Annotated in this window: 52 protein-coding genes (2 of these 52 running past the window's edge); 36 read left to right on the plus strand and 16 right to left on the minus strand. The window is 31.6% G+C overall.

The genetic code is table 11. From position 1 onward, the window contains the following. The 4 genes in view from Q4517_RS00790 to Q4517_RS00805 are tightly spaced (at most 50 nt apart) and all read right to left on the minus strand, a layout consistent with a single transcriptional unit that may run on beyond the window. Positions 1-761 carry the 5' portion of an enoyl-CoA hydratase/isomerase family protein gene (locus Q4517_RS00790; protein WP_303505129.1) on the minus strand. It extends 22 nt beyond the left edge of the window, so only the first 761 of its 783 coding nucleotides appear in the window; its start codon is at positions 759-761; its stop codon lies off the left edge, out of view. 7 nt (positions 762-768) lie between these two features. Then, positions 769-2,181 (minus strand): PAS domain-containing sensor histidine kinase, encoded by a 1,413-nt coding sequence (locus Q4517_RS00795; protein ID WP_303505131.1) that lies wholly within the window; start codon positions 2,179-2,181, stop codon positions 769-771. A 50-nt stretch (positions 2,182-2,231) separates the two neighbouring features. Next, on the minus strand, positions 2,232-2,702 hold the full coding sequence (locus Q4517_RS00800; protein ID WP_303505133.1) for a hypothetical protein: 471 nt from the start codon (positions 2,700-2,702) through the stop codon (positions 2,232-2,234). A 2-nt stretch (positions 2,703-2,704) separates the two neighbouring features. After that, positions 2,705-3,856: a DNA polymerase III subunit delta' gene (locus tag Q4517_RS00805; protein ID WP_303505135.1), complete on the minus strand. Its 1,152-nt coding sequence runs from the start codon at positions 3,854-3,856 to the stop codon at positions 2,705-2,707. Between the two features lie 115 nt (positions 3,857-3,971). On the opposite strand from Q4517_RS00805, the gene Q4517_RS00810 reads away from it, so the two are divergent. The 3 genes from Q4517_RS00810 to Q4517_RS00825 all read left to right on the plus strand — a co-directional run bounded on the left by Q4517_RS00810 (position 3,972) and on the right by Q4517_RS00825 (position 7,032). Continuing rightward, entirely contained in the window at positions 3,972-4,202 is a 231-nt protein-coding gene (locus Q4517_RS00810) for a FeoA family protein (protein WP_303505137.1), read from the plus strand. A gap of 3 nt (positions 4,203-4,205) precedes the next feature. Beyond that, entirely contained in the window at positions 4,206-6,311 is a 2,106-nt protein-coding gene (gene feoB / locus Q4517_RS00815) for a ferrous iron transport protein B (RefSeq protein WP_303505139.1), read from the plus strand. Between the two features lie 217 nt (positions 6,312-6,528). After that, positions 6,529-7,032, plus strand: a complete 504-nt coding sequence (locus Q4517_RS00825; protein WP_303505144.1) for a DUF3575 domain-containing protein — start codon at positions 6,529-6,531, stop codon at positions 7,030-7,032. 102 nt (positions 7,033-7,134) lie between these two features. On the opposite strand, the gene brnQ is transcribed toward Q4517_RS00825, so the two are convergent. Beyond that, on the minus strand, positions 7,135-8,421 hold the full coding sequence (brnQ, locus tag Q4517_RS00830; protein ID WP_303505148.1) for a branched-chain amino acid transport system II carrier protein: 1,287 nt from the start codon (positions 8,419-8,421) through the stop codon (positions 7,135-7,137). 39 nt (positions 8,422-8,460) lie between these two features. Between brnQ and Q4517_RS00835 the strand changes: the two genes are divergently transcribed. Together Q4517_RS00835 and upp are read left to right on the plus strand one after the other, a co-directional pair. Further along, positions 8,461-9,234 carry an alpha/beta fold hydrolase gene (locus tag Q4517_RS00835; protein WP_303505150.1) on the plus strand — a complete coding sequence of 258 codons (774 nt, stop codon included), beginning with the start codon at positions 8,461-8,463 and terminating at the stop codon, positions 9,232-9,234. Between the two features lie 43 nt (positions 9,235-9,277). Then, entirely contained in the window at positions 9,278-9,931 is a 654-nt protein-coding gene (upp, locus tag Q4517_RS00840) for a uracil phosphoribosyltransferase (protein WP_303505152.1), read from the plus strand. A 1-nt stretch (position 9,932) separates the two neighbouring features. Here the strand turns inward: upp and Q4517_RS00845 are convergent, their stop codons facing one another. After that, positions 9,933-10,838, minus strand: a complete 906-nt coding sequence (locus Q4517_RS00845; RefSeq protein ID WP_303505154.1) for a DUF6427 family protein — start codon at positions 10,836-10,838, stop codon at positions 9,933-9,935. A gap of 42 nt (positions 10,839-10,880) precedes the next feature. Here Q4517_RS00845 and Q4517_RS00850 point away from each other — a divergent pair, with 42 nt between their 5' ends. The 20 genes from Q4517_RS00850 to Q4517_RS00945 all read left to right on the plus strand — a co-directional run bounded on the left by Q4517_RS00850 (position 10,881) and on the right by Q4517_RS00945 (position 30,413). Next, positions 10,881-11,102 carry a DUF6341 family protein gene (locus Q4517_RS00850; protein ID WP_115899732.1) on the plus strand — a complete coding sequence of 74 codons (222 nt, stop codon included), beginning with the start codon at positions 10,881-10,883 and terminating at the stop codon, positions 11,100-11,102. A gap of 12 nt (positions 11,103-11,114) precedes the next feature. Continuing rightward, positions 11,115-11,786, plus strand: coding sequence for a tRNA (guanosine(46)-N7)-methyltransferase TrmB (gene trmB, locus Q4517_RS00855; RefSeq protein ID WP_303505159.1), 672 nt, complete (start codon positions 11,115-11,117; stop codon positions 11,784-11,786). Between the two features lie 153 nt (positions 11,787-11,939). Next, entirely contained in the window at positions 11,940-12,263 is a 324-nt protein-coding gene (locus Q4517_RS00860; RefSeq protein ID WP_303505161.1) for an MGMT family protein, read from the plus strand. Beyond that, positions 12,260-12,805: a DUF4269 domain-containing protein gene (locus Q4517_RS00865; RefSeq protein WP_303505163.1), complete on the plus strand. Its 546-nt coding sequence runs from the start codon at positions 12,260-12,262 to the stop codon at positions 12,803-12,805. Before Q4517_RS00860 ends, Q4517_RS00865 begins: the two co-directional genes overlap by 4 nt. Positions 12,806-13,032: 227 nt before the next feature. Beyond that, positions 13,033-14,163, plus strand: coding sequence for an Mrp/NBP35 family ATP-binding protein (locus Q4517_RS00870; RefSeq protein ID WP_115899737.1), 1,131 nt, complete (start codon positions 13,033-13,035; stop codon positions 14,161-14,163). Positions 14,164-14,169: 6 nt separating this feature from the next. Further along, on the plus strand, positions 14,170-14,406 hold the full coding sequence (locus tag Q4517_RS00875; RefSeq protein ID WP_303505170.1) for a NifU family protein: 237 nt from the start codon (positions 14,170-14,172) through the stop codon (positions 14,404-14,406). 191 nt (positions 14,407-14,597) lie between these two features. After that, positions 14,598-15,653 (plus strand): NAD(P)/FAD-dependent oxidoreductase, encoded by a 1,056-nt coding sequence (locus Q4517_RS00880; protein ID WP_303505172.1) that lies wholly within the window; start codon positions 14,598-14,600, stop codon positions 15,651-15,653. Positions 15,654-15,655: 2 nt separating this feature from the next. Then, positions 15,656-16,558 (plus strand): sterol desaturase family protein, encoded by a 903-nt coding sequence (locus Q4517_RS00885; protein WP_303505174.1) that lies wholly within the window; start codon positions 15,656-15,658, stop codon positions 16,556-16,558. A gap of 1 nt (position 16,559) precedes the next feature. After that, complete coding sequence (locus tag Q4517_RS00890; protein WP_115899741.1) at positions 16,560-16,892, plus strand: 2Fe-2S iron-sulfur cluster-binding protein; 333 nt, start codon at positions 16,560-16,562, stop codon at positions 16,890-16,892. 174 nt (positions 16,893-17,066) lie between these two features. Continuing rightward, positions 17,067-18,575, plus strand: coding sequence for an aspartate aminotransferase family protein (locus Q4517_RS00895; RefSeq protein WP_303505177.1), 1,509 nt, complete (start codon positions 17,067-17,069; stop codon positions 18,573-18,575). A gap of 5 nt (positions 18,576-18,580) precedes the next feature. Next, positions 18,581-19,903: a lysine N(6)-hydroxylase/L-ornithine N(5)-oxygenase family protein gene (locus Q4517_RS00900; protein WP_303505179.1), complete on the plus strand. Its 1,323-nt coding sequence runs from the start codon at positions 18,581-18,583 to the stop codon at positions 19,901-19,903. Further along, positions 19,890-21,083 (plus strand): MFS transporter, encoded by a 1,194-nt coding sequence (locus Q4517_RS00905; RefSeq protein ID WP_303505181.1) that lies wholly within the window; start codon positions 19,890-19,892, stop codon positions 21,081-21,083. Before Q4517_RS00900 ends, Q4517_RS00905 begins: the two co-directional genes overlap by 14 nt. A gap of 3 nt (positions 21,084-21,086) precedes the next feature. After that, complete coding sequence (locus Q4517_RS00910; RefSeq protein ID WP_303505183.1) at positions 21,087-23,504, plus strand: GNAT family N-acetyltransferase; 2,418 nt, start codon at positions 21,087-21,089, stop codon at positions 23,502-23,504. Between the two features lie 2 nt (positions 23,505-23,506). Next, a complete protein-coding gene (locus Q4517_RS00915; protein WP_303505185.1) occupies positions 23,507-24,097 on the plus strand; it encodes a GNAT family N-acetyltransferase in 591 nt (196 codons plus the stop codon). Continuing rightward, a complete protein-coding gene (locus Q4517_RS00920; RefSeq protein WP_303505187.1) occupies positions 24,087-25,907 on the plus strand; it encodes an IucA/IucC family siderophore biosynthesis protein in 1,821 nt (606 codons plus the stop codon). Before Q4517_RS00915 ends, Q4517_RS00920 begins: the two co-directional genes overlap by 11 nt. Position 25,908: 1 nt before the next feature. Next, positions 25,909-26,493, plus strand: coding sequence for a nitroreductase (locus tag Q4517_RS00925; RefSeq protein WP_303505189.1), 585 nt, complete (start codon positions 25,909-25,911; stop codon positions 26,491-26,493). 3 nt (positions 26,494-26,496) lie between these two features. Next, on the plus strand, positions 26,497-27,606 hold the full coding sequence (locus tag Q4517_RS00930; protein ID WP_303505190.1) for a heparan-alpha-glucosaminide N-acetyltransferase domain-containing protein: 1,110 nt from the start codon (positions 26,497-26,499) through the stop codon (positions 27,604-27,606). Positions 27,607-27,608: 2 nt separating this feature from the next. After that, on the plus strand, positions 27,609-28,634 hold the full coding sequence (locus Q4517_RS00935) for an alpha/beta hydrolase (RefSeq protein ID WP_303505192.1): 1,026 nt from the start codon (positions 27,609-27,611) through the stop codon (positions 28,632-28,634). Positions 28,635-28,641: 7 nt separating this feature from the next. Next, positions 28,642-29,571 carry a sterol desaturase family protein gene (locus tag Q4517_RS00940; RefSeq protein ID WP_303505194.1) on the plus strand — a complete coding sequence of 310 codons (930 nt, stop codon included), beginning with the start codon at positions 28,642-28,644 and terminating at the stop codon, positions 29,569-29,571. Between the two features lie 11 nt (positions 29,572-29,582). Continuing rightward, positions 29,583-30,413 carry a crotonase/enoyl-CoA hydratase family protein gene (locus tag Q4517_RS00945; RefSeq protein WP_303505196.1) on the plus strand — a complete coding sequence of 277 codons (831 nt, stop codon included), beginning with the start codon at positions 29,583-29,585 and terminating at the stop codon, positions 30,411-30,413. Between the two features lies 1 nt (position 30,414). Here the strand turns inward: Q4517_RS00945 and Q4517_RS00950 are convergent, their stop codons facing one another. From Q4517_RS00950 to Q4517_RS00980, 7 genes are all read right to left on the minus strand, one after another. Continuing rightward, positions 30,415-31,308: an AraC family transcriptional regulator gene (locus Q4517_RS00950; protein ID WP_303505198.1), complete on the minus strand. Its 894-nt coding sequence runs from the start codon at positions 31,306-31,308 to the stop codon at positions 30,415-30,417. Positions 31,309-31,426: 118 nt separating this feature from the next. Beyond that, positions 31,427-33,502, minus strand: a complete 2,076-nt coding sequence (locus tag Q4517_RS00955) for a PepSY domain-containing protein (RefSeq protein WP_303505200.1) — start codon at positions 33,500-33,502, stop codon at positions 31,427-31,429. Further along, on the minus strand, positions 33,502-33,804 hold the full coding sequence (locus tag Q4517_RS00960; RefSeq protein ID WP_303505203.1) for a hypothetical protein: 303 nt from the start codon (positions 33,802-33,804) through the stop codon (positions 33,502-33,504). The genes Q4517_RS00955 and Q4517_RS00960 overlap by 1 nt, the downstream gene beginning before the upstream one ends. A gap of 1 nt (position 33,805) precedes the next feature. After that, on the minus strand, positions 33,806-34,135 hold the full coding sequence (locus Q4517_RS00965; RefSeq protein ID WP_303505204.1) for a hypothetical protein: 330 nt from the start codon (positions 34,133-34,135) through the stop codon (positions 33,806-33,808). Positions 34,136-34,223: 88 nt separating this feature from the next. Beyond that, a complete protein-coding gene (locus tag Q4517_RS00970) occupies positions 34,224-36,623 on the minus strand; it encodes a TonB-dependent receptor (RefSeq protein ID WP_303505206.1) in 2,400 nt (799 codons plus the stop codon). A 100-nt stretch (positions 36,624-36,723) separates the two neighbouring features. Further along, positions 36,724-37,452: a DUF4198 domain-containing protein gene (locus Q4517_RS00975; RefSeq protein ID WP_303505208.1), complete on the minus strand. Its 729-nt coding sequence runs from the start codon at positions 37,450-37,452 to the stop codon at positions 36,724-36,726. Between the two features lie 50 nt (positions 37,453-37,502). Further along, on the minus strand, positions 37,503-39,851 hold the full coding sequence (locus Q4517_RS00980; protein ID WP_303505210.1) for a TonB-dependent receptor domain-containing protein: 2,349 nt from the start codon (positions 39,849-39,851) through the stop codon (positions 37,503-37,505). Positions 39,852-40,217: 366 nt separating this feature from the next. Here Q4517_RS00980 and Q4517_RS00985 point away from each other — a divergent pair, with 366 nt between their 5' ends. The 10 genes from Q4517_RS00985 (at position 40,218) to Q4517_RS01030 (ending at position 52,687) form a co-directional block, all read left to right on the plus strand. Further along, positions 40,218-41,375, plus strand: a complete 1,158-nt coding sequence (locus tag Q4517_RS00985; RefSeq protein WP_303505212.1) for a homogentisate 1,2-dioxygenase — start codon at positions 40,218-40,220, stop codon at positions 41,373-41,375. 84 nt (positions 41,376-41,459) lie between these two features. Beyond that, positions 41,460-42,620 carry a 4-hydroxyphenylpyruvate dioxygenase gene (gene hppD / locus Q4517_RS00990; RefSeq protein WP_303505214.1) on the plus strand — a complete coding sequence of 387 codons (1,161 nt, stop codon included), beginning with the start codon at positions 41,460-41,462 and terminating at the stop codon, positions 42,618-42,620. 96 nt (positions 42,621-42,716) lie between these two features. Then, entirely contained in the window at positions 42,717-43,634 is a 918-nt protein-coding gene (locus Q4517_RS00995) for a tryptophan 2,3-dioxygenase family protein (protein ID WP_303505216.1), read from the plus strand. Positions 43,635-43,736: 102 nt separating this feature from the next. Further along, complete coding sequence (locus Q4517_RS01000; protein ID WP_303505219.1) at positions 43,737-44,513, plus strand: DUF3108 domain-containing protein; 777 nt, start codon at positions 43,737-43,739, stop codon at positions 44,511-44,513. Between the two features lie 97 nt (positions 44,514-44,610). After that, positions 44,611-45,891, plus strand: coding sequence for a peptidoglycan DD-metalloendopeptidase family protein (locus tag Q4517_RS01005; protein WP_303505223.1), 1,281 nt, complete (start codon positions 44,611-44,613; stop codon positions 45,889-45,891). Between the two features lie 2 nt (positions 45,892-45,893). Next, positions 45,894-47,465 (plus strand): glucose-6-phosphate isomerase, encoded by a 1,572-nt coding sequence (gene pgi, locus Q4517_RS01010; RefSeq protein WP_303505225.1) that lies wholly within the window; start codon positions 45,894-45,896, stop codon positions 47,463-47,465. Between the two features lie 217 nt (positions 47,466-47,682). Next, entirely contained in the window at positions 47,683-50,280 is a 2,598-nt protein-coding gene (locus tag Q4517_RS01015; RefSeq protein WP_303505227.1) for a carboxypeptidase-like regulatory domain-containing protein, read from the plus strand. 101 nt (positions 50,281-50,381) lie between these two features. Continuing rightward, positions 50,382-50,804: a hypothetical protein gene (locus tag Q4517_RS01020; RefSeq protein ID WP_303505513.1), complete on the plus strand. Its 423-nt coding sequence runs from the start codon at positions 50,382-50,384 to the stop codon at positions 50,802-50,804. 141 nt (positions 50,805-50,945) lie between these two features. After that, positions 50,946-51,674: a 1-acyl-sn-glycerol-3-phosphate acyltransferase gene (locus tag Q4517_RS01025; protein ID WP_303505229.1), complete on the plus strand. Its 729-nt coding sequence runs from the start codon at positions 50,946-50,948 to the stop codon at positions 51,672-51,674. Between the two features lie 32 nt (positions 51,675-51,706). Next, the gene (locus Q4517_RS01030; RefSeq protein ID WP_303505230.1) at positions 51,707-52,687 is read left to right on the plus strand and encodes an acyl-ACP desaturase; all 981 of its coding nucleotides are present in this window, start codon (positions 51,707-51,709) and stop codon (positions 52,685-52,687) included. Between the two features lie 30 nt (positions 52,688-52,717). Here Q4517_RS01030 and Q4517_RS01035 read toward each other — a convergent pair whose 3' ends face one another. Then, a complete protein-coding gene (locus Q4517_RS01035; protein ID WP_303505232.1) occupies positions 52,718-53,503 on the minus strand; it encodes an amidohydrolase in 786 nt (261 codons plus the stop codon). A gap of 68 nt (positions 53,504-53,571) precedes the next feature. Here Q4517_RS01035 and Q4517_RS01040 point away from each other — a divergent pair, with 68 nt between their 5' ends. Continuing rightward, a complete protein-coding gene (locus Q4517_RS01040; RefSeq protein WP_303505235.1) occupies positions 53,572-56,328 on the plus strand; it encodes a PD-(D/E)XK nuclease family protein in 2,757 nt (918 codons plus the stop codon). Here Q4517_RS01040 and Q4517_RS01045 read toward each other — a convergent pair. Further along, a complete protein-coding gene (locus Q4517_RS01045; RefSeq protein ID WP_303505237.1) occupies positions 56,325-57,131 on the minus strand; it encodes a hypothetical protein in 807 nt (268 codons plus the stop codon). The two genes, Q4517_RS01040 and Q4517_RS01045, sit on opposite strands and share 4 nt — an antisense overlap. 14 nt (positions 57,132-57,145) lie before the next feature. Beyond that, positions 57,146-57,671, minus strand: partial view of a GNAT family N-acetyltransferase gene (locus Q4517_RS01050; protein ID WP_303505238.1) — the 3' portion only. It continues 23 nt past the right edge of the window; 526 of the gene's 549 nt are visible here — the last part of the coding sequence; its start codon lies off the right edge, out of view; its stop codon occupies positions 57,146-57,148.

Raw genomic sequence — 57,671 nt, forward strand, 5'->3', positions numbered from 1 at the left:
TTGCGTTTTTCTAAAAAAGCAGTAGTTCCTTCTTTAAAATCTTCTGTTCCAAAACAATTTCCAAACTCTGTGATTTCGCTTTCAAAACCATTTATACCATCTTTAAAATTATCGTTTACAGATTTGATTGCAGCGCTAATAGCTATGGAAGAATTACGCATAATTTTTGAAGCTATCTTTTGAGCTAAAGGTAGTAGTTCTTCTTGTGAGGTAACATGGTTTACTAATCCAGCTTCTTTGGCTTCTTCAGCAGAAATCATACCCGCTGTCATAATTAACTCCATAGCTTTACCTTTGCCAACTAATTGAGGTAAACGTTGCGTACCGCCATATCCAGGAATGACTCCTAAAGAAACCTCAGGTAAGCCCATTTTAGCATTGTCTGAGGCTAATCTAAAGTGACAAGCCATCGCCAACTCTAATCCGCCACCTAAAGCAAAACCATTTACAGCAGCAATCACTGGAGTAGATAGGTTTTCAACGAAATCAAATAAGATTTCCTGTCCTTTTCTTGCTAACATTCCTCCTTCTTCAACAGAGAAATGTGCAAATTCAGAGATGTCTGCCCCAGCAACAAATGCTTTTTCTCCACTACCTGTTATGATAATTACTTTGACAGCAGTGTCTTTTTCTAAAATTTTAAAAGCATCGTGTAGCTCTTCGATAGTAGCTTTGTTTAAAGCGTTTAATTTTTTTGGTCGGTTAATTGTAATAGTTGCCAATGCGTTAGCTTGTTCAACTAAAATATTTTCAAAATTCATACTATGTTTATGTTTTAGGTAATATTACAGTAAAAACAGTTCCAACTCCTTTGGTTGAAGTAAAGGATATTGTACCATCATATGCTTCAATTATATTTTTTATAATGGATAAACCTAAGCCCATTCCACTTGTTTTAGTAGTAAACTTGGGTTCGAAAATTAACTCTTTATTTTCATCACTAATACCTTTTCCGTTGTCGGAAACTGTAATTTTAACGCTGTTCCCTTCTGAAGCTACTTTAACTTCTATTTTAGGGTTTTTATCGGTGTCTTTTATTGCTTGAATTGAGTTTTTAACTAAGTTGGTAACAATTCGTATCAATTGAGTTTTATCTAAACTAGCATATAATTTTTGTTCTTGAGGAAAGTAATGTATGTAGTCTTCAGTAAAAATATCTAAAGAGTGTTTAACTATATCAACAACATTCAGTTTTTCACGGCGTTGTGTTGGCATTTTAGCAAAATCAGAAAAAGCTGATGCAATAGAGCTCATTACATCAATTTGTTGAATAAGGGTTTCGCTGTATTCAGACATTTTTTCTTTGATGTTAGGGTCTTCTGGGTTGAATTTTCTATCAAAACTTTGTACGGATAAACGCATAGGTGTTAACGGATTTTTAATCTCGTGGGCTACTTGCTTAGCCATTTCTCTCCAGGCTTGCTCACGCTCACTTTGAGCTAATTTTACAGCACTTTCCTCTAGTTGATCAATCATATTGTTGTATGCAGCAACAAGAGAGTTGATTTCTGAACTTGCAGAGTTTAATATAATTTTTTCGTTACGCTTATTTAAACGGGTCTCGTTTATTTTTTGCGAGATAGTTTGAATGGATCTAGTAATATAAGTTGATAAAAAGTAAGCTAAAACAATGGCAATAATGAGCATTAGCAAATAAACTAATGATAGACGAGAAATGAACTCTCGTAGTTCATGTTTTTGCTCTTCATTATCTTGTGCAATTTGTAATTCTAAAATTCCAATCCTTTTAAAACGAGGGTCGTTTAAGTAAGTGTATGAAGATTGGTAAGTGATACCTTTTTCAGTTCTACTTTTTAAAATTTTATGATTTGAGTTGTTGGCTAAATCTTTAACAGTTTCATTAGGAAGATCTTGTCCTTCTTTTTTATCAAAATTATAAGGAATGGAAGATTTTAGCAACTTTCCATCCATATCATACATAGAAATTGTAAGTTTATGAACGTATGCTATATCGTAAATTCTATCTTGAAAAATTTTAGCTAAATTCTCAGTAGTTACTGGATATGTGGTTCTGCGTTTGAGTTCTATTTCAATGTCTTGTTTTGTAGAAAACTCTTTACGTTCAAAACGTGCAGTATTATAATCTTTTGTTTGCTCATCGTATTGGTATATGGTAACCATTACAATTAAAATTGATGCCAATAGCACTAAAAGTATCATTGACAAGAAGATTCTAATTCGAAGTGATATGTTATTGAAAATACGCAATTTTATAACTCAATTTTTTTAGTTTTCATAAGCAAAGTATCATCCGCCTCTCCATCATCATCCCAGTCGTAAGTAGAGGTAGCACTAAAGCCATTATTGGTTTGTGTAATTTTATGCCAAGCCTGTACTTGCTTCCCTAAATACTGATAATCAACAAACAAGCTATCTCCGCTAGTTTTCCACTTCCCGCCAGTTTCACCAATTTTTTTTCCATCAGCTTGCACAAACCATGCAGTGAAAGTACCATCATTTTTGTAGGTGGATTGAGCTTTTCCAGAACTAGGCTTGCTAAAATCATCCTCAAAAACAGATGTATTGTCGGTTTCGTTGGCAGTTAAATATTCAATTTTTAAATATGTTGTTTCCCAACTACCAACCAAATACTCTTGTAATAATGGTTCTTTTTTTTCTTGTTTACAAGCAACAAAAAGTATTCCGAAAATCAGTGCGGTAACTGTATGTTTTGTTTTCATAATTAGGATTGAATTTTTTCTTCTTTGGTGTGTAGAAGGCGTGTTAGTTTGATAGATAAATCTAACAAAATAATTTTAGCATTTCCATTTCTTTCAATATGATATTGCGCGTCATTTACTTCCTTTTCAATGATTAAGATGTTGGCGCTATGAATAAACGGAGCAAATTTAGCAAGGTCAAAGTTTGCAGATTGAGTTTCTAAAAACACCAAGTCTGGAGTTCCGTAGTTAAATAGTAAAGCTTGTCTAAAAAACTGTAAACAATATTGTAAAAACTGTTTTTGAGTTTCTCTACCAGATTTAGCAATCTCTTCTGACCAACCAATTAAATCTTGAATAATAGCAGCATTTCCTTTAGCTCTAAACGCAGCTCGAATCCATGTAATAAACCATTGTTCAAAAACTAAATCGTTAGAGTTGTTGTTTAAAACATGTAGTGCCTTGTTGTAGTTTCCTTCCGATTGATGGGCGATTTTTACTGCTTCATTTTCTGATACACCTTTTTGTTGAACTAGATTATTAGCTATGTCACTTTCGCTTAACGCAGGAAAATGTAATGCTTGACATCGAGATTTTATGGTGTTAATAATCTGTTCTTCATCTTCAGTAACAAGAATAAAAACAGTCTTACTTGGTGGTTCTTCAATTAGTTTTAATAATTTGTTGGAGGCAGCAATATTCATTTTTTCAGCCATCCAAATAATCATTACTTTAAAACCACCTTCGTACGATTTTAATTGTAGTTTTTTTACAATGTCTTCTGCCTCATCAACACCAATTTGACCTTGTTTGTTTTCAACACCAATATGTTGTAACCAATTAAACAAACTTCCATAAGGTTGTTCTTTAATAAAAGAGCGCCAATCCTCTAAGAATAAATTACTAACAGGGTGTTTTTTTACTGAATCATTCGTAGTTACTGGAAAAGCAAAATGTAAATCAGGATGTTGTAGTTTGCTACATTTAATGTTGCAGGCTTCTACATTATCGGAGAAGTTACATAATAAGAATTGAGCATAGGCTATTGCCATGGGTAAAGTTCCGCTTCCTTCTTTGCCAACAAATAGTTGTGCATGCGGAATTCTATTGTTTTCAGCTGATTGCTGTAAGTGTTTTTTTATGTGTTCTTGCCCAATAATATCGTCGAAAGTCATACCACAAATATAAGACATCAAACAAAGAGAACAACCTATTGTAAATAAATCATATATTGTGTTGATATACTGTTTAGAATGATTCTATTTTAGTATATTTGCAAGCTAAAAATATATGTTTTTGAGTACTATCGCATCGTTACATTTAGGGGAAAAAGGAATTATATCTGAGGAGTGCTTAGATAAAATTCCGTTAAAATTATTAGAAATGGGGTGTTTACCTGGAAGTGAAGTTGAATTACTTCAAATAGCTCCTTTAAAAGACCCGATGTATATATGTGTAAATGGAAGTCATTTAGCGATTCGAAAAGAAACGGCTTGTCAAATTTCAATCATTAAACTATAGCTGATGAGTAATCGTATTAATGTTGCGTTAATTGGAAATCCGAACACAGGGAAAACATCATTGTTTAATCAGTTAACAGGTTTAAATCAAAAAGTAGGAAATTATCCAGGAGTTACTGTTGATAAAAAGCAAGGTGTTTGCAAGTTGCCTAATGGTAAAAGTGCAACGATTACCGATTTACCGGGTACATACAGCATAAATCCAACTTCTTTAGATGAAAGTATTGTTTTAAAAGCATTAATGACAACTCATCAAGAGGAAAAGCCTGATGTTATTGTTGTAGTTGCGGATATTGAAAACTTAAAACGAAACTTATTACTGTTTTCACAAATTCAAGATTTAGAAGTTCCGACGATTTTAGCACTAAATATGGCGGATCAATTAAAGCGAAAAGGAATTTCTATTGATATTCCTGCCTTAGAGAGAGAGCTACACACCAAAGTAGTGTTAATGTCGGCAAGAACTAATGAAGGAGTTAATGACTTAAAAGAAGAAGTAGTTAATTATAAATCGTTAAAAGTACATTCAAACTTTAACGAGCTATCTAAAAAAATAGATGCCACTTATTTTGAAAAGTTAGCTACTATAAGTAAAGAATTTACTTCGTATGAGCTGTGGATGATGCTAACGAAAAACCATACTCCGTTACTTTCTTCCTTAGAAAAAGAAAGAATAAAAGAGTTTGAAGGAGAAATTACAAAGCAAAAAAAGTATCAACATAAAGAAACTATATATAGATACCAGCAAATAAATGCTATTTTAACTAAAACATATAAGGTAGATGCCTCTAAAGCAACTGATGTACGTAGTAAACTAGATAGAGTTTTTACCCATAAAATATTTGGATATGTTATTTTCTTTGGATTGTTATTGTTGATATTTCAGTCTATTTTCGATTGGGCATCTACTCCAATGGATCTTATTGATGGTTTATTTGCAAATATTGCAGAATTTACAAAAGCACAACTACCAGCAGGAATGTTTACCGATTTACTTACCGAAGGAATTATTCCTGGAGTAGGTGGAGTGGTAATTTTTATACCTCAAATAGCTATTTTATTTTTGTTTATATCCATTCTTGAAGAAACAGGTTATATGAGTAGAGTAGTATTTTTAATGGATAAAATTATGCGTCGCTTTGGAATGAGTGGTAAAAGTGTAATTCCGTTAATTTCAGGTACAGCATGTGCTATTCCAGCAATTATGGCAACTAGAACTATTGCTAGTTGGAAAGAACGTTTAATTACTATTTTAGTAACACCTTTTACAACCTGTTCAGCACGATTACCTGTATATGCAATTTTAATAGCATTAATTATTCCTGATACTAAGCTGTTTGGTTTTTTAAGTTTACAAGGGTTTACTTTGTTAGCATTATACATTTTAGGTTTTGCAGCAGCAATTATCGCAGCATATATTTTGCATAAAACATTGAAAATTAAAAACAATTCACTTTTTGTAGTTGAAATGCCTAATTATAAAATACCATCAGTAAAGAATGTGTTTTTTGATGTCTTAGATAAAACAAAAGCATTTGTTTTTGGAGCAGGGAAAATCATTTTAGCAATTTCAATAGTACTGTGGTTTTTAGCATCTCATGGACCATCATCTTACGAAAATGCAGAAAAAAATGTAATAGAAAACATAGCGAATCAACAATTATCAGAAGAAGATTTGGCTAAAAAAGTAACTTCTGCTAAGCTAGCAAACTCATATATAGGTATCGCAGGAAAAACAATAGAACCAGTTGTTAAACCATTGGGTTATGACTGGAAAATAGGTATTGGGTTAATTAGTTCTTTTGCTGCAAGAGAGGTGTTTATTGGTACATTAGCAACTATTTACAGTGTTGAAGATGATGGAGAAGATACTACTACGATAAAACAAAAAATGGCATCGGAGGTGAATCTTGTTACAGGAGAGAAGAGATTCAATCTTGCTACAGGAATTTCTTTATTATTGTTTTATGCATTTGCAATGCAGTGTATGGCAACATTGGCAATTGTAAAAAGAGAAACAAGAAGTTGGAAGTGGCCAATAGTTCAACTAGTAAGTATGGGAGCTTTGGCGTATTTGTCAGCATTTATAGCCTATCAAATCTTAAGATAATGCAAGAAATTATAACATATACAGTTGTTTGTGGAGCTGTTATTTTTTTAGTGAAAAAATTCTTTTTCAAACCTAAAAAAAGTAGTGGTTGTGATACTAACTGCAATTGCTCGTAAAAGAGAAAATAAATAGCACTACTACTTTTTATAAAAAAATGTATGTTTGCAGTGTTATACTTGTAGTTAACAGGTGACTTGTAATTTAGTTAAAAAATAAAATGAAAAAAATAGTATTAGCAGTTGTGGTTTTTGTTAGTTCTTTTACGTATGCACAGCAAGAGGTAAAAGTAGATTTACTAGACGCATTAGCTTTTAAAACGCTAGAGGTGTCTTACGAATATTATACAACTGATCGTTCTTCAGTTGGTATTTCAGCGTTATTTAACTTTGAAAAAAAATCAGCAGATTTTAGATATAACGAAGAACGAATGTTCACTCCGTTTTTCCGTCATTATTTTACCAATAATAGTAATTGGAATTATTTTGGAGAAGTTTTTATGGGAATTAATACAGGAGAAAGAGAAGTTGAAGTTCAAGGAAGTACAACAAAACAATATAAGGAGTATACAGACGGAGCTTTAGGGTTAGCTTTTGGTTCAAAATATGTGTCTTCAGGTGGTTTTGTTCTTGATGTATATGGAGGTTTAGGGAGAAATCTATTTACTTCAGAGGCTCGTTCAATAGTACCTAGAGTTGGAATAAATTTAGGATATCGTTTTTAAGGATATTCACTTAAATAAAATAAAAAGTTCGCAATAGCGAGCTTTTTTAGTTTATGGGGATAATGTTATTTCAATTGATAAAAAAACTTAATAACTAAGGGACTATTCATTTGAAATTGACCTTTTGTATTTAATCAAGTTAGCAAAGACAAAACTCAAGATAGCAGGCAACACCCAGCCCAAATTATGATTGGCAAAAGGAATAATGTTTTTTATTTCAATTAAATAGTTAGGGTTGATAATAAACCCTAAAAAATCAGGGATGCTAAATAGAAAGGTTACTCCCACAACAATTTTAAAAACTAAAGGTGAGGTGTATTTTTCAGGAAGTACATTTAGTACAATTAAAATAATAGTTATTGGATAAATAAACATTAAAGCAGGTAGTGCAATATTGATGATGTATTTTACATCAAACTGACCTACAACAATTCCTAGTAAACAGGAAATAATAGCAGTAATTGTAAAAACCTTTTGAGAGTTATTACTAATCCCTTTAAAATAATCGGCAGTACCTGTAATAATTCCAACAGCAGTTGTAAAACAGGCCAAAGCAACTAAAACACTAAGAAAAACACTTCCTATATTTCCTAAAGTCTGATTACTCAAAGAGTTTAAGATCTCTGTTCTATTAGCGCTTTCAGAAAAGGTAGAACTAAATAAAACACCGTTGTAAATAAGGCCTGCATAAATAATTAACAATCCTATACCAGCAATAAAGCCAGCTTTGGTAATTAGCTCTTTTTTCTCTTCAAAAGTTGTGTTTGTATTAAAATTCATTGAAATAACTAAAACACCACCAATAACTATAGAAGCAATAGCATCAAAGGTTTGGTACCCTTCTAGTAAGCCATCAACAAAAGGAGCTTTAAAAGTAGTTGGAGTTATTGTATCAGGAGCTGTAAAAACTCCAACAAAAATAATAGCCAATAAAATACATATAATAAGAGGGGTTAAAAACTTACCTAATAGGCTTAGTACTTTTGATCGGTTCAAGGTAAAAAGGAAAACAAGTCCAAAATAAATTGTACTAGTAATTAAAGAACTACTGTTACTAAAATAAGGAGCAATAGCCATTTCATGAGTAACTGATGCTGTTCTAGGTGCAGGTAAAGCAATACAGATAGTGTATACAACAAAACAATAAATAAGGCTAAAAGAAGGAGACATTTTTTTACCAAAATCATACATAGTACCTTGTAGCTTAGCATGTGCTAAAATACCTAGCATAGGAATAAAAATGGCAGTAATAAAAAAACCAATAGTTACCCAAAACCACAAATCACCAGCATTTTTTCCTAAAAAAGGAGGTAAAATTAAATTACCAGCTCCAAAAAACATTGAAAATAAAGCAAATCCGTTTATAAATATCTCCTTAGTTTTGTGCATTGCCTAACAAATTAGTAAGCGACGAATATACATTAAAAAATGATTGCAAAATTTAAAGAAACAACCGTTTTTTACACTGATACTGGTAAAGGAAACTGTGTTGTTTTATTACATGGGTTTCTAGAAAACAGTACGATGTGGAATGCCGTAGTTGAAGAATTGTCTAAAAAAAACCGTTTGGTTTGCATAGACCTATTGGGGCATGGGAAAACAGGATGTGTTGGGTATATTCATACTATGGAAGAGATGGCTGAAGCAGTTAAATCTGTGTTAAGAGAATTAAAAATCCGTCGAGCTATTTTTGTAGGACATTCAATGGGAGGTTATGCTGCTTTAGCTTTTGCAGAAAAATATTCGAAAAATGTAAAAGGAATATGTTTGATGAACTCTACCGCTCAAGAAGATAGTAAAGAGCGAAAAAAACTAAGAATTAGAGCAAATGAAATGGCAAAAGAAAACTACGAGACATTAGTGAAAATGTCGATAAGTAACTTATTTGCAGAAAATATGCGCTTGCAATTATCTAAAGAAATAGAGAAAATAAGAGGGGAAGCTCTAAAAACTCCAGTTAGAGGATATATTGCAGGAACAGAAGGAATGCGTTTGCGAAAAAACAAGGAAGTTGTTTTACAAACAATAGAAAAGAGATTGATTATAGCAGGAAAAAATGATCCAATCTTAAATTATATGATTCTTGAAGAAGAAGCTAAGAATACCAATACTCCATTAATTGCATTGCCAAATGGGCATATGAGTCATGTAGAAGCTAAAAAAGAATTACTAAAAGCATTAATCAACTTTATAAGAGCTTGATAAAATTCTGTTACTTTTGTAGGATACAAAAAGAATATACTTCATGAAAATTCATCACTTAGCCAAACAAAACTCTATTCTTAATAAATTCTTAGCAGAACTTAGAGACGTCTCTATTCAAAAAGATTCAATGCGTTTTCGTAGAAATATTGAACGAATAGGTGAAGTTTTAGGGTACGAATTAAGTAAAGAGTTAGACTATAATGTCAAAGAAATAACAACACCTTTAGGAACGAAAAAGGTAGAGTTACCAGCAAATGATATAGTATTGTGTTCTATTCTCAGAGCAGGACTGCCACTACATAATGGAATGTTAAATTATTTTGATGATGCAGAAAATGCGTTTATTTCAGCATATCGTCATCACCCTAATAATGACGAGAAGTTTGAAATCGTGGTAGGCTATTTTGCTTCGCCCTCAATAGATGGAAAAACATTATTACTTGTCGATCCGATGTTGGCAACAGGTCGATCAATGGTTGAGGTTTATGAAGGGATAAAAAAGTATGGAACACCAAAAGAAATAATAATAGCTTCAGTTATTGGTTCAGTTGAAGGTGTAGAATACGTTGCTAAACATTTACCTGAAAGTACTACTTTATGGATTGGCGACATTGATGAAAAATTAAATGATAAAGGCTATATAGTACCAGGTTTAGGAGATGCTGGAGATTTAGCTTACGGAGTTAAATTATAGTTTACACGATAGTGCTTACAGTAAACGAAGCTGTTAAGAATAGAATAATAATAACATCAGCGTACCATTTTTTTTGAAAAAACTCTATTCCATTAGCTAGAATAACAGAAACAGGAAAGAACACATATAAAAACTCGCTTCCAGAACCATCTTCAACTAAAAGCAAAATAGCAGTAGTAATTACGAGATGAGTAAGAATCAATATCCAGTTTTTTCTAAACTTATTCTTAACAGAGAGTGCTTTAGGGCTTTTTAAAAGAATAGAAGCTAGTAAAAAACAACTTATAAAAAGAATAGGGAATAAGTACTTTTCATGAGAGTAGAAGCTTAAATCAGGATAAAAATTCCAATCAAAAAGCAACCAAAACTTATCAAGTCCGTCATACCAATAATAGTATGTAAAGTACAAAAAAACAGGAGCAAAAAAACCAATTACAGGGGTTAGAAGTGTTTGATAGGTAAAACGTTGGTGTAAAAATATAGACAAATAAAGTAGTATAAGTAATAGAGGAGCATAAGGCTCTATTAAAAATGAAATTCCAAGCCACAAACCACCGTCAAACAACTTGTGAAAAATGTTTTTTGAAGATTGTAAGCTGTATACTTTTCGTAGGAAAAGAAGTATAGTTAAGTTGGCATAAAAAGTTTTATTTACCTGTATCGTATTAGGAAAAAAACCAATTAATATTACAAAAAATAAAAAAGCAAAAGAATTATCATAAGTCAATAGGTTTTTTGCAATGATAAAATTGTACACTGAAAAAACAACTAAAAACCAACCAAGTTCTTTAACAAGGTTGAAAGATAATTCCTTAGAAAAAATACTAAAAACAAAATACCCTAAAAACAGTACAAATAGTACAATAAAATTTATAGGTTTAGATTTACCGAAAAAATTGGCTAACATTGTTTCTTTTTATATTTTTGCAGCTGTAAAGATACTTAAGATATGATAGCAGGCAATATTTTTAGATGGATTGGTAGTTTATTTACCGACTTTTTATTTGCACCATTCAATTGGTTACGTTTAACAGTAGCTAAATCAGATGCAGGTTGGTGGACCTCAAACGCTGTAAACTGGTTCTTTTTATTAGTCCTATTAGTATTATTTGCTTATTGGATGAAAGAAGCTGCTCGTTTTAAAAGAGAAGGAACAGAAGATAGAGCCTAATTTCTATATACTTTGGGAAGTAAAAACAAACTAAAACGTTTCAAAGAAAATGAAACGTTTGCTAACGTTATTCAACCTACGCGAGAAGAAGTAACTTCTAGTTTTCCTTACAAAGGAAAATGGAACACTTTTTTTAAAAACGACAAACCTATTGTTTTAGAGTTAGGATGTGGTAAGGGTGAATACACAATTGCTTTAGCAGAAAAAAATCCTGATAAAAATTTTATTGGAATTGATATTAAAGGTGCGCGATTTTGGCGAGGAGCTAAAACAGCACTAGAAAATAACATGAACAATGTTGCTTTTATCAGAACTCAAATAGAATTAGTAGATTATATTTTTGCTGAAAATGAGGTTTCTGAAATTTGGATAACCTTTCCAGATCCGCAAATTAAATATAAGCGTACCAAACACCGTATGACTAACACTGAATTCTTAAAAAAATACCATGGTATTTTAAATTCAGAAGGAACAGTTAACTTAAAAACCGATAGTGAATTCATGCACGGCTATACTTTAGGTTTATTGCATGGAGAAGGTCACGAAATTTTACACGCTAATCACGATGTATATAAAAATGTGTACAGTCCAAAAGAAGTAACGGGCACACAAACATTCTACGAAAAACAATATTTAGAAATAGGAAAACCTATTACCTATATAAAATTCAAACTAAACTATTAATCCTGCAAATAAGCAGGGTTTTTTGTTTTGAGCGTTTCCCTTTGGGTTGCACTTTCTACAATCGCTAACGCGTATTTGTCACTTCGAGTGAAACGAGAAGTCTCACATTCTTAAACCTCTTCTAGTGTTGGTAAATTCTTATATTTACATTATATGACAGATAAGAACTTCTTCGAAAAAGTGTACGAAGTAGCTCGTTTAATACCACACGGAAGAGTTACAAGCTACGGGGCTATAGCTACCTATTTAGGGGCAGCACGTTCAGCAAGAATGGTTGGTTGGGCAATGAATAATTCTTCAACAAAAGAAGTGCCAGCACATCGAGTAGTAAACAGAAAAGGGTTGTTAACAGGAAAACACCATTTTGATGGGACAAACCTTATGCAACAATTGTTAGAAAACGAAGGAATAGACGTCATTGATAATCAAATTCAAAATTTTGAAAAAGTATTTTGGAATCCAAGTGAAGAATTGTGATAAACTTCAAGAATATATCGTATTTAAAAGCTGGAACAGCTCGACAAAAAGAAGCCTATAAAGTATTATTAGAGTTAAATCTTTTTGAACTATTAAAAAACTTTAACCCTATTTTGGTAGGTACAATACCTATCAATATTGATGTAGAGTTAAGCGATTTAGATATTATTTGTCAAAGTGAAAATCATGAAGATATTGTAAAAGTTGTGAGAGAGAAATATGGAAAACTTCTAGGGTTTGAGATAAAAACAATTCCATCATATAAAAAATTAAAAACAACAATTATTACACTTGAGTATAAAACCTTTCCAATAGAGATTTTTATACAAAATAAACTTCCAGAAGAGCAAGACTCATATTTACACATGCTTATTGAATATCAGGTTTTATTAAAAGAAAAAGAAGTGTTTAGATTAAAAATTATAGACTTAAAAGAACAAGGGCTTAAAACAGAACCCGCTTTTTCCAAACTCTTAAATTTAGGAGGAAACCCTTATGAGGAGTTATTAAGCTACGGACTTCAAAAAGGTTATATTTCCTAGCTTTTAAAGAACTCATAGAAAACATCAAATTACAATTGTCACTATAAGTGATTTTCTGTAAGGAAACGGTATCCAAAACTCATCGATAAGACCAACTTATTAACCCATAAATATTACCAATCTAAAGACTTTATTTTCTGAGGGCTAAAACGTATCTTTGCAGTTAAGATTAAATAAAAATAAGCAACGAGCTTATCGCTTGCTGTTTAAAGCATATAGCATAAAACATGAGTTTTAAAAAACAAGATATATACAAAGCATTAGAAACGATAACTGCACCAGGTGAAGGTAAAAGCTTGGTTGAAAACGAGAACATAACCAACGTAGTTGCGTTTGGAGATGAAGTAGTCGTTGATGTTACTATTGCTAACCCATCGTTACAGGCTAAGAAGAAGGTAGAAGTTGAGATAATGAAAGCAATTCATCAACATGTTGATCAAAAGATTGATGTAAAAGTGAATGTGAAGGTGGAAGTTCAACAAAAAGAAAACCCGAACCAAATTAGAGGAAAAGAAATTCCTAATATTCAGAATATTATTGCTATTGCCTCAGGTAAAGGAGGAGTAGGAAAATCTACCATTACCTCAAATATGGCAGTTTCATTAGCTAAAATGGGCTTTAAAGTAGGGGTATTAGATGCTGATGTGTATGGGCCATCACAACACTTAATGTTTGATGTAGAAAAAGAAAAACCATTAGCTGTAAATGTAAATGGACGTTCAAAAATGAAGCCGATTGAAAGTTACGGGGTAAAGTTATTATCATTAGGCTTCTTTACAGACCCAAGTCAGGCAGTAATTTGGCGTGGACCAATGGCATCAAAAGCATTAAATCAATTAATCTTTGATGCAGATTGGGGAGAGTTAGACTTCTTACTAATCGACTTACCTCCAGGAACAGGAGACGTGCATTTATCAATAGTACAAGCAGTACCAATTAACGGAGCAGTTGTAGTAAGTACACCGCAAAACATTGCTTTAGCAGATGCTAAAAAAGGAGTAGCAATGTTTAAACAAGAAAGTATTAACGTACCAGTATTAGGTATCGTTGAAAATATGGCGTATTTTACACCGGCAGAACTTCCTAACAATAAATATTATATTTTTGGACAAGGAGGTGCTAAAAATTTAGCAGAAGATATTGAAACAAGTTTCTTAGGAGAAATACCATTAGTACAAAGCATACGTGAAGCAGGAGATGCTGGGCATCCAGTAGCTTTACAAGAAAATACACCATTGGCAGAAGCTTTTACAGAGGTAACCAAAGAAATGGTTTCGCAACTATTAAAAAGAAATGCAAACTTACCACCAACAGAAGTAGTACGAATTACTACCATGAGTGGTTGTAGCTCAAAATAAGCAGTTATGGCAATAGAAGACATAAGAAATAACGTAGAAAAAGCGTTGGAAGAAATCCGACCTTTTTTAGTAAGTGATGGAGGTAATATTAAATTATTATCTATAGAAGACAGTACGGTAAAAGTACAATTAGAAGGAGCTTGCAGCGGTTGTTCAGTCAATCAAATGACGTTGAAAAACGGAGTAGAAGCAACTATAAAAAAATACGCGCCAGAAATTACAGAAGTAATTAATGTAGCATAAGCTGACAAAAATCAGCTTTTAAGAAAAGTTCATGCTTTAATTTTGGGCGTTCGAGCGTGCTTTTGTTTCTCGCTTCCCGATAAAAATACCGGGAGAGCTCAGACAAGCCACTCAATCACTAACGCATAAATATTCCTGCCTTACTTCAAAAGGCAGGAATCTCAGTATAAATAAGAGAATTTTGTTACAAAATGATACAAACAGACATATTAATTATTGGAGCAGGACCGACAGGGTTATTTACGGTTTTTGAAGCAGGGTTGTTAAAATTACGTTGTCATTTAATTGATGCCTTACCGCAACCAGGTGGGCAATGCTCAGAAATCTATCCTAAAAAACCTATTTACGATATCCCAGCTTATCCAGAGATTTTAGCAGGCGATTTGACTGATAAGTTACTAGAACAAATTAAGCAATTTGAACCAGGGTTTACCTTAGGAGAACGTGCTGATACTATTGAAAAACAAGACGACGGAACGTTTATTGTAACGACTAATAAAGGAACAAAACACCAAGCACCTGTAGTAGCTATTGCAGGAGGATTAGGAAGTTTTGAACCACGTAAACCACCGATTCCAAACATTGCAAACTTTGAAGATAAAGGAGTCGAGTACATGATTAAAGAACCAGAACTGTATCGAGATAAAGATGTGGTAATTGCTGGGGGTGGAGATTCGGCTTTAGATTGGTCTATTTTCTTAACCGATGTAGCAAAATCAGTAACTTTAATTCATAGAAGAAATGAATTTCGTGGAGCTTTAGATTCTGTTGACAAAGTACAAGAGTTAAAGAATGAAGGAAAATTAATGCTAATTACACCTGCAGAAGTCAAAGGAATTGTCGGTGAAGAAAAGGTAGAAGGTGTGTTGGTAGAACAAAAAGATAAAGAACCGTTTACCTTGCCTTGTGAGCATTTTATTCCGTTGTTTGGGTTATCTCCAAAACTAGGCCCTATCGCAAATTGGGGATTAGAAATAGAGAAAAATGCCATTAAAGTAAACAATGCATTAGATTATCAAACCAACGTAGAGGGTATTTACGCAATTGGAGATGTAAATACGTATCCAGGAAAATTAAAGTTAATTTTATGCGGATTCCACGAAGCAACGTTAATGTGTCAGAGTGCTTATAAACGTATTCATCCAGATAAAAAGTATGTGATGAAGTATACAACTGTAGGGGGTGTAGATGGTTTTGATGGAACAAGAAAAGAGGCACCGAAAGCAGTAGTTAAAGCAATTAATTAAAGGTGTCTCTGACAGAATATATACAACAATTATCACAAGATAAACTCTTGTATTTTGCGCTGCCTATTTTTTTTGTAGGTATGTTGATAGAGTACAGAATAGCAAAAGAAAAATATCATGGAAAAGATACCGGAGTCTCTTTGTTAATGATGGTTTTTTCTGCCATTGTTGAATTTATTCCAAAAATTTTAGCCTTTGTAGCTTTTTTCTATTTACATGAAATCAGTCCGTTAAAAGATATAGTTCAGCGTCAATGGTGGGCTTGGGTTTTATTATTGTTTGTTGATGATTTTGCTTACTATTGGTTTCACCGTTTAAATCATGAAGTACGCCTATTTTGGGCAGGGCATGTACCACACCATTCATCAGTTTATATGAATTTAGGAACAGCGCTACGTCAAGGCGTGGGTGAACGTATCCATAAGTTTTTCTTTTGGATGTTAATTCCGCTATTAGGATTTGATCCATTAATGATGTTTACCATGATGGGAATCAGTTTAATCTATCAGTTTTTTGTACATACAGAATTAGTTGATAAACTACCGAAACCAATTGAATTAATTTTCAATACACCGTCACATCATAGAGTACATCACGCTTCTAATATTCGATATTTAGATTGTAATCATGCAGGGATTTTAATTATTTGGGATCGTATGTTTGGTACTTTTTCTGAAGAGCTTAAAGAAGTAGAAAAACCTGTATATGGTTTAACCATAAACATTGAAACCTTTAATCCTGTAAAAGTAGCAACGCATGAATATGCTGCTATATGGAAAGATGTAAAAAGAGCTGATAGATGGAGTGATAAACTCAATTATATATTCAATTCACCAGGTTGGACACATGATGGAGAAGACAAGAGAGCTAAAACACTTCGAAAAAAAAATGAATTTGTAAAATAAAATGGAACAAGATATTACTATAAAAATTACCGATCGTGATGGGGTAATACACGAGATACAAGCACCGACAGATATGGCTATGAATTTGATGGAAGTAGTTCGTTCGTATGAGCTAGCCCCTGAAGGAACCATTGGTATTTGTGGAGGAATGGCAATGTGTGCATCTTGTCAATGCTATGTAAAATCAAATCATGAATTGCCAGAAATGGGAGATGAAGAAGAAGCGATGTTAGCAGAAGCGTTTTATGTAGAAGACAATAGTCGATTAGGTTGTCAAATACAAATGACACCAGATTTAGATGGTTTAGAAGTAGAGTTAGCCCCAGAGAGTTAAAGAATAAATAAATAGATTTTTAAAAGTGTAGTATTTTAAGTTAAACTTAAAGTATTACACTTTCTTTTTTATAAAAAAATACCAGTTACGTCATTTTAAATTCCAGTTACGTCATTTAGTTTGTTCGGTCTAAATATATTTTTGTTTTTAATTATTAAGACTAAATAAAAATAAATGATTCTTAAATCACACCCTTCATTAAAAGAATTATCATTAAATAGTTATTTGTTTAGTGATGAATCGATGAATTTATACGAAGAGTATATTCAAAAAACAGCCTCCTACATTCAGCAATTTTTATCAAACAGAACCTTTTATCAAGGAGACAATCTTGAAGAAATTCTAGCAAATAAAGAGCAAGCTAAACTGGTAAATATTGAGGGTAATCAAACGATAGATAGTGCTCTAGAAGAGTTAAATGATTTGTATATAAAAAATGCAATCGCCTTCCATAATCCAACATATGTAGCACATTTAAACTGTCCAATCACATTACCATCAATCATCGCAGAAATGATTACAACCACAATTAATACTGCAGTTGAAACATGGGATCAAAGTACTTCAGCAACTTTTATAGAACAAGAAGTAATTCATTGGATAACCAACGTATTTAATCTATCTGAAAATTCAGATGGCGTTTTTACAAGTGGAGGAACACAATCTAACTTTATGGCCATGTTAATGGCTCGAGACAATTATGCTTTCAAGCATTTCAAAATCAACATTAAACAACATGGTTGGAGAAGTGAAATAAATAAGTTTAGAATTTTTTGCTCAGAAAAGGCACATTTTAGTATTCAAAAAAGTGCAGCTTTATTAGGTATGGGATATGATGCAGTTATACCTGTAAAAGTTGACAAGAAAATGCAGATGGATGTTAACGAACTTGTATTAGCGATAGAAAAGACAAAACAAGAAGGTAATATTCCAATAGCAGTTGTAGCAACATTAGGAACCACTGATTATGGAAGCTTTGACCGAATACAAACCATTGGTAAAGTAGCAAAAGAACACAATATGTGGTTGCATGCTGATGGTGCTTATGGAGGTTGTTATGCGCTTACGAATACTCATAAAGATTACTTTAAGGGCATTGAGTTAGTTGATTCTATAACCATAGATTTTCATAAAACATTGTTTCAGCCAGTAAGTTGTAGTGCATTTCTAGTAAATGATAAACAACATTTTCAGTATGTATCATATTACGCAGATTATTTAAACCCTATTGAGGATAAAGATCCACAACGACCTAATCTTATAGAAAAGTCAATTCAAACAACACGCCGATTCGACGCTTTAAAAGTTTGGCTAACCTTAAAAACATTAGGAACAAAAACAATTGCTAATTATTTAGAAGAGGTACATTCTTTAACAAAAACAGTATATGATAACATAAAAGATCAAGAATGTTTTGAAACTGTTCACGAACCAGCACTCAGTACCGTAGTATTTCGATATAAAACTGAGGGAATAACTGAAGATGTAATTCATAACTCGATTAATTTATATATCAAAAACACTTTGTACAAAGCAGGAAAAGCATCAATTGCGAGTACAAAACTACAAGGTAACATCTACCTGAAATTTACACTTCTAAACCCTAAAAACACAATTAATAACCTTCTGAACATAATAGAAATGATTAAAACAACAGGAGAACAATACAAAATTACAAACTAAAAAAGATGAAGAATACTATAGTAGATTTTATAGCGATAGGTATAGGGCCTTTTAACTTAGGGCTGGCATGTTTATCAGAACCTATTGAAGGTTTAAATGGAGTATTTCTTGATAAAAAAGAAAAATTTGATTGGCATCCAGGAATGTTATTAGAAGATACAACTTTACAAGTTCCCTTCATGGCAGATTTAGTAACTCTTGCTGATCCTACAAGCCCTTTTAGTTTTTTAAACTATATTAAAGAACAGGGTAGAATATATTCTTTTTATATACGAGAAAATTTCTTATTACTTAGAAACGAGTATAATCAATATTGTCAATGGGTAATAAGCAAGCTATCTAATGTATATTTTAATACAGAAGTAACAAATATAGATTATGATCAACAGAACAAGATTTATATAGTAACAAGTACTTGTACAAAAACTCAAAAAATTAAAATTTATAAAACAAGAAAGCTAGTTTTAGGAACAGGAACACAACCATACATTCCTACTTGTTGTAAAGAGTTGAAAGAGACTGCTGTTCATTCATCACAATATTTACCTAATAAAGAACAGTTACAAAAGCAAAAAAGAATAACAGTATTAGGTAGCGGACAAAGTGCAGCAGAAATATTTTTTGATTTATTAAAAGAAATAGATACCAAAGAATATGAATTGAATTGGATTACCCGTTCACCTCGTTTCTTCCCGTTAGAGTATGCTAAGCTAACATTAGAAATGACTTCTCCAGAGTATGTAGATTACTTTTACAACTTGCCAGTATCAAAAAGAGATTCACTAATAAAAAATCAGAAGCATTTATACAAAGGAATTAATCAAGATTTAATAGGGGCTATTCACGATACGTTATACGCAAAACGAGTAGTGTCAAAAGAACCATTAAAAGTTTCATTACGTACCAATTCTGAATTGAAAACTAGCAAGGTGTTAGATGAAGGAATTAACTTAGAGTTTCATCAGGTAGAACAAGATAAATATTTTAAACACGAAACTGACGGACTTGTCCTTGCCACAGGATATGAATATAAATTACCAGAGTTTATTGAAGGAATTTCAAATAGAATTCTGTGGGATGTTAAAAATCGATTTGATGTGCAGCGTAACTATTCAATTGATGAAAATCATAATGAAATTTTTGTTCAAAATGTAGAACTATATACGCATGGATTTGTTACACCAGATTTAGGGATGGCTGCCTACAGAAATTCTTATATAATCAAAGAAATAACAGGAGTAGAGCATTATCCTATTGAGCAAAAGATAGCATTTCAGCAGTTTGAGGTTACACAAGAGGAAGAAATAGAACTCAATGTCTTTGCATAAGGGTATGAAGTTAAAAACATTTTTAATAGTAATGACGTTGGTTGCAGTAGTAAGTGATTATTTACTGCATCCATTTTATCCACAATTTTTTGAGCTTCGCTTCGGAATGACAAACCCTAAAAATGTAGGATATTACTTTGCAGCCATCTGTTTTATGGTAATGATTGCATTTCCATTTTGGGCATATATTTCTAAAAAAATATCAGAATTAAATATTCTAGTGTACACCCAAGCAGTTGCAGGCGTATTAGCATTGTATTGTTACTATACTACATCGTACATTAATTTTTGGGTTGTATCTCTTATCATGGTACTATTTAAAGGAAGTTATTTACTGGTATATCCGTACATTTTAAAAATCATTACAAAAGAAGAACATCCAAGTACGATAGGATTGCTTTCAGTAGTGGTACATTTAGGAGGTGTTTTAGGAGCGGTGCTGGGAGGTATAACAGTAGATTATATAAACCCAAGTAGCATTTTTTTAATAATGGCAGCAGGAGATTTTATTCAAATGGCTATGAGTGGTTATTTATTAAAAAGTAAAAAGTATGCTACCGATTTAATCATTTCAGAAGAATCTACTGCTACTGATAAAAATATAATTCCGAAAGGATTTATCTTGAAATTAGGTCTAATTACGTTGATACTATACTTCAGCGACTTTTTAATTAGACCTTTCTTTTCATCATATTGGGAAAGTTTTTCAACGTACAAAAGCAAATTGGTTTCAGGCACTATATATGCTATCCCAGGTTTTGTAGCCTTGGTAGCATTATGGATTAATAATAAGCGAAAATCAAAAGGGCATGAAGGAATTATAAATGCCTTGTTTATAGGGTTAATTGGACTTATGCTACAAGGAATACCTAATGAATCAGTAGTTGTTTTAGGGCGAATTATTTATGGTTGGGCAATTTTTCAAGGAGTTGTGAAATTCGACATTTTATTATTTGAATTAAGTACGCCAGAATCATACTCAGTAGATTATAGTAAAATACACTTCTTTCAAAACTTAGGGGTATTACTAGCATCTTTAAATGTAGGGATTATAGTTGATGGTTTCGGTTTACGAGTACCTTTTATCATTGCGTTAGGAGGTTTTACACTCACATTAGTCTTGTACTTTATCGTATTTAAATCGGTACGGAAAGTACATAAACAACTAGCTAAAACCTAAATTATGATAACAACAGATACCATAGTTTTTTCAAAAGAGTATAAAGATTTTGGAACAATTACCATCCGTCCTTTTCAAATAAAAAAAGACAGCGTTTTTTTACAGCAATGGGTAACTAAAGAATATGCTGTTTTTTGGGGAATGCAAAATGCAACGGTAAAAGAAGTTGAAGAAGAATATAGCCAATTAACAGCACCAGAACATTACGATGTTTTTGTAGGAATGTTTCATAACGAACCCGCATTTATAGTAGAGCGTTACAATCCGAAACTAGATATTATTAATAGCTTTTTCAAAGCAAAAACGACTGATTGTGGTGTACATATCATTATAGCACCGCCAAAAACCACTAAAACACCAAACTTTACGTGGTTTATGTTTCGAGCAATTATGGATTTTGTTTATACAAATCCTACGATTAATCGAATAGTAGTAGAACCCGATATTCGAAACAAAAAAATGTTTGCACTGTGTCAACGTATAGGGTTTGAACTAGGGAATGTAATAGAACTTCCTAGCAAAACAGCGCAATTAGCATTTTTAACTAAAGCCAATTACCAACAAAAAATACAATCCTTTTCACCATCAAAAAGAAGCGCCATGAATACCTTAGATAATGTGGTTTCTCCACAACAATCAACACAACATATACAACCAAAAGTATGGCAAAAAGCCAACTTATTGCTAGTAAAAAAAGCGTTGTGTGAGTTTTCACATGAACTATTAATACAACCAGTGATAATTCAAGAGTTAAACAACGGATACAAACTGTATAAAGTTGATGCGGATGATAAAGAAATCCAATATGAGTTTAAAGCAAAACCAATGGCTTTGAATCATTTGATGATTGATGAAAACTCCATAAGAAAATATATAAAAGAAGTTGAAGAAGAAATTGATGCAATTACTTTTATAAAAGAGTTTAGAAAAGCGCTGGGAATTGCTGATGAAAAAATGTCTGTATATTTAGAAGAAATTATAAGCACACTATACGGAAGTGCATTTAAAATTACCAAAGGAAACCCTGCTGTAGAAGAATTAGCAACGGCTGATTTTCAAACGATAGAACAATCTATGACCGAAGGGCATCCAGGGTTTGTAGCAAATAATGGTAGAATAGGTTTTGACAGCAGCGATTATCGTTCCTATGCGCCAGAAGCGGGAAATTCTTTTTCGTTATTATGGTTGGCAGGACATAGGCTAAAAGCAGTTTTCTCAGCGATAGAAGCATTGCCTTATGAAAGCTTAATACATCAAGAATTAGATGTTAATACCATAGCACAATTCAACAAAATAATTGAAGAAAAAGGCTTCAGTCCAAAAGACTACTTATTTATACCCGTTCATCCATGGCAATGGTTTAACAAACTAGCTACAATTTTTGCTTCAGAAGTAGCAAAAGGAGATTTAATATGCTTAGGATACGGACCAGATCAATACTTAGCACAACAATCAATTAGAACGTTATTCAATATAAGCAATCCGCAGAAATTTTATACCAAATCGGCATTGTCTATTTTAAACATGGGCTTTATGAGAGGGTTGCCATTGTACTACTTAGGAACAGCTCCAAAAATGGCAGTTTGGTTAGAAAACTTGTTATATAACGATGCTTATATAAAGACAAACGGATTTAGAATGTTAAGTGAAATAGGCTCGGTTAGCTATGTGAATCCATATTTTGAAGAGTTTGGACCACATAACGATTACAATAAAATGCTAGCTTCATTATGGAGAGAAAGCCCGTATTCTGTGGTTAAAGAAAACCAAAAACCACTAACGATGGCAGCATTATTACATATAGATCATTACGGAAAAGCATTGTTACCAGAGATTATTAAAGACTCTGGAGTTTCAATAGATAACTGGTTACGAAGCTATTTAAAAGCTTACTTAAGTCCCATGTTACACTGTTTTTACTATTATGATTTGGTGTTTATGCCACATGGAGAAAACATTATTTTGGTATTAGAAAATAACATTCCTGTATATGCTTTACTAAAGGATATTACGGAAGAAGCTTGTGTTTTAAATCCTGAAGTTGAGCTACCAGAAGAGTTAAAAAGAATGTATGCGCCAGTACCAGAAGATGTCAAATTACTATCCATATTTACAGATATGTTTGATGGTTTTTTCCGTTTTCTAGCACCAATTTTAGAAGAACATGCAAATTATGGAGAACATCGTTTTTGGGAACTCGTAGCAGAAAATATTCAAGAATATCAAGAGCAGTTTCCTGAGCTGTCAGGCAAGTTTAAACAGTATGATTTGTTTGCTGAAGACTTTAAACTTTCATGTTTAAACAGGTTGCAATTAAATAATCATAAACAAATGATTGATTTAGATGACCCTGTTGCCCTACTCCAATTTGCAGGAAAGTTAAAAAACCCAATAGCGGTATTTAAAAACCAAGAAGTATAATTATGGTTCAAACGTATCAAAAAATATTTAGTAAAGAAATTATTGGGTTGGGGGTAATCAATATTCGTCCATTTCAATTAGAAACAGATACACCAATATTGCATCGTTGGGTAACTCAACCCTATGCAAAATACTGGGGGATGTTAAATAAGTCTGTAGAAGAAATACATGCAGAATACCAAGAAATAGAAAATAATCAACACCATCATAGTTATGTAGGAATGATAGGGAATACCCCAGTGTTTTTAATGGAGCGCTACAAAGCATCAAAAGATAGCATAGCAGACTATTACGATGTACAAGAGAATGATTATGGTATGCATGTTTTGGTAGCGCCTGTAGAAAAAAGAATACCACAGTTTACATGGCATGTGTTTTCAACTATTATCGATTATTTTTTCAGTTTACCACAAGTGGAAAGAATTGTTGTAGAACCCGATGTGAATAACGAAAAAATTCATACGCTAAATAAAAAAGCTGGTTTTAAATACCAAAAAGAAATTGAGTTACCTCATAAAAAAGCAGCCTTAGCTTTTTGTACAAGAGAGACGTATCAATCAGCTTTAATTAAACTAGAACAACATGACAAATAATATAGCCCATTTACAACCAGAGGTATGGAGTTTTGTAAATCGCCAATTAATAAAAAAAGCAATAAGTGAATTTTCACATGAGCTTATTTTAACTCCTGAGTTTATTTTAGAAGAAACAGATGGTTGTATATACCAGGTTACCTCAGATAATAATGAGTTTACGTATCAATTTAAAGCAAAAAAGTATGCTCTCGATCATTGGTTGGTTGATGAAAAAAGCATTATTAAAAAAAATAATATATCGAATGAAGTTTATTTAGATACACTACATTTTATAACAGAGTTTCAAAATACTCTTGGTATTCCTGATGAGTTTTTAGCAACTTATTTAGAGGAAATAACAAGTACACTTTCAGGAGCAGCATATAAGTATGTTAACGAGAAATTTTCAGCCAATGAATTAGCTGAAAAAACCTTTCAAGAAATTGAACACGCGATGACTGAAGGTCACCCCTGTTTTGTAGCGAACAATGGGAGAATAGGGTTCAATATTAAAGATTATCAAAAATATGCACCAGAAAGCAATCAACCGTTTAACCTTTTATGGATAGCAGCTCATAAAAAGTATGCTACCTACACGGCTGTTAAAAATTATGAGTATGAAAAACTTTTAGAGAGCGAATTAGGAAAAGAAAAATTAGCATCATTTAAAGAAGTTGTAAAGAAGCAAAATGTAGCTACTGAAAATTACATTTTTATGCCTGTGCATCCATGGCAATGGAAAAACAAAATTGTAGCTGTTTTTGGAGCAGATATTGCTCAAAAAAATATCATCTTAGTAGGAGAAAGTGATGATGAATTCTCTGCACAGCAATCTATTAGAACACTTTTTAATGCGTCACATCCAGAAAAATTATATACTAAAACGGCGCTATCTATTTTAAACATGGGTTTTATGCGTGGACTTTCTCCATATTACATGCAAAGTACGCCGCATATTACCCAATGGATAACAGATTTGTTAGCAGATGACATCTACCTACAAAACAATGGGTTTACCATGTTAGGAGAAGTGGCAACAGCGGGGTATCACAATCATTATTATGAAACTTTAGGAAAAACGAATCCGCATAACAAAATGTTATCAGCTTTGTGGCGTGAGAGCCCGTTTACAAAAATAAGCTCTAATCAACGCGTGTTTACGATGGCTGCTTTATTGCATATAGATTACCAAGACAAATCATTGTTAGCGGCTTTAATAGAAGCTTCACCTTATAACACAACTACCTGGATTCAACGTTATTTAAAAGCTTATTTAGCACCTTTATTGCACTGTTTTTATAAGTACGAATTTGTGTTTATGCCACATGGAGAAAACCTAATTCTAGTGCTAGAAGAAAATACACCAGTGCATGTGTTAATGAAAGATATTACAGAAGAGGTTATTGTTTTTAACGAAACAATGCACTTACCTGAGCATGCTAAAAGATTGTTTGTTAAGACTTCAGATAAAATGAAAGTGCTTTCAATTTTTACTGATGTGTTTGATTGCTTCTTTCGTTTTATGGCTCAACAGTTAGATTGTTATTCAAGTTTTTCAGAGGATAATTTTTGGCAATTAGTGGCAGATTGTGTGTATGAATATCAAGAACAACATCCTGAGTTTTCAGAAAAATATAAGCAATACGATTTATTTGTTAAAGAATTTGATCGCTGTTGTTTGAACAGGTTGCAGTTAAGTAATACCAAGCAAATGCTCAGTTTAGCTAATCCGATAGAAAGTCTAAAGTTAGAAGGAGTATTAAAAAACCCACTTACAAGGTTTAAAAAAGAAACAGTAAAAACGGTACAATCTTTAGAAAGTATTTAATATGAGTTTTAAACAGATAACTAAAATTATACAAGAACGAAAAACCACTTACGCGTATGATTTTTCGGATAGAAAAATAGAGAAGGAAACGATTGAAGCAATTGTAACCAATGCGCTATGGGCACCAACTCATAAATTAACCCAACCATGGAGGTTTGTAGTGTTAGAAGGAAAACATAGAGAAGCATTAGGTGAGTTTATGGCTAATTATTATCGAAAAATATATTCAGAAGAAGAGTTTTCTAACGAACGTTATAAAGAAACTAAAAGGTATGCCAGTAAAGCCAGCATGATAGGAGTGATTTTTAAACCTAGTAAAAGAGCACAACTACCGGAATGGGAAGAAATTGCAGCTATTTCAAGCGCAGCACAAAACATGTGGTTAAGCTGTACAAGTCTAAATTTAGGAAGCTATTGGGATACCAGTATAGCAACTATAAAGTATGGTGAAAAAGAAATTAGTTTAGAAGAAAATGAACAATTTTTAGGTGTTTTTTTTATAGGACATGTAAAAGAAAATCTTCCTAAAGTAAATAGAAAACGAAAGCCACTATCTAAAAAATTAAGCTGGCATTTTAAAGAATAAAAAATGGAACAAAAAAAGAGAGTATTAGCCATAGATATGGCAAGAGGAATTAGTGTTTTATCTATGATACCTGTTCATTCCATGATTATATATTCGACAATGGATACTTGGAATGATTCTTTTTTAGGAAAGGTAGCTCAAGTATTAGAAAAAGGAACTCCTATGTTTTTAGTTGTAATGGGGTTTTCTTTTGTGTTTTCAAGTAAGTTAAGCATGTTTAAAATCTTTAAAAGAGGAATAAACATTTTAGCAAAAGGGTATTTACTTAATATTTTAAGATTTGCAGTACCTATGTTGTTATTTGGAGGGTTTCCTAGGGCTTTTATTGAAGGTAACGGGCTAACTCTAGGAGATTCATATAATTACTTGTTTTTTATTTTATTGGGAGATATTTTGCAATTAGCTGGGATTTCCTTGATTATTATGGGAATTATAATCAAGCTTATTAAAAACAAGTATGCAGCCTTAATCTTAGCATTACTTATTGTTTTTTTTACAGGAGAATTAAGTGGTTATAAACCTAACATTATTGGGCTAGATTATATATGTGATTTATTATGGGGGAAAACCTACAATGTTTACTTTCCTGTATTTCCATGGATGTCGTTTATTTTAATAGGATTATTTTTTGGAATGTGGTATCAGGAAAGTAACAATAACATTGTTTTGACATATAAAAGAATGCTAGTTTCAGGTGTTTTATTTATGTGTATAGGTGTAGCGTTATGCTATTATAATTACGAATATCATTTTGGTGATTACTATCATTTAGGGCCAGGAGGAACCATAGTTTTTATTGGAGTGAATTTATTTTTAGTTTGGTTTGGACACATATTAGTAACCTGTATTCCACACAACAAACTATATGATGTAATTTATTACTCAAGTAAAAATGTAACAACATTTTATTTAGTACAGTGGGTACTTGTATACTGGGGAGTATTGCTTTTTGGGTATTCATCACAAACAAGTCAGTTAAAACTATTAGCAATTATTATAGGAATTACATTGCTAACCTTTGGTACTCTTTGGACAAAGGAAAGAGTAATTAAACTAATAGCAAAGCAAAAACAATCTTCATCTACAAAAAGAATAAAACAAGCAATTACATAGTTATGAAAAAAATAGTTATGATACTAAGCTTGTTTATAGGAGTAAAAACATATACACAAGTAAATTTAGCAGGAAGCGATGGCTTAGATTCACAGGTTCAAGAATTTTTAGAAGTTATTCATTCTTATCAAGGTCCACCGTTGCAGGACCTACCTTTAGATATAGGAAGGAATGCCATGGAAAACATGCAAAAAGATTCCACATTAATCTACGATAAAGTAACCTTTACCAAGGTTTCTTTTAAAGAACAAGGTAAACAAGTAAATACAGTAATTGTAAAGCCTAAAAAAACAAAAAAATTATTACCTGTATTACTTTATTTTCATGGAGGTGGATGGGTGTTTAATAGCTTTGAAACACATAAACGATTAATGCGAGACTTAGCTTTAAAAGCAAATGTAGCAATTGTTTTTGTAGAGTATTCAAGAGCACCAGAGGTTAAATACCCCATAGCAAATGAAGAAGGATATGCGGCAACTTTGTTCATTTCAAAATATGGAAAACAATATGGGTTAGATACAAATAGAATTATTGTTGGAGGAGATAGTGTGGGAGGAAATATGGCAACAGTTGTAGCTATGATGGCGGAACAAAAAGGAACTCCTAAGTTGTTAGGACAAGTGTTGTTATACCCAGTTACCGATACCAATTTAAATACGAAATCGTATGAACAATTCTCAAAAGGGCATTATTTAACGAGAGCAACAATGAAATGGTTTTGGAATGTTTACGTACCAGAAAAAAAGTTATACTCATTAGGAACTGTAGCTCCGTTAAAAGCAACTTTAGAAGAGCTTAAAAACTTACCTAAAACACTTTTAATAACTGCAGAATGTGATGTGTTAAGAGATGAAGGAGAAACCTATGCAAGAAAACTAAGAATGGCAGGTGTACCAGTAGTTTCAACTAGATATGGGGGAACAATACATGATTTTATTGTACTGAACTCCTTGCGAGAAACAGTAGCATCAAAGGAAGCAGTAGCACAAATAGCTACGTTTTTAAAAAAGAATTTTTCTAAGAAATAGTTTAAATATGAATTTATCATCTATAGAAATACTTGCAGGAAAATTAGAGCATATGAGTCTAATAGTACTTGTTTTAATGCTTGTTGAATGGGGAATACTTATTGTAACAAGTTATATAGAAAAAAATAAAGAAGGAGTAGTAAGTGTTATATCGTACCTAATACAAAGTATTCCTTACTTCTTATTATCAAAAATATTTATTGTTGGTACTATGTTTTGGTTGTATGAAAATAGACTCTTTACTCTAGGTTTTCAATGGTATATATGGATTGTAGCATATTTTTTGTATGATTTTACAGTGTTTTTTATTCATTTTTTAGGACATAAAGTTCGAGTTTTATGGTGTATTCATGGAGTACATCATACGGCAGAAGAAATGAATTTAACCGTGGTTGCTAGAGGATCAATTTTTGATGTGTTTTTTACACCGTTTAACTTTATATGGCTTCCAATACTAGGTTTTCACCCATTAATGATTTTTGTAATTGAACCTATTGCACGTCTTTATGCAACACTAACACATGTAAATGAAAAAGTTATAGGAAAGCAAAAATGGTTAGATAAACTATTAATAACACCGTCAGTCCATAGAGTACATCATGCAAAAAACCATATTTATTTAGATAGAAATTATGGTGAAACCTTTAGTATTTGGGATCGTTTATTTAAAACGTTTCAAAAAGAATTGGATAATGAAAAAATGGTGTACGGAATTATGCATGAGAAACTTAATAGCGAGAACTTATGGCATGTACAATTTTTACTATGGAAAGAATTATGGTTGGATGTAAAAAAAGCTCCTACGTTACTAGATAAAGTAAAATACCTTTTTATGCCACCAGGTTGGAATCACATTGACGGAGGAAAAAAAGCAAAAGAATATAGAGATGAAGCTTGGAAATTTAGGCTTAAAAAGAACTCATTAAGTACACGCTAAAAATAAAAAGGATGATAAAACAATATGAAAATTTTAAAGTAGACTATTATCCAGAACATGAGATGATTGTTTGGAGTATTAAGTCAAAAGGCGTTCCGAATTTTTCACCAGAAATATTATGGGAATTTAAAGATTTTGCTAAAGATTTAAAAATGATGTTTGCAGACAAGGTTTATCCATTAAAATATATTGTATCTGCCTCTACACATAAAGAGGTATATAATTTAGGAGGGGATTTACCCTATTTTTTAAAAAACATCAAATCTGAAAATAAAGAAGCATTATCAGAATACGCTAATTTATGTATAGATGCTATTTACAACATCTATAATACTTTTGGGTTGCCTGCACTAAGCATCGCTTTGGTTGAAGGAAATGCTTACGGAGGAGGTTTTGAATGTGTAATGGCGCATGATGTTATACTATCTCATAAGTCGGCTAAATTTTGTTTACCAGAAAACAAGTTTCATCTTTTTCCAGGTATGGGAGCTTATAGCTTTTTATGTAGGAAACTAAATATAAAAACAGCTCTTAATGTATTATATACAGGAAATACATACAAGGCTGAAAAACTAGAAGAAATGGGTTTGGTAGATTGTGTTTTTAATGAAGAAACGGGAATGTCATCTGTTATAAATTATATAAAAAAATCAAGCTTTAGTTTTCAATACAATCACTATAAATGTATAAAAAGAGTTTTTCCCTTACAGAAGAAAGAGTTGAAAGATATTACTGCTATGTGGGTAGATGCTTGTTTGAATTTAGAAAGTGAGAGTTTACGTAGAATGGAATTGGTTATAAATGCACAATTAAGAAAATTGAAGTACGAGTTAAAATCTTAATTTATGGTTTGTAATTATAATTTTTTCGAAACTCTTTTGGAGTTGTTTTTTCAAACTTTTTAAAAGCAGCTGTAAAATGTGTAGGGTTTTTATATCCTACCATATCGGCTATCTCGTAAATAGGTTTTTGAGTATAGGCTAATAAGTTTTTTGCCTTATGCATTCTTAAATTTTTGGTGTAATTAAAAATAGTTTCACCAAACAATTTTTTAAACTCGTTTTTTAAAACATTTTGATTTAATAGTACTTTACGAGCAAGTTGCTGAATTGATATTTGCTCATGAATGTTGGTTTGGATTATAGCTTCTACTTTATATATTTTTTTAAGAATGTTTTCATTAGAACTATTTCCTTTCTTAGAATGAATGTTTAGTTGTAAATGTATTAATTCTAATACTTTTGACTCTAAAAAAAGACGTTTTAACAAGCCCTTTTGCGAGTTAGTGAGCATATCATTAACTATTCTTTCCATGTTATAAGTTAACTGTTGTGTAGTGCTTAAACTAGAAGTCTCATTACTAGAAAAAAGCGTTTGCATTTGATGTTTTTTAATAAACGAATCATGCATCTTAATTTTAACTTCATTTATATGCTTATTTCTGTAAAAAACAATTTTATCATCACCATTATCATGTAATAAATAACTTTCATTTTTTTCTATAATAAGATCATTTTCTAGATTAGAAAAACGAATAATTTTTTCTCCATCTATTAAAACAGAAAGTTCTAAAGTATTAAAACTATTACTATCGTTGCTAGAGATAAAAAGAAAATCTTCTTTAAGTTTAGCATTAATTAAATTGATTAGTAAGCCATCAAAATAATAACTTATTATCGTCCCTTTACCATAAAGAGAATTAATAGTATAGACTGAAGTTTTTATACCACAGTCCATACTTTTTATTTTAAGGCACAGAAATTTTTTTAACTGTGACTTTTTGTTGTTGGCAGTAACTATTTCCATAAATACGGGGGATATAGGAAATGGGGAATGAGCCTATACTAAGAAGGAATTAGTCTTTAATCCACTTATAAATATTAATAATTAAAAATATACTAGCTATTGCTACCAAAAGAAGCATAAATATCTCAGATATATTATTAGCTTCGTGAAGAATAGCTTCAAAGAAATGGTACACGTTGTATAAACCGGCAATACTTGCCCAAACCAGTGAAGTTACTTTAAACCATTTTTTAGAAAGTTCAATAGTTAGCAAACCAAACAGTAAGCACATTCCTTCAAATAAAATACGATATATGTGATGTGCAAAAGGAGCTTCACCTGTTGCACCCTCAATTACTAAAGTTTCATTGTAGTATATATTAAATAGCCCGTATATATGGTGAACTATCCAGCCAATTGCTAAAAATATCCAAAGGATACTAATTTTTGTTCTCATAGGTATGTAGTTTTTATCTTTTAATAATTTATTCTTGTCTTCTGTACTTATTGTAACTTGAGCCGTTTTTTCAGCCTCATCAGCTAATAATTGTTTACGATTTTTATAATCTATAGGGTGTTTTGCAAAAGCACTTTTAGTCTTTACTTCAGGTTTAATTTTAAGGTAGATAAATAGTGCTGTAGCAGAAATACCTATCCATAATAAATCGACTGTAAGAATGTCAAACTGTTTAGCTTTATAGGTATTCCAAACCCAGTTGTTGGAAACAATACCGCTAACAACAGGAACTAAAAGCCCAAGAACAGCTCCTGCTAACAAAGTAGCTTTGTTTGTGAAATAATTATCTCGTTTAAATCTAAAATATAGGGTTGCTAATAACCAAACGACAAAAAACCAAGTGTATAAAAGACTCATTTTTTGGGTTTGATAAGTTTCAGGTAAAAGTTTTACTACCAGGAAAAATAAAGCGGTAACAGGGTACAAAGACAAGCAAATAGCAAGATAAATATGTCCTACCTTGGCAGTGTATAGACGTTGTTTTAAACTCATGCTTTTTTTGTTACGAGCTTCTATCCAAATCAACACACCAGTTATAATTACAAAGCATGTAATAAGTGCTAAAACAAAATAAATAACTTTTACGGTAACTCCTCCGAAATTTCCATAATGAAGACGTCCCATAGAAAGCTGAATATCGTCTGTGTATTTACTTTCATTAGGGTTTCTTATCACTGAAGTTTTATTAGTTTCTAAATCATAAATTACCATTCCTGAACTTAAAAAACGTTCTTTATAATCCAACTCTCCAATAAGAAAATATTTCATATTGGAACCTCCGTAATTTTTAATTAAAACATAGGTAGGGTTAAAATGAGACCAGCGATTGGTGTTTTCTTCTACAAATTTATTTACACTTGGAAGTGTTTTGTCAGTTTTAGCAACCCATTCATAAGTTTTACGGTCGGGGCGTAAATCTTCCATTAACTTTGTTTGGTCTCCCCCATATAAAAAGTTAGCAGGTAGTAAAACAAAAAGGCTTAGGCAAAAATAAGCCGCAGTAACAGCATACATAAATTGAAAAGGGAGTCCAATAATACCTAATGCAGTGTGTGCATCTGTCCACACTCTTTTTAAAGCAATTTTGGGATTGAACTGATAAAAGTTTGAAATGATTTTTTTCCAGTGAACGATGACTCCGGTAACAATAGCAAACAAAAAGAATAAAGAAATAAAACCAGCAAGGTAAATTCCAATAGTAGGTATTTGAGTAAAGAAATGTAGACGATATAAAAACTCTCCTAAGCTATATTTTTCTACATAAGAAGCAGTTTCTCCAGTATGAATATTTATTGCTTGATAATTTTGATACTTAGCCTCATTAGGGATATTTATTGTGTCTTTTGCAGGATAAGTTAATACATATATTTCATCGTTTTTGTCTCCTAAATAAAAACGAATATCTCTACTAGTTAAATGATAATTTTTAGAGAGTTTTTTTAATAAAAAATCATAATCTATATGTTCTCGAGCAATATTTTTTGAGTGCTTACCTTCTTCCCAAGAAGCAATTTCATCTTTAAAAAGGGCAAAAGCACCTGTAAAAAAGATAACATACAAGGCTACACTTATAACAATACCGCTAACTGTATGTGTGTTAAAGAACACATTGTAATTCCTATTACTCATTATATAAACGGATTTTGTTGGTTTCCTAAGTAATAAATTACATATAGGATTATTGAAACTGTGAGATATATTACCCAAGCTTTCCATCCATTTTTAAATAAGAAAGGAACAATTAACAGAGCTCCCCAAGCAATAAAAATGGTATAGATAGATGTGATTAGTACTTCTTTTGGGTTTGGTAGCCATAAAACTAAACACATATGTAATAAGGCACTTATAATATATCCACCAATTAGACCTGCAGAGATTTTTGCAAATTGTTGCCAAGGGGATTGGTTTAAATATTTGGAATTAGCAGGCATATTAAAATAAGAGTTCTATTAAAAAAGTTAACGTAAATAAGACATATAAAAAGGCATAGTTTATCACTCTTAATGGAGTGATGAGTACGATAAGGCTTAAAAACAAAGAGGCAGTTACAATCCAAGTAATAATTCCAGCAGAAAGACCAAAAAAGTTTATTGAGAAGAGCAAACCTATCAATAATGTAATTTTTCCAATTATCTTGGTATTACGTTTATTATTATGAAACCATTTTTGTAAGGGGGTGTTCTTAATTAAAAAAGCTTTTTCAGAAGTGCTATATAAGGCATAACACCCAATGAAAATAAGGAAAAGAGTAACTGTTTTCATAGTAGTTCAATGAAATAACAAAACCCTGAACATAAAAGTTCAGAGTTTTGTGTTTGCAACATTTAATAATTCAAATAGATATTCATATTTAAAACTTATAACTTATAGTTCCAAGGAAGGCTCTTGGATTTTGAGGAGTAATGGTACTCCATCCTGTATAATATTCTTCGTTTGCTAAATTATTTCCTTTTACACTAATTCTAAATTTATCAACTTCATAATAAATTGAGGCATTAAAAATAGTATAGGCAGGCAGGTAAAAATCACCTGCAGCAGGATAACCTACCATAGTATTATATTTACTTGCACCGTTTAACCCAAAACCTAATCCTACATTTTTAATAGCTCCTTCTTGGAATTTATAATCAGCCCAAAAATTATAAGAAGTTTCAGGGCCTGCTTCAGCTAAACGTTTATCAACTAAATCAGGTCTAGATTTTGATTTTGTTACTTTAGCATCATTATAGCTAATACCACCACGTAAGTTTAATCCGTCGACAGGGTTAGCATTCATTTCTAGTTCAAAACCTTTACTTCTTACTGTACCATCTTGTAGATTAGTATCAAGCATTACTTTATCTTTCACAGTAATATCGTAATAACTCAAAGTAGTTTCCAGTTTATTATTAAATAAATTTGTTTTTACACCAAACTCTAGTTGGTTTGCTTGTTCTAAATCATAAGATTGTAATTTAGTAGGCCCTTTAGGGTTTGAAATATCTACAAGTATTCTTTTTGGATTAACATAAGAAAAACCATTTTGATAATTAGCAAAAACAGATAGTTGATCTAAAATTGGTTGGTAAACAATTCCGAATTTAGGAGAAAAAGTAGATTTAGTATATTCTTTTTCATCGTCACTTGGGTCGTTTGCATCACCTTTATAATTAAACCTATCATAACGAACCCCTGCCATTACCGATAGTTCTGGTAAAATGTTTACAACATCAGAAATATAACCACTAAGAACATTTTGATTAATATCAGAATCAGCCCTTGCAGAGCTAGCTAAAACAGCATCAATATTTGCTCTTGTAGTTGGTAAATTAGGAAAACCAAAAGCAGGTGGTACAGGTATTAATTGACCTTGAGGGTTTACAACATTAATTCCTCTTTGATCAGTACTATTGTCTAAAATTTGAGAATCTAGATAGTCAACACCAATAACTAACCTGTTTCTTAAAGAACCTAATTTAAAATCACCAGTAAAGTTTTGTTGTAATGTAAGTGTATTTGTTTCTGCATCTGATTTTATAGCATACGTTCCAAACAAATCATTTTGAACATTGTACAAATATGTATAGTATCCTTTAGATTTAGCATTACCGCCAGCTATAATTGTTTGAGAAGACCAATTGTCAGTAATTTTATAAGCTATTTCCCCTCTGTAGTTTTGCGTTGGATTTTTAATAGACATATCATTATTTGTAAATGATTTATTTCTATCGTAGTTTAATTCTTCTAAATTTTTATAGGTAAGCGGGGCTGACCTGTTTAAAAATAAGAAAGCTTGATTTGTTTGATCTGTTGAAGAAAGTTCATAATTAAAGTTTAAAGTTAACCTATTATTTACTTTGTAAGAAACAGATGGGGCTAAAAATAATGCTTTTCTAAACCCAGCATCTTGAAAGCTATCTTGTGTTTGATATCCAGCGTTTAATCGTAATGAAATGTTTTCATTATCTTCTAAGTTTGTGTTAAGATCTACTGTTAGTTTTTTAAACCCGAAAGAACCTCCACCAACGGTAATATTTCCTCCTGTTCCTTTGTATGGTTTTTTAGTGACAATATTAATTAAACCACCGTAAGATGTTACAGTACTCCCGTATAAGGTAGCAGAAGGTCCCTTTACAACTTCAATTCTTTCAACATTGTCTGGGTTTATAAACCCATTTGTAATTCCAGGAACACCGTTTACTAATTGTGGTTGAACAGAAAAACCGCGGATAGAGTAAAAACCTGCTCCATCACCACCTCTACCAGTAGATGACCATAATTTTTCAACACCTGTTGTATTTTTTAAAGCTTCTTCAAAACTAGTAACAGACTGTGATACTAATAGTTGATTGGTAACTGTACTATATACCTGAGCATTTTCAATATTTTTCAAAGGTAATTTAGCTACATAAGCTGTTTTCTTTCTTGAGAATTTATTTTTTCTATGAGTGTCAATAGTAATTTCATTAAGTATCTCGTTACCCTCATATAAGGTAATTACTAAGTTTTTTGTACCACTATTAGTACTTATGTTTTTCGTTTTAAAGCCAACATAAGACACTATTAATGTTATTTCTCCCTTTGTATTAGATAATGTAAAGTTACCATCAATGTCAGTTTGTACTCCATTTTTTGTCCCTTTAACAATAATAGTAACCCCTACCAAAGGTTCATTGTTGTTGTCTAGTACAGTACCACTAATATTTCCCTCTTGTGCTACTGTGTTTACCACTACTAAAAATAATAGAATGGTAGTTAATAAGCCCTTCATTTTTTTCTTATTTAGATTTAATAAATATAACTAAGCAAATGTATTTTAAGAAAAATTAACACCAAAATTTATTTAGAATTATTTTAAATAAATTTTAATACTAGTTTTTTATACAATAAGTTGCACAATGCCAAATAATGTTATAGTTAACATTGTTGTATGTGCCAGGTGTTTTTTCTTCATGTGTAGCTTCTACGGTATATGTAGTTTTTTTAGGTAGTTTAAATGTTACTAACCCTTTTTCATTGGTTTTTTCTTTTACCGACCATTTTCCTTGAGTGAATAAAGTAATTTCTCCTTTTTTAAGGACAGTGCCTTTGTACAATACTTTTAAGATAACTTCATCAGCATTTGTATGGTGTTTTGGAGTAATATCAATAATCTCAATTCCTTCTGGATTCGTACTTTTTAATTCTGTTATTGATGTACCTACGACAACTCTAGCTTTAGCATGATATTCGGGTTTAAAGGTTGTGTAATCGTATTTTGTAAAATCAAACACTTTTATGTTTTTATTATCAAGTGCAATGGTATATGTTCCTTTTTGTTTAGGAACGAAAGAGGTACTATAATAATCGTCTTTAGCTATTGTTTGTAAAGTTGTTTTAGTTCCATCAGGAGCGATTAACCAAATAGTAAAATCTTTGACATTGTTATAGTTCTCACCGCCTACTTTTTCGATTACACTTTCTGAAAACTCTCCAAAACGAATTTTAATTTTGTGTTCGTTGTTTAATTTTCCTGTAGAGCTAGTTTCAATCCAAATGTAATGGGCAAAAGAGTTACTAAATACAGCTAAGAATAATAAAGTAAGAATTGATTTTTTCATTTTTTAATAATTTATAAAAACCACCTAAATTTTAGGTGGTTTTTGGGTTGTTAGAATAAGTTATAGGTAAGAGAAATCCTACCATTGATTCCTGGTTCAGATTGCCAATAAAGAAATTTATCGTTTTTGGTACCAGAATATAAATGTTTATTTAAAATATTATTAATATTTAAAGCAATACGGAGTTTGTTGTTTTTCCAATGCACACCACCATCCATTCTAAAATAGTCAGGAAGTTCTGCATTATTATTAGCTCCTATTGTCCAAGAAGTTCTATCTACTAGATATTGATATCCTAAAGAAATACCAAAACCTTTTAAGGCAGAATCTTGATTAAAATTATAGTTTAACCAACCATTGGTAATATGCTTAGCGTGTCCTGCAATTCGTGTTCCTATTACATTTGGTAAATTTGATTTTGCGATTTCCACATCTGTGTTAGCGTAATTTAATAATAAGTCTAATTCACTTGTAATGTGCGCTTGCATATCAAACTCAAAACCTTTTGATTCTACTTCTCCAAGTAAAATGCTAAACTGACGAGTAGGGTCGGTAGGATCGCTAGTTGTCATGTTGTTTTTATTGATAATATATGCACTTAAAGAAGCGTTTATTTTGCCATTTAACCAATTGGTTTTTAAACCAGCTTCGTAAATAGTTCCTTCAATAGGGTCAAACCTTTTTCCTGCATTATCAATAGCATCATTTGCTAAGAATGATTGGTCATATAATCCATAAGCGGTAATTTGAGGAATTATATCAGCACTCAAACCAATTCTAGGAGTAAATTTTTTAGTTGTAATATCTCCTTTAGGAGTTAACTGAGTGTATCTACCCGCTAATGTTAAACGTATTTTATTCTCTAAAAATCCTATTTCGTCTTGAACATATATAGAGTTTATTTTTGTTCCATAAGAGTAAGAAGGTGTACGGTCTTTTAAAGGTGTACTTCTATCAAATACAGGAAAAATACGATCTCCGTAAGTTGGATTGTATATATTAAAAGGGTTTTTAGGAGTGTCTACTGCACCACCTTGATAAAAATCAGCAAAATACTCTTTATCCGTATAATCAAACCCTCCCATAACTTTATGGGTTACTGCTCCGGTATTAAACTTTCCGTTAGCGTATAATTGAAAATATTCACTTTCAGAAATAGCATCCCAAATACTTACACTTCTAATAGCATCACCATTATTTTGCATACTATTTAACCATGCAGAAGCTCCCTGTTGAGTATACAACATAGTAACATATTTTGCTTCTACTGACCAGTTATTATTAAAGCGATGTGTTAGTTGGTTTAATAAACTAACTTCTTTAATATCAGTATCAGGAAAATTACTGTCAACCATAGAAAAGTTCTTAGGAAGACTCCCAAATCCTTTATCTAAAGGAGCAAAAATATAAGCAGCTCCTAAAAGAGTGTTTAGTTTTTGAAAAGAAAACTCAGTTAAGAAGTCTGTTTTATCACTTATTTTATATGATAATGAAGGAGCAACACCAATACGTTCACTATCCTCAAACTTTCTATGACTTCCAGTGTTTTGATATAAAACGTTCAAACGAGCTAGTAAACGCTTATCACTTGTTAAAGATCCACCAAAATCTGCCGCAGCTCGATATGTATCAAAACTGCCTGCCATTAAGTTTATAGACCCTATTTTTTCTTCGGTAGGTTTTTTTGTAACCACATTATAAAAACCACCAGGTTCACCCGCAGCCATCATAAAGCCTGAAGGTCCCTTGACAAATTCTATACGATCTATCATAAAAGTATCTTCAGATAAAGGTCCCCATGAGTCTTGAATGTTTACACCATTCCTAAAAGCAGGTAATCTAAACCCACGCATGTTAACACGTGCGAAATTCCCCCAATGCTCTATGTTACTAACCCCACTTACATTCCTAAAAGCTCCCTCTAGCATATTTGTTACAAGTTGATCTTGTAAAACCTCTGACCCAACTACCTGAATGTTTTGGGGTAATTGTTTAATAGGTGTTTGCAAGCGTAAAGAATTAGATACCTTCTTCTTAGCGTATCTGTTTTTTACTCCATTAATGGTGATTTCGTCTAACTCATCGATAGCTTCTTTAAGAAGAATCCTACCAAGATTTTTAGATTCATTACTTTTAAGTCTTACTGTAATTGATTTTTTCTCAAAACCAACCATTGATAAATTAATTACATACTTACCTTTTTTTAAGTTTTTAAACTCAAATACTCCTTTTTCATTACTAATAATTCCATGATTTGTAGAACTTAAAGTTATATTCACAGAAGAGAGGAAGTTATTGTTTTCTGATACAATAACACCCTTAATAGAGCTGTTTTGAGCGACTATTGATGTTGTAATAAATAAAAACAATACCAACAATATGGGTATGATTTTTTTCATTTTTTATTATTATTTAGATTTAATAAGTTTATTTTATGAAGCAAAAGTATTTTAACAAAATTTAACAACAAAACTTATTTAGATTAATTTTAAATAAAAAAATCTAAAATTTTGAAATTTAATGAGATATCAACATCTTTTTAATTTTGGTATATTTGTAAAACACAACTAAAAACCTATTAAAATGCATTGGAAAGATCTTTTAGCGCATTTAAAATTCATGATAAAACGGAATCCGGAGTAGCTATTGTTGTTTGATTTTGAGGTTTAGCTATTGTTTTTACAATAAGTAGAAATAATAGGCTAATAAAGAAAGAGAGTTAATTGTATAATTAACGAATTGTTGAATAATCAAATTAATTAAAGATGCCTTTTTATCATAAATTAGGAAAAATTCCACACAAGCGACACATTCAGTTTCGTAAAGAAGATGGAAGTTTATATTACGAACAATTATTTGGTACAATTGGTTTTGACGGAATGTCAACCAATAGTTATCATGAATATAGACCAACGATGGTTAAAGAAATTCGGAAGCAATACTCTATTGCTCCGAAAGTAGCGAAAGAAAATAATATCCAATCGTATCGTTTTAGAGGTTTTCAAGTTCCACCAGAAAACGATTACTTACAAAGTAGAAAAGTAGTACTTACAAATTCTGATTGTAATATTATCTTATCGGCTCCAAAAGAATCTACTAAAGGCTATTTTTATAAAAATACGGATGCAGATGAAGTAATTTTTATTCATAAAGGAACAGGAAAATTACGCACAATGCTTGGGAACTTAGATTTCAAGTATGGAGACTATTTAGTAATTCCTCGCGGAGTTATTTATAAATTGGATTTTGATACAGAAGATAACAGGTTGTTTATCGTAGAGTCGTATCGCCCAGTGTACACTCCAAAAAGATATCGTAACTGGTTTGGTCAATTGTTAGAACACTCGCCATTTTGTGAGCGTGATATTCGCAGGCCAGAAGAGCTTGAAACACATAACGAAAAAGGAGATTTCATTATCAATGTAAAAAAGCAAAACGAAATTATTGAAATGGTATATGCAACACACCCTTTTGATGTTGTTGGATATGACGGGTATAACTATCCATATGCTTTTTCAATTCATGATTTTGAACCAATAACAGGGCGTATTCACCAACCGCCACCAGTACACCAAACATTTGAAACAGATGCTTTTGTAATTTGTAGTTTTGTTCCGAGGTTATATGATTATCATCCAGAATCAATTCCTGCACCATACAATCATAGTAATATTGATTCTGACGAAGTATTGTACTACGTAGATGGAGATTTTATGAGTAGAAACGATATAGATGCAGGTCATATCTCGTTACATCCAGCAGGAATTCCACATGGTCCACACCCAGGAGCTGTAGAAAGAAGTATTGGAGAAACAGTAACTGAAGAATTAGCGGTAATGGTAGATACTTTTAAGCCTTTAAAAGTAACTGAAGAAGCTATGAAAATAGCAGATGAAGATTATTATAAATCTTGGCTAGAGTAATTCAGTATATTAATGTGACAATTTGAAAATGTGTCAATTCAATTTTCAAATTAATTAATTATCAAATTTTCAAAATAGAGAGAAATGTCAAAAGAAATAAAATCGGTAAACTACGGTTTAGAAAAAATATTTGAAGGAGCACAAGACTTCTTACCACTTTTAGGAACAGATTATGTAGAATTTTACGTAGGTAATGCAAAACAAGCAGCGCATTTTTACAAAACAGCTTTTGGTTTCCAATCGTATGCATACAAAGGTTTGGAAACAGGTTCTACAGAAGAAGTAAGTTATGTGTTAAAACAAGATAAAATCAAATTAATTTTAACAACACCATTAAACAGTAAATCTCCAATTAATGATCATATTGTAAAACATGGTGATGGAGTTAAAGTGGTGGCACTTTGGGTTGAGGATGCAAGAAAAGCGTATGAAGAAACAACATCTCGTGGAGCAAAATCATATATGGAGCCAACTGTTGAAACAGACGAACATGGAGAAGTGGTAAGAGCTGGGATTTACACGTACGGAGAAACTGTGCATATGTTTGTTGAGCGTAAAAACTACAACGGAACATTTTTGCCAGGTTTTAAAGAGTGGAAATCAGATTATAATCCACCAGCAGCAGGATTAAAATATATCGACCACATGGTAGGTAATGTTGGTTGGAACCAGATGGATGTTTGGGTAAAATGGTACGAAGATGTAATGGGGTTTGAAAACTTTTTATCATTTGATGATAAGCAAATTCATACAGAATATTCAGCGTTAATGAGTAAAGTAATGTCTAACGGAAATGGAAGAATTAAATTTCCAATAAATGAACCAGCTGAAGGAAAAAAACGTTCTCAAATTGAAGAGTATTTAGATTTTTATGAAGGAGCAGGAGTACAACACATTGCGGTTGCTACTGATGATATTATAAAAACAGTAAGCCAATTAAGGTCTCAAGGAGTAGAGTTTTTATCAACTCCACCAGAAGCATATTATAAAGCAGTTCCTGAAAGGTTAGAAGAATTTAGTCATGAATTGAGAGAAGATATTGAAAAGCTAAAATCTTTAGGAATTATGATTGATGCTGATGAAGAAGGATATTTATTACAAATCTTCACAAAACCAGTAGAAGATCGCCCAACTTTATTTTTCGAAATTATTCAAAGAATGGGAGCTCGCGGATTTGGAGCAGGAAACTTTAAAGCATTGTTCGAATCAATTGAAAGAGAACAACAATTAAGAGGAACTTTATAGACTAAGATAGATAATAGAAAAAAGGGAAAAGAAAATAGATAGTTAGACTGTCTGTTTTCTCTTTTCTCTTTTCTTTTTTCTCAAAAAAACAAGAAAATGAGTAAAGAAGAAATATTAAAAGCAATAGAAGAAAAATACGATAAGTTAGGAGTTCCTGTCGAAGCAATGTTGGAAGGGTTGCTCTGGAGTGAACCCATAACTTACTGGGATTATATACAAACAGATGCACTTTTAGGGTTGCAAATTCCTAGAACCACATTACCAGATGAAATGGTTTTTATCATGTATCACCAAGTAAATGAATTATTATTTAAAATGATATTGTGGGAAATTGAACAAGTAGCAAAATCCTCTGAAATTTCACCAGAAAAATTCTCAAAGCACTTAATGCGTGTTAGTCGTTATTTTGATATGCTATGTAGTTCTTTTACAGTTATGGGTGATGGAATGGATGTAGAGCAATACTTAAAATTCCGAAATACACTAACACCAGCAAGTGGATTTCAAAGTGCACAATACCGTAAGATTGAGTTCGCATCTACAGATCTTATCAATTTAATAGATGCTCGTTATCGAGATACAATAGATAGAAATTCATCGTTTAAAAACGCCTATGACCATCTATATTGGCAAGCAGCTGGTAAAAACTATAATACAGGTCAAAAAACAACTTTATTAACGTTGTTTGAGAAAAAATATATGGGTGATTTTATTGATTTTATGGAAGATTATAATGATTGTAATCTTTCAAAAAAATTCCAGCAACTACCTAAAGAAGTTCAAGAAAATGAAGAATTAATCAAAGCAATGCGACATTACGATTATACAGTAAATGTAAAATGGGTAATGGCTCACTACAATGCAGCAGGAAAATATTTGGGAGGAAGTGATGGTGATTTGGAAGCAACGGGAGGAAGCAATTGGCGTAAATATTTGCATCCGAAGTATCAAAGAAGAATTTTCTTCCCATATCTATGGAGTAAAGAAGAGTTGAAAAATTGGGGAACTTTTTAAACTCTAGTAACAAGAAGATAAAAGAAGCATAATGTTCTGTTAAACAGTTTTTTTAATTTTTGGAATGGTAATTGTCTATCAATTTTTATAAGTTTGAACATTATGAGAAAAAGAATATTGTTTTTTACATTTTTAATCGTTGCACAAAGTTTTTTTGCACAAAGTCAACCAAAAGCATACAAAAGCGGAGAGTGGCTTCGGTTTGATATGAGTTACAGTGGTTTTTTAAAAGCAGGAACAGCTGTTTTACAACTAAAAGAGAAGAACCTAAATAACCAAAAAGTACTACATGCTATAGGAACAGGTAAAACAACTGGTGTTATTAGTTGGTTCTTTAAAGTTGATGATAGATATGAAAGTTACTTTGGAATTGATAAAGTACAGCCTTATTTATTTAAAAGGAAAATAGATGAGGGCGGACATAAAAAAAATCGACATATAACCTTTAATCACAAGAAAAAAACAGCGTACGTTCAAGATTTCCGTAAACAAAAAGATACGTTAATTTCTATTAAGTCTCCTCAAGATATGATTTCTACGTTTTATTTTTTAAGAAGTCAGAATACAAAAAAATTAAGAAAAGGAGATGAAATTAAACTTGATATGTTTTTTGATAATAAAAGCTACCCATTTAAATTACGGTTTTTAGGCTATGAAACATTAAAAACAAAATTTGGTAAAGTAAAAACACAAAAATTTAGACCATTAGTACAAGCAGGTAGAGTTTTTAAGGCAAAAGAAAGTGTTACCATTTGGATTTCAGCGGATGATAATAAAGTACCAATAAAAATGAAAGCTTCCCTAGCAGTAGGTTCACTACGTGCAGAATTAGATGCTTATAAAGGGTTAGCAAATCCTTTTGAAGTAATAGTTGATTAAAAAAATGATATAAGCTGTTTAAGAATTGTTAAAGTGGGAGGAAAAATAGTATTTATTTGTACTTTTGCGCATAAACTCAAATCTAAAGCAGCTTTTTTTGAAAAAACTCATTCTTACATTCATTATTTTATGTCTTTTCCTTTCGTGTAAAGAAGAAAAGAAAGTTGTCGTACAAGAACCAGTTAAAGTTGAAAAACCGAAACCTGTTATAGTTTATGGTTTTAATTTAGATAACTATAAGGTTATTAACGATACTATTAAGAGTGGAGAAAGTTTTGGGGTTATTATGGATAGACACCATGTTATGTATCCAAAGATTAATGAAATAGCAACTAAAATTAAAGATACTTTCGATGTAAGGAGAATACGATCAGGAAAAGCGTATACAATCTTAGCTTCAAAAGATAGTTTAGATCAAGCAAAGGTTTTTATTTATAAGCATAACAAAGTAGAAGCTACAGTTATCGACTTTAAAGACTCAATAATATCTGCATATAAACATAGAAAAAAGATAAAAACTGTTGAAAAAGAAATAGCAGGTGAGATTTATTCTAATTTATCCATAACAATGGATAGCTTACAATTAAAACCAACATTAACGAATACAGTTGCAGATATTTATGCATGGACTTTAGATTTTTATCGTTTGCAAAAAGGAGATACATTTAAGTTGATTTTTGAAGAAAAGTTTATCAACGATACTACTTTTGTTGGATACGGTAAGGTTAAAGCAGCTATATTCAAGCACAATGGGGAAGATTTGTATGCGTATAGATTTGTTGCCGATTCGATAAAAAAAATTCCTGAATATTACGATCAAGACGGGAACATGCTACGAAGAGCATTTTTAAAATCACCAATTAAATTCCAGTATCGAATTTCTTCACGATATAATTTAAGAAGAAGGATTAAGTTATATGGTAATAGGATAAGAGCTCATAAAGGAACTGATTTTGCTGCCAGATATGGAACGGAAATTATGTCTACCGCAAGCGGAACAGTTGTTGAGTCTGCAAGGAGAGGTGGTAATGGAAATTATGTAAAAGTAAAACATAATAGTACCTATACGACTCAATACTTACATATGAAAAGGCGAAAAGTTAGAGTTGGTGAGTATGTAAAGCAAGGAGATATTATAGGTTGGGTAGGTATGACAGGTAACACTAGTGGACCTCACGTTTGTTATCGCTTTTGGAAAAATGGACGACAAGTAGATCCGTTTCGTGAAAAATTACCTTCGGCAGAACCTTTAGATCCAAACATTAAACCAACGTATTTAGAGTATATAAAACCATTAAAAAGACAATTAGATAGTATAAAATTGCCACAACCTGAACCACTTTCATTTAAAGAAAAAGAAATTTTAGCTACAAATTAATTATGCCTTTACAAAATATTAACCCAACAGAAACTGCAGCTTGGGAAAAGTTAACAGAACATTTTAATGAAGCGAAAAATTATGAGTTAAAAGAATTGTTTCGTAAGAATAAAAATAGGGAAGATGACTTTTCTATTTTATTAGATGAATTAAGTGTTGATTATTCTAAAAATAGAATAACTCAAGAAACAATCAACTTGTTAATATCTTTAGCTGAAGAAGTTAAATTAAAAGAAGCTATAGAAAAATATTTTTCAGGGGACAAAATTAATGCTACAGAAAACAGAGCAGTATTACATACAGCTTTAAGAAGTGGTTCAGATATACCTGTTTTTGTAGATGGAAAAGATGTAAAGCCTAAAATTAAAACAGCTTTACGAAAAATGAAAGCTTTTAGTAATAAAGTTATTTTAGGGAAATGGAAAGGGTATACAGGGAAGTCAATAACAGATATTGTTAATATAGGTGTTGGAGGTTCTGATTTAGGACCAAAAATGGTCGTAGAAGCATTAAAGTTTTACAAGAATAAACTGAAGACACATTTTGTGTCAAATATAGATGGAGACCATGTTTCAGAAATTCTTAAAAAAATAAATCCAGAAACAACACTTTTTATCATAGTTTCCAAAAGTTTTACAACTCAAGAAACAATTAATAATGCTAATACAATAAGAGATTGGTTTTTAGAGTCAGCAACTGTTTTTGATGTTTCTAAACATTTCGTTGCAGTCTCTTGTAATACTAGAGCAGTTGATAATTTTGGCATTGATAAGAAAAACGTATTTCCAATGTGGGATTGGGTTGGTGGTCGATTTTCACTTTGGTCAACTGTAGGATTGTCAATTTCTCTATCCATAGGTTTTGATAATTTTAATGAACTATTAAGAGGAGCTGAAAAAATGGATGACCATTTTAAGGCTGCTGATTTTGATAAAAATATACCAGTTATCTTAGCTCTTTTAAGTGTTTGGTATAATAATTTCTTTGATGCGGAAACGGAAATGGTACTGCCTTATAGTGAATACTTGGAAAAACTTCCAGCATATTTACAACAAGCTGTGATGGAAAGTAATGGTAAAGGTGTTGATAGAAACGGAAAAGAAGTTAATTATGAAACAGGGACTATTGTTTGGGGAGGAACAGGTGTTAATTCACAACATGCCTTTATGCAATTGTTACATCACGGGACTAAATTAATACCTGTTGATTTTATAGGTTTTAAAGAGCCATTACATGATTTAGAAAATCATCATGAAGAATTGCTTGCAAATTATTTTGCTCAACAAGAAGCATTAGCTTATGGAAGAACTAAAGAAGAAGCACATTTAGACTTAAAAACAAATAATCAGTTAAATCAGATTAATAAGCTTTTACCATATAAGGTGTTTAAAGGGAATCATCCCAGTAATTCAATATTCTTTAAAAAACTAACTCCTTTTTCTTTAGGAATGCTCTTGGCAATATTTGAGCATAAAATTTTTACTCAAGGTGTTATATGGAACATATTTTCATACGACCAATTTGGTGTAGAATTAGGAAAAGAATTAGCCAAAAAAAAACTCACTAACGATTAAATTTTAGTTAATCGTATTTCTTTTATATTTTTTAACTTATATATAGGTTTTGTTAATAATGCTGTTAGGAGGTAAAACATTGTAATTCAGTGTTTGAAATCGTTTTGTATGTATATTAGCGTCTTAAAGTATTGTTAAAACTTAACATTAAGTTAATATTAGCACTAATGAAAAGCAGGATATTTGCACCTGCATTTAATAACAATTAGATTAAAAAATGAAAACATTTAAAAATGTATTACTTGTAGCTTTGTTCTTTGTAACAACTACAGTTTTAGGTCAAACAAAAATTACTGGTACAGTAGTTGACGAAATGGGGGAACCATTACCAGGAGCTAACGTTGTAGTAAAAGGGACTACAAACGGATCAGCTACTGATTTTGATGGAAAATTTATGCTAAACGCTAGTTCTAACTCAGGAGTGGTAATAGTATCGTTTGTTGGGTATACTAATAAAGAAGTATCTTTTTCAGGAGTATCTGATTTAGGGAAAATTTCCTTAGAGCCATCTAATACTTTAGATGAAATTGTAATTATTGGTAAAGGAGTTATCGATTTAGCTGGAGGAAGAAAAACACCAGTGGCGGTTTCTACAATCAAAGCTGCAGAAATTCAGAAAAAAATTGGAACACAAGATGTTACAATGGCCTTAGTGAATACTCCGTCAGTTTATGTTGCGGGTCAATCAGGAGGTTTTGGAGATTCAAGAATTTCTGTACGTGGATTTGATCAAACAAACACAGCTTTCTTATTAAACGGACAACCAATTAACGGTATGGAAGATGGTAAAATGTATTGGTCTAACTGGTCAGGAGTTAATGATATTGCCTCTGCAATACAAATCCAGAGAGGTTTAGGAGCTTCTAAATTAGCTATATCTTCTGTTGGAGGTACAATGAACTTTGTAACAAAAACTACTGACAAAAAAGAAGGTGGATATTTTTATGCTGGTACAGCAAACGATAATTATTACAAAGTATCTGCTGTTTATAACACAGGTATGAGTGAAAGTGGATGGGGAGCAAGTGTAATGCTTTCTCATTGGCAAGGAGATGGGTACTTTGATGGTACTAAAGGTCAAGGTCAAACTTATTTTATTTCGGTTGGTTATAAGCCAAATGAAAAACATAATTTTAATTTCTTACTTACAGGAGCACCTCAATGGCATGATCAAAACTTTACGAAAAGTATTGAAACTTACTTGGATAAAGGAATAAAATATAATAATAACTGGGGTACTTATAAAGGTGAGTATATGACAGAGAGAAGAAACTTCTATCATAAACCAGTTTTAAACTTAAACTGGGATTATAAAATCTCTGAAGTATCAAATTTATCTACTGTTTTATATGCTTCATTTGGTAGAGGTGGAGGAACAGGAAATAGAGGATCTAGACAGAGAACTGCTGATGGTCTTATAGATTATGATGCAATTTATGCAAACAATGCTGCTGCAGGTGGTGTAGGAATGTTTGGGAATGATACTTATATTACTAGGTCATCAGTTAATAATCATGCTTGGTATGGTTTAGTATCAAACTTCGAACATGACATTAATGATAATCTTACTTTCAATATAGGAGCTGATCTTAGAACGTATTACGGAACTCACTTTAGACAAGTAGCTGATTTTCATGGTTTAGACTCTTGGACTGAAGACAGAGATTTAAAAGACAATACTCATACTAGAGTAGGTCCTACAGTAGCTGTTACTGCTACTGAAAGCTTTGGTACTAATCCTTGGTCTGCAATGTTTAATGCAGCTGGTGAAAATCAAAGAATTGATTATGACAGTAGTGAAAGAATTACTTATGGGGGAGTTTTTACTCAACTTGAATATTCAAATGATAATATGTCTGCATTTTTTCAAGGGGCGATTTCTAATCAACAGCACCAAAGATTTGATAGATATGATTATTTACCAGAATATGAAGACTCTAAAAAAATTGATAACTTAGGTTATAACTTAAAAGCAGGACTTGGTTTTAAAACTTCAGAAAGAGGATCTTTGTATTTCAACGGAGGTTATTATTCACGTCAACCATATCATGATAATATTTTTAATAGCTATGATAATTCTATCAACCCAAGTTCTCAAAATGAAGATATCATTGGTTTAGAAATGGGGTATAGCTTTAAATCAGAGTTTTTTAGCTCAAATGTTAACGTATATAATACTATCTGGAAGAATAGAGTTCAGGCTGTTTCTATTTTTGATAATGGTGTTCTTACAACAACTGAAACTACTGGACAAAGTCAATATCATAAAGGAATTGAATTAGACTTTGTAGCTAAACCATTACAACAGTTAGATATAAGAGGTTTCCTATCGTTAGGTGATTGGGTCTATTCAGGAACGGTTGTTACAAGAACTTTGGATGAAGATAGAAATGTAACTGGAGCTAGTACAGTTGTAGACGTAGATGGAGGTAAAGTAGGTGACGCTGCTCAATTCACATTTGGTCTAGGCTTTGACTACTCTATTACAGATGACTTAAGTATAGATTCAGATTATAGATTCTATGATAAATTATATGCAAACGTTGGTGCAACTAAAGAAAATTTAGAGCTTCCTTCTTATGGTTTATTAGATGCAGGTGTATCTTATAAGTTAAGATTAGGTGAAGGATCTAAATCTTTAGACTTTAGAGCAAATGTTAACAATGTTTTAGATACTGAATATCTTTCAGAATTAAGAACAAATAATCCAGTTAATTCAGGAACAACAAATACTTATAAAGGTATTGATACTAGTAACCAAGGTTACTTTGGTTTTGGAAGAACTTGGAACTTCTCTGTTAGATATAACTTCTAATATTCTAAATTAGATATAACCTTAAAACCACCTCACACGAGGTGGTTTTTTTATGCAGAAAATTCAGTACTTTTACAAGTACAAAAAATTAACAAATCATGATGAAAACTTTGCACTCTTATTGGGCATACATTGTATTAGCAGTTTTAATATTTACGGTGGTAAATGCTATTATAGGCTTAATACAAAAAAAAGAATTTACTCATAAAGAGTTCCGTTTAGGGCTGTTTACTTTAATCACAACTCATATTCAACTATTAATAGGTTTAGGGTGGTATTTTATGTCTCCTTGGTATAAAGCCTTAAAAGCAAATGGAGGAGAAGTAATGAAAGAACCAGCGGCAAGATTACTAGCTGTCGAGCATCCATTAATGATGATTATTGCCATAGTATTAATCACGATAGGATGGTCTAAACACAAAAAACAAGTAAAAAGCGAAGCTAAGTTTAAAACCTTTGCTATCTTTTATGGCTTAGCTTTGGTACTAATTCTCGCAAGAATTCCTTGGAGCAATTGGTTTTAAGATAAAATTATAGTCCCGCTTCCGCGGGATTTTCTATTTTTGCGAACTAGTAAAGTTTTAATAATGAAATCGGTATGATTTGATGACGATTTTAACCTATTAAATAATAGAACTAAACAAACAACAAAATAACTAAATAGAATGAAGATTTTAAGTTATATACTCTCATCAATCTTTGCATTGGTGTTTTTTTCTTTACTATTAATTTTTCATCCATTACAATGGATTGGGTTAAGACTTTTTGGTCAAGAAGGGCATCAGAATGTGGTAAACATTATGAACTGGTTTTTGATAAAGTCTTTATTGATTTTAGGAATTAGAGTTCAATTTGAAAATAAACACAACTTACCAGAAAACACAACATTAATTTTTGTAGCAAATCATCAAAGTACATTTGATATTCCGCCAATTATTTGGTATCTTAGGAAACACTACCCCAAATTTGTATCTAAAAAAGAACTAGGAAAAGGAATTCCTAGTATTTCTTTCAATTTAAAACATGGAGGCGCTGCTTTAATTGATAGAAGAGATGCTAAACAAGCCCTGTCAGAATTAGGAAAGTTTGCCAAGAGAATTAATAAGAACAAATGGTCAGCGGCGATCTTTCCAGAAGGAACAAGAAGTAAAACAGGAAAACCTAAGGCGTTTTCTGTAAACGGACTTAAAATGTTAGCTAAATACAACCCAGAGGCCTATGTAGTTCCGTTATCAGTCAATAACTCATGGAAAGTATTTAAATATGGAAAATTTCCGTTAGGAATAGGAAGCCCAATAAAAATAACAACTCACGAGCCAATAAAGGTAAATAGTTTACCGTTTGAGGAGTTAGTTTCTAAGACAGAAACAGCTGTAAAATCAGCTATATACTAAACAACAATAAATATAAACCCTTAACCTAAATTATGTCAATACAAAACATTAGAAAGGAAGTAATGCAAACGCTGGAAAAAAACATTGACAGTTTTGTAGACAGATTCTTAATGCCAATTGAAAAAATTTGGCAACCGACAGATTTTTTACCCAATTCACAACAAGATTCTTTTATAGAAGAAGTAAAAGAAATTCAAGAACTATCAAAAGAACTTGACGATGATTTTTGGGTGGTTTTAGTAGGTGATACTATTACCGAAGAAGCACTACCAACATATGAATCTTGGTTATTAGATTTAGATGGAGTTACCCAACAACCAGATAATGGTTGGGCAAAATGGATACGAGCTTGGACAGCAGAAGAAAACCGCCATGGAGATGTGTTAAATAAATACTTATATCTTTCAGGTAGAGTAAATATGCGTGAGGTAGAAGTATCTACACAGCATTTAATTGCCGATGGATTTGATATTGGTACTGCTACCGACCCGTATAAAAACTTTATATACACAAGTTTTCAAGAATTAGCAACGTATGTTTCACATAATAACGTAGCTAAAATAGCCAAAAAACAAGGACACAAAGCATTAGCTAAAATGTCTAAAATTATTGCAGGAGACGAAATGCGTCACCATATGGCGTATACGGAGTTTGTTAAAGAGATTTTTAAGATAGACCCAAGTGAGATGATGTTAGCGTTTCAACACATGATGAAACACAAAATAGTAATGCCTGCAATGCATTTAAGAGAATCATTTGGAGAAAAAGGAAGCTTATTTGATGACTTCTCAACAGTAGCACAAAGAGTAGGTGTGTATACTGGTTTTGATTATGTAGATATTTTGAGAAAATTAAATACTACATGGGAAATTGATAAGATTACCAATTTAACTCCAGAAGCAGAAAAAGCACGTGATTTCTTAATGAAATTACCAGACAGGATGTATCGAATTACAGAACGTATCGTAGTACCCGATACCAAGTTTAATTTTAAATGGATGATTCCTGCATAAAAATAAAAAAGCAACCGAAAGGTTGCTTTTTTATTGAAGTATAAATTCATCTCTATCATCTAAAAATCGAAATCGATTACGGATTTTTGTTTGCTCTTGTTTGTTTAACTCAACAATTAATATTTCCTCAGTTCCTTCACCATTTTTAGCCAAACAGTTTCCTAAAGTATCATAGCAAACCGTATTTCCAGTATATTCATAATTATTGGCATCTACTCCTACTCTATTCACACCAATCGTATAACTCATGTTTTCAATAGCACGCGCTTTTAATAAACTGTCCCAAGCTTCAATACGCGGTTTAGGCCAACTCGCCACATACAGCAATAAATCATAATCTTCGATATTTCTAGCCCATATAGGGAAGCGTAAATCATAACAAATCAATGGACAGATTTTCCAGCCTTTGTAATCAACCATAATTCTTTCAGTTCCTGCGGAAAAAGTTTCATGCTCACTAGCTAAGGTAAACGTATGCTTTTTATCATAAAAATCGATTTTTCCTGAAGGATGTACAAATAACAAACGATTGTAAAAAGTAGAGTTCTCACTAACAATGATACTCCCAGTAATGGCAATAGATTTTTTTTGAGCTAAATCTTGTAGCCATTGCACCGTTTCACCTTCCATTGTTTCAGCAACAGCTGAAGCATTCATAGTAAAACCTGTAGTAAACATTTCAGGTAAGACAACTAAATCGATAGTAGTAGATAACGAGTTAATTTTCTGCTCAAACTGTTTTCTGTTAGTTGTCGGATTTTCCCAAATTAAATCCGATTGAATTAAAGCCACTTGTAAAGTATTCGTTGCACTCATGAATATACGTTGTTTGTTCTATCAAAAATAGGATAAAAATTGTACTTTGCTTACAATAAAATCAAGGTATGCAGTCTTTTATTTCAGAAACATTAGATACTATTTTACAAAACACCAAATCGTTTGAAAACGTTGTGTTTATACTGCCATCTCAGAGAGCGGGAGTTTTTGTAAAAGAAACATTTAAAAATAAAATTTCTGCAGGTTTTTTACCAAAAATTATCAATATTGGTGATTTTGTTGAAGAAATTTCTGAAATGAAAAAAGTAGATTCCGTACAGCTCCTTTTTCATTTTTATACGATTTATAAAGAACAAGAAGAGAACCCAGATTCATTTGATGTGTTTTCGTCATGGGCATTTACAGTGTTGCAAGATTTTAATGAAATCGATCAGCACTTAATTAATACACGAGAAATATTTGTGTATTTACGTGATATCCACCGTTTACGAAAATGGTCAGTAAAAGGAGAATTTCATGAAACAGAATTGATGAAAGATCATTTTGCTTTCATGGAAAAGTTGAATAAATATTATGATGCTTTTTATCAGTTTTTACTTGAAAATAATATAGGATATCAAGGGGTTTTGTATAGAGAAGCGACAAAAAAAGTAGTAGACTTTATTAGTAAAAACCAGAAAAAAAAATATTTTTTTATAGGGTTTAATGCTTTAAATGCTTCGGAAGAATTGTTATTTGAACAATTTTTATTAAACGGAAAAGCAGAAGCTTATTGGGATATTGATCAAACATTTTACGAAAGCCAGCACCAAGCAGGAAGTTTTTTAAGGAAGTACAAAACCCGGTGGAAATACTATCAGCTGAATCCAATTCAAACCATAAAAGAGTACTTTTCAGAAGGGAAACATATCGAAGTAATTGGAGCATCCAAAAATATTACGCAGATAAAATACGCAGGTGAAATTTTAGCAAAACTTCCCAATTATAATAATACAGCATTGGTTTTGGCAGATGAAACATTGTTGCCAATCACCTTGAACTCGTTACCAGCAACTGTAAATGCAGTAAATATTACGATGGGATATCCGCTAAAAGATATTCCGACTACGAGTTTAGTATTTGCCATCTTTCACTTGTTTATCAATCAAGAAAAGTTAGAAAAGAAAGAAAAGAATCTTTTTTATCACAAAGATGTAGTTCGGTTAGTAAAAGACGCAACAATTTATACATTACTACAATTAAATGAAGAAAAGAATATTGCAGATGTAATTTCAGAAGCAATAGCCAAAGAAAATAATACGTTCGTTAGTCAAGAAAAAATAGTAACATTTTTATCTCCTTTACCAGAGGAAAAAAAGAAAGCTATAATAACTATTTTCAACCCATTTTCATCAATTAGTGAATTTTTAAGTAGAATAATTGAGCTGATAAACCTACTAAAAGAGGATGCGAACGAGTTAGAAAAAGAATATTTATTTCGTTTTTATACCGCGTTTACTCAGTTACAAAATTTACATAACGAATTTGGCTATGTACAAGATTTAAAAACCTTGCATCAATTTTTTAGACAATTAATTCAGTCGGAAAGTTTATCATTTCAAGGAGAACCGTTACAAGGATTACAGCTAATGGGAGTGTTAGAAACACGTGTGTTAGATTTTGAAAACGTAATCATAACCTCAGTAAATGAAGGGATTTTACCAGCCAATCAACAGCAAAACACCTTTATTCCTTTTGATGTAAAAATAGAGTTTGGGTTGCCAACGTATAGAGAAAAAGATGCACTGTTTTCATACCACTTTTTCCGATTGTTACAACGTGCTAAAAACATTTATATCTTGTACAATACCGAACATGATGTTTTTGGAAGTGGAGAAAAAAGCCGTTTTGTAACGCAATTAGAAATGATGCGAGACGATATTACAGAAAAAATTATCAGTCCGAAAGTAGTAACGTCACCTGTTCAGTTAAAAGAAATTGAAAAGGATGAAAAAGTATTAGAACGGTTACGGGAATTAGCAAACAAAGGAATTTCTCCGTCAGCATTGACCAATTATTTGTACAATCCGATAGCCTTTTACAAACAGAAAATTTTAAAAATTAATGAACTAGACGACGTTGAAGAAACGGTTGCTGCAAATACTATGGGAACTGTTGTGCATGATACCTTGGAAGAATTATATAAACCCTTTGAAGGTAAATTTCTGCAAGTAGGAGATGTTGAGAATATGCAGAAAAAAACAAAAGAACTAGTAAGTCTTTATTTCTCAAAACATTTTAAAAATGGAGATTTAACCACAGGAAAGAATCGATTAATTTTTGAAGTTGCAAATCGTTTTGTAGAGAATTTTTTAGCTAAAGAAAAACAACTCTTAAAAGACGAAAATAATCAACTGAAAATAGTAGCTACTGAGCAAGAATTATCTTCAGAAATTATGGTTGAAGGAATAGACTTTCCTATAAAAATAAAAGGAATTGTTGACCGAATTGATGAGTTAAATGGTGTTACCAGAATTATTGACTATAAAACAGGGATGGTAGATAGTACAAACTTAAAAGTACTCGATTTTGAACTCATACGTGATTTAAAATATCATAAAGCTATACAAGTAATGTTATATGCTTTTTTATACACCCAACACACACAATTTAATTTTGAAAAACCACTTGAAGCAGGAATTATCTCCTTCAAAAACTTAAAAAGTGGGTTTTTACAAATGAATTTCTCATCCAATTACCGAAAGCCTGATAATGCTATTACAGAAGAAAAACTAGATGAGTTTATGACTGAAATAAAAAATCTCTTAACGGAGTTATATGATACAGCAATCAATTTTGTTGAACCTGTAGATTTACCGTATTAATAATGTTGCCTAATCTTGTCAATTAACTCAAGAGCATTTTCTTTTTCCATTCTTAAAGCTAAGTCCTCAGCTATTTCTTCAATTTTATCTTTATTAAAAACATATAATTCTTCATATATTGTATCACATAAGTCAGTAAAGAATATTTTAATGAAAGGCTTGACCTTATTGTAAAAACCTAAAAGATGTTTGTAGGTGATTTCTTTTTCTAAAACTAAAGGGTGTGTAGGTATGTTTTCATATTCTTCTTTATCAAAAATCAGTTTTAATGTCTTTTCTTCTAATTTTTTAGTATGTTTTATTGAATTATTTAGTTGCTTTAGCTGATATATTTCTTTATGCCCTTTTACTTTTTGAAGGTTGATTTTTTTACTACTTAAAAAAGTTTCAACTGTTTTCCAATTAAAGAAGTCTCTTTTATTTTTAATTTTGAAAGAGTCAGCAATAAGTTTTTTTATATTAATCTCTATGGATTTAAAAGCATAAACAATTTTCATTTCGGCTAAAGCCTTTAACTCTTCTTCTATATACCAAATAACAGTTTGATTTTCTGATTCAAACAATTCAAGCTTAAAGTTGAAAGTTTCAGTACCAAAATTTTCAAGTTGATGATTTTGTTGAAGGTGTTTTCTTAGTTTTTTGTTAAGTGTTTTTATACTTTCTTCTTTAGAATAAATTAAACTATCTATAGAAGTATCAAATTTGTTGTCTTCGAATTCTAAAGTGGCTAAAAAATGATCAAAGAAATCTTTGTTAATTTCTCTTAAGTCAGATGTAATATCATAGTTGTATTTTTTTTTCATTTTTTAAATTAATATTATGAGCTTACAGTTTGAATATTTAAATAAATAATTTCCCAGTTATGATTATTACTTCTGTAGGTTTTTAAAGTTTTAAAACCAATGGCTTTGTGCGCATTCATTGAACGAGTATTTTCTTCATCTACTTCAGTAATAATAGAATGGTATATTCCAGAGAATTCCTCTTTCATTTTAGTATATAATCCTTTAAAAACACCTTTTCCACGAAAGTTTTTGTTTATACATACTTGCCCCATTAAAATATACGGTTTAGCTCCTTTTGAAGTTGTATCTATTTCATCAAACATAGAAATTAGAATAGGAATGTCATTTCTAAAGTTTTTAGACATTGATAAAGCATAACCAATTATTTTATTATCATTCTTAGCAATGATATGCGGATGTACATCATTCATTTTTTGAAGTATTTCTAAATCATGACGAACCGTAACAAAACCTTGTTCTTTTTTATCTATTTCTGATAAATTATCAGGCAAGTTCTGTTGTTGCAACTTCAATATTTGAAGCAATTCTGTTTGATTA

Origin of the sequence: Tenacibaculum sp. 1_MG-2023, from assembly GCF_030547425.1 — a bacterium.
Taxonomy (GTDB): domain Bacteria; phylum Bacteroidota; class Bacteroidia; order Flavobacteriales; family Flavobacteriaceae; genus Polaribacter.

What these genes read in the sequence shown, in the direction of transcription:
- Q4517_RS00945 (WP_303505196.1), top strand. Translation starts at nt 29,583, where the DNA reads ATGATAAAACAATATGAAAATTTTAAAGTAGACTATTATCCAGAACAT.
- Q4517_RS00860 (WP_303505161.1), top strand. Translation starts at nt 11,940, where the DNA reads ATGACAGATAAGAACTTCTTCGAAAAAGTGTACGAAGTAGCTCGTTTA.
- Q4517_RS00970 (WP_303505206.1), bottom strand. Translation starts at nt 36,623, where the DNA reads ATGAAGGGCTTATTAACTACCATTCTATTATTTTTAGTAGTGGTAAAC.
- Q4517_RS00895 (WP_303505177.1), top strand. Translation starts at nt 17,067, where the DNA reads ATGATTCTTAAATCACACCCTTCATTAAAAGAATTATCATTAAATAGT.
- Q4517_RS00805 (WP_303505135.1), bottom strand. Translation starts at nt 3,856, where the DNA reads ATGACTTTCGACGATATTATTGGGCAAGAACACATAAAAAAACACTTA.
- Q4517_RS00915 (WP_303505185.1), top strand. Translation starts at nt 23,507, where the DNA reads ATGGTTCAAACGTATCAAAAAATATTTAGTAAAGAAATTATTGGGTTG.
- feoB (WP_303505139.1), top strand. Translation starts at nt 4,206, where the DNA reads ATGAGTAATCGTATTAATGTTGCGTTAATTGGAAATCCGAACACAGGG.
- Q4517_RS01040 (WP_303505235.1), top strand. Translation starts at nt 53,572, where the DNA reads ATGCAGTCTTTTATTTCAGAAACATTAGATACTATTTTACAAAACACC.
- Q4517_RS00985 (WP_303505212.1), top strand. Translation starts at nt 40,218, where the DNA reads ATGCCTTTTTATCATAAATTAGGAAAAATTCCACACAAGCGACACATT.
- Q4517_RS00910 (WP_303505183.1), top strand. Translation starts at nt 21,087, where the DNA reads ATGATAACAACAGATACCATAGTTTTTTCAAAAGAGTATAAAGATTTT.
- Q4517_RS00955 (WP_303505200.1), bottom strand. Translation starts at nt 33,502, where the DNA reads ATGAGTAATAGGAATTACAATGTGTTCTTTAACACACATACAGTTAGC.
- Q4517_RS00965 (WP_303505204.1), bottom strand. Translation starts at nt 34,135, where the DNA reads ATGAAAACAGTTACTCTTTTCCTTATTTTCATTGGGTGTTATGCCTTA.
- Q4517_RS00835 (WP_303505150.1), top strand. Translation starts at nt 8,461, where the DNA reads ATGATTGCAAAATTTAAAGAAACAACCGTTTTTTACACTGATACTGGT.
- Q4517_RS01015 (WP_303505227.1), top strand. Translation starts at nt 47,683, where the DNA reads ATGAAAACATTTAAAAATGTATTACTTGTAGCTTTGTTCTTTGTAACA.
- Q4517_RS00905 (WP_303505181.1), top strand. Translation starts at nt 19,890, where the DNA reads ATGTCTTTGCATAAGGGTATGAAGTTAAAAACATTTTTAATAGTAATG.
- Q4517_RS01025 (WP_303505229.1), top strand. Translation starts at nt 50,946, where the DNA reads ATGAAGATTTTAAGTTATATACTCTCATCAATCTTTGCATTGGTGTTT.
- Q4517_RS00935 (WP_303505192.1), top strand. Translation starts at nt 27,609, where the DNA reads ATGAAAAAAATAGTTATGATACTAAGCTTGTTTATAGGAGTAAAAACA.
- Q4517_RS00980 (WP_303505210.1), bottom strand. Translation starts at nt 39,851, where the DNA reads ATGAAAAAAATCATACCCATATTGTTGGTATTGTTTTTATTTATTACA.
- upp (WP_303505152.1), top strand. Translation starts at nt 9,278, where the DNA reads ATGAAAATTCATCACTTAGCCAAACAAAACTCTATTCTTAATAAATTC.
- Q4517_RS00925 (WP_303505189.1), top strand. Translation starts at nt 25,909, where the DNA reads ATGAGTTTTAAACAGATAACTAAAATTATACAAGAACGAAAAACCACT.
- Q4517_RS00900 (WP_303505179.1), top strand. Translation starts at nt 18,581, where the DNA reads ATGAAGAATACTATAGTAGATTTTATAGCGATAGGTATAGGGCCTTTT.
- Q4517_RS00995 (WP_303505216.1), top strand. Translation starts at nt 42,717, where the DNA reads ATGAGTAAAGAAGAAATATTAAAAGCAATAGAAGAAAAATACGATAAG.
- Q4517_RS00850 (WP_115899732.1), top strand. Translation starts at nt 10,881, where the DNA reads ATGATAGCAGGCAATATTTTTAGATGGATTGGTAGTTTATTTACCGAC.
- hppD (WP_303505214.1), top strand. Translation starts at nt 41,460, where the DNA reads ATGTCAAAAGAAATAAAATCGGTAAACTACGGTTTAGAAAAAATATTT.
- Q4517_RS01035 (WP_303505232.1), bottom strand. Translation starts at nt 53,503, where the DNA reads ATGAGTGCAACGAATACTTTACAAGTGGCTTTAATTCAATCGGATTTA.
- Q4517_RS01030 (WP_303505230.1), top strand. Translation starts at nt 51,707, where the DNA reads ATGTCAATACAAAACATTAGAAAGGAAGTAATGCAAACGCTGGAAAAA.
- Q4517_RS01020 (WP_303505513.1), top strand. Translation starts at nt 50,382, where the DNA reads ATGAAAACTTTGCACTCTTATTGGGCATACATTGTATTAGCAGTTTTA.
- Q4517_RS00880 (WP_303505172.1), top strand. Translation starts at nt 14,598, where the DNA reads ATGATACAAACAGACATATTAATTATTGGAGCAGGACCGACAGGGTTA.
- Q4517_RS00800 (WP_303505133.1), bottom strand. Translation starts at nt 2,702, where the DNA reads ATGAAAACAAAACATACAGTTACCGCACTGATTTTCGGAATACTTTTT.
- Q4517_RS00825 (WP_303505144.1), top strand. Translation starts at nt 6,529, where the DNA reads ATGAAAAAAATAGTATTAGCAGTTGTGGTTTTTGTTAGTTCTTTTACG.
- Q4517_RS01045 (WP_303505237.1), bottom strand. Translation starts at nt 57,131, where the DNA reads ATGAAAAAAAAATACAACTATGATATTACATCTGACTTAAGAGAAATT.
- Q4517_RS00940 (WP_303505194.1), top strand. Translation starts at nt 28,642, where the DNA reads ATGAATTTATCATCTATAGAAATACTTGCAGGAAAATTAGAGCATATG.
- Q4517_RS00960 (WP_303505203.1), bottom strand. Translation starts at nt 33,804, where the DNA reads ATGCCTGCTAATTCCAAATATTTAAACCAATCCCCTTGGCAACAATTT.
- Q4517_RS00875 (WP_303505170.1), top strand. Translation starts at nt 14,170, where the DNA reads ATGGCAATAGAAGACATAAGAAATAACGTAGAAAAAGCGTTGGAAGAA.
- Q4517_RS01000 (WP_303505219.1), top strand. Translation starts at nt 43,737, where the DNA reads ATGAGAAAAAGAATATTGTTTTTTACATTTTTAATCGTTGCACAAAGT.
- Q4517_RS00890 (WP_115899741.1), top strand. Translation starts at nt 16,560, where the DNA reads ATGGAACAAGATATTACTATAAAAATTACCGATCGTGATGGGGTAATA.
- Q4517_RS00950 (WP_303505198.1), bottom strand. Translation starts at nt 31,308, where the DNA reads ATGGACTGTGGTATAAAAACTTCAGTCTATACTATTAATTCTCTTTAT.
- Q4517_RS00845 (WP_303505154.1), bottom strand. Translation starts at nt 10,838, where the DNA reads ATGTTAGCCAATTTTTTCGGTAAATCTAAACCTATAAATTTTATTGTA.
- Q4517_RS00870 (WP_115899737.1), top strand. Translation starts at nt 13,033, where the DNA reads ATGAGTTTTAAAAAACAAGATATATACAAAGCATTAGAAACGATAACT.
- Q4517_RS00920 (WP_303505187.1), top strand. Translation starts at nt 24,087, where the DNA reads ATGACAAATAATATAGCCCATTTACAACCAGAGGTATGGAGTTTTGTA.
- brnQ (WP_303505148.1), bottom strand. Translation starts at nt 8,421, where the DNA reads ATGCACAAAACTAAGGAGATATTTATAAACGGATTTGCTTTATTTTCA.
- Q4517_RS00795 (WP_303505131.1), bottom strand. Translation starts at nt 2,181, where the DNA reads ATGATACTTTTAGTGCTATTGGCATCAATTTTAATTGTAATGGTTACC.
- Q4517_RS00930 (WP_303505190.1), top strand. Translation starts at nt 26,497, where the DNA reads ATGGAACAAAAAAAGAGAGTATTAGCCATAGATATGGCAAGAGGAATT.
- Q4517_RS00975 (WP_303505208.1), bottom strand. Translation starts at nt 37,452, where the DNA reads ATGAAAAAATCAATTCTTACTTTATTATTCTTAGCTGTATTTAGTAAC.
- pgi (WP_303505225.1), top strand. Translation starts at nt 45,894, where the DNA reads ATGCCTTTACAAAATATTAACCCAACAGAAACTGCAGCTTGGGAAAAG.
- Q4517_RS00810 (WP_303505137.1), top strand. Translation starts at nt 3,972, where the DNA reads ATGTTTTTGAGTACTATCGCATCGTTACATTTAGGGGAAAAAGGAATT.